We start from the raw sequence: 57,671 nt of genomic DNA on the forward strand, positions 1-57,671 counted from the left end.
TTATCATGCAGTCAAGGGTGGCGGTTCTAACAATCAAACCTTATTTTAGAAAAAATTCACAATCACCTAAGCTCTTACAAGCATATTTTTTGGAGTTATTTTTTTCATAGCTCACTTTACACTATCTAAAAAAGAACTTGGTGTATTCGGGTAGATAAGTGAGCATTAGGAAGAGCATAAAGTTTAAATAACAGAGAACAAATGATGAAAACTTTCAGTTTAGCTGAAAATCAACAATATTTGATATTTGAACTTTATTATTTGTAAATAGTAGGGGGTTAAATGATATGAGTATTAAAGAAGTTAATATGGACATTGACTCTAGGTTAAGTAAGCTTGTTTTCTTGGCAATCACATTAATTGCTACACCAATTCATGAATTTGGACATTTTATAGGTTTTGAGTTAAGTGGAATATCTGCGAAATTCGTTTTTAGTTATACAGAGCCTAAAAATGGTTTGGAAAACTTATGGGGATGTCTTGGAGGACCAGCAATTAATTTAATATTGGCGGTAATTGGATGCATTATTGTCTATATCTTTAGAAATAGGGAAAAAGTGTATATAGGTATGTATTTTGCTATAACTATGTGCCTTACAAGGTTAATTGCATATCTATTATTTATAATTATCAATCCTTACAATATGTTTCCAATTAATGATGAAGGTTTGATTGCAAAATTTTTGAATGTACCAATATGGCAGGTATATGGCTTTTTTATAGCTGCATTTATTTTTTTATTATTAATTTTAAGATCAATAAAAAAGGATTATTTTTATAAGTGTTTTAAATATGCTTTCGCATTTTACTTCTTTATAGATATATTATTTGCAATTAGAATTTATTAAAAAAGAGGTGATATATATGAAAGATTATGATAACTTTTTACTTCCTGTTGACTCCCTTGAAAAGGCAAAAGATTATTATGGAAATGTTCTAGGGCTAGATGCTAAATTTGACTTCTCCAATATGGGTATGACAGCCTATAAAGTTGGACAGCAGGAACCGGCCATAATTTTAAAAGACAAATCAAAATTCCCGGATACAAAACCAATTATATGGTTTGTGGTGGATGATGTAAAGGCAGAATATGAAAAATTAAAAGCCAAAGGAGTAAAATTTCTATCGGAACCTTTTGAAATCAAAACGAGAATTACCGTTGAATTTGAATATCCCTTTGGAAATAGACTGGGCATTACGGATTATACAAAAGTTGCAGACAATAAATGAGTTTAAATAGCCTGAAGTTATGATAAATAGCTTCAGGTTTATTTTTTCAGCATCAATTAGAGCATTAGAAAATAATGCTCATGCCTTTTTCTTTAAACTCATTTAGAGTATTTATATGTTCGGTTTCATCCACGTATCCAAGGCCATTTGCAAGAATAGTCACGTTGAATCCATTTTTCACGAGATCAAGTATCGTTTCTTTAACACAGTATTCGCTGGCAATTCCACATATTATAATGTTTTTGTCAAGTACCTCGTGAAGTCTTTTATTTTTAATATTTAGTGCATTGTAGGCTGAATACTCTTCAACATCATCGTTCATACCTTTTCTAAAAATAATTTCAGAATTTTGTGGAGATTTATTTTTATCCTTTATTCCAAGAGTGAATTTTTCAGAAAGTAAAGCTCCTTCAGTGCCTTCTACACAGTGAATGGGCCACATTCCACCATTTTTTTGAAATGACTTATTTGTCATTTCGTGAGAGTCACATGAATAGAATACATTAAGATCAGGATTTTTACTTATAAAATCTATAATATGCAGTATAGCATTTTCTGAATTTTTACATGCAAGACTGCCAGTTATAAAATCATTTTGACAATCGATTACTAATAAAGATTTTTTACTCATAATATTTACCTCCAATTAATGTTTAATTATTACCAATCTACTGTTTAATTATAAGTTCATCAAATTTATTTTGCTCAATTTGAGGTTTATTGATCAAAATAAATATGTAAAATGTACAATTTTCTTCAAATTTCATAGCTTTTAGTTTAAAATTGGGTTGTATTTACTTATAATACATTATTATATTTTGGAATACTGCTTTTTTAGTAGTTGTATTTTTATAGGAGTGGGGCTTATTTCCCATAAATTTAATAGAATTTCCTTTTTGCAGTGTAAAACTATTGTCATTTATGATTAACTCCATTGTACCTTCTGTAACAATAATATATTCTTCAACATCATCATTATGTGGGGTAGATGCGTGGTTACATCCTGGTTCTAATTCTATAGTAAATATCTCAAATCCTTTATTATTATCAAATGGAAATATTGAATATAATTTCATTCTATTGTTGTCTTCTAATAAGGGAACAATGTCATCTTGATGTATTACTTTTAAGTCATCCTCTTTTTCATTGATAAAGGATGAAAAAGATACTTTTAATCCAGTTGAGATTTTCCACAAAGTAGATACGGTTGGATTTGATAGACCTCTTTCTATTTGGCCTAACATCCCTTTGCTTACCCCGGTTAGCCTTGATACATCATCCAAACTTAAGTTTCTTCTAAGACGTATATTTTTAAGCTTAGTGCCTATAATTAAATTCAAATTTTTCATGAGTTTAACTCCTTATATAGCGATTTTTACATTATAACATCTACAATTTTATAATAATTTTTGAATTAAGTAAAATATTATCAATAACATATTGTACAAAATAACATATATATGTATAATATATTGCATAGAAATTATAGATGGGAAGTAATAGTAGTGAAAAAAGCAATTATACTGGGAATAACAGCTTCATTCTTTTTTGCCTTTACTTTTGTGCTTAATCAACAAATGAATTTTCATGGTGGAAGTTGGATATGGAGTTCTTCATTAAGATACATTTTCACCCTTCCAATTTTATTTGTTATCATGATTGTTAAAAATGAGTTATCTGAAGTGGTAAGTGATATAATAAAAAGACCTATGAAGTGGATTGTCTGGAGTACAGTAGGATTTGGATTATTTTATGCACCTTTAAGTTTTGCTTCAATATATGGTCCTTCATGGTTAGTTGCTGGAACATGGCAAATAACAATAATTGCAGGGGGTCTTCTTTCTCCTTTATTTTTTAAAGCTGTAAAAAGGGATAATAAAGTTTTTAAAGTAAGAAATAAAATTCCTAAAAAAGTGTTATCCATTTCGCTGCTAATTTTATTTGGAATATTTTTAATGCAGTTTCAGCAGATACAGGAAATATCCAGTATAAAACCTTTGATAGGAATTATTCCTGTAATTATAGCAGCTTTTTCATATCCTTTAGGCAATCGAAAGATGATAGAAGTCTGTGAAAACAAATTTACCACATTTCAAAGAGTATTTGGTATGACTTTGTGCAGTATGCCTTTTTGGATAATATTGTCCATATGTGGTCTTATGTCTGTAGGGGTACCAAGTAGGGGACAGGCAGTACAGTCTCTTGTAGTTGCCATTTGCTCCGGAATTATTGCTACGATACTGTTCTTTAAAGCAACGGATATAGTTAGCAGTGATACGCGTAAGTTGGCGGCAGTGGAATGTACCCAATCAGGTGAAGTTATATTTACTCTTTTAGGGGGAGTGTTTGTGTTTCATGATAAAATACCAACGGGAGTTGACTTAATTGGAATACTGCTTATTGTTATTGGTATGATTTTAAATAGCTGTATTGTTGACAAGAGAGAAGAAAAGAAAGAAGCCTATGAAGATATAGTGTAATTTAATTCATTTTTCATGCCTTTGTCATGAAGAATTTGGTGTAATTTCTTGACAGTACCAATTTTAGGTGATAAACTGAATATATAAAAATTTGGAAAACGTTTGTTTCACATTTTAATTAAAAATTAATATTTTTGTCACTCTGAAGCGAAGGTGTCCTGAGATAAAGAGCGGGCAGTAAGAAATTAATATATTATGTGTTGCTTATCTGAACTTAGTGGGAGAAACAAACTTCACTAAGTAAGATTAATTGATATATTATGACCGCATTTAAGCTCTTCCCAAACTCGGGAGGAGTTTTTTTACATAAGAAGATAAAAATGAAATACCATAGGGGGTTAAAAAATGCTGAAAATAGCTATATACGGAAAAGGCGGTATTGGGAAATCTACAATTACCAGTAATTTGTCAGCAGCCTTTGCCAAGCTTGGGAAGAAAGTTATTCAGATAGGATGTGATCCTAAAGCAGATTCCAATAGCAATTTGCTTGGAGGAAAAACATTAATGCCTGTAATGAATTATATGAGAGAATTTGATGCAGATCCAGAAAAAATTGAAGATATTTCAAAAGTAGGTTTTGGCGGCGTTCTGTGTATAGAGACCGGCGGCCCTACACCAGGACTTGGTTGTGCAGGTAGAGGAATTATTACTACATTTAATTTATTAGAGGATTTAAATCTTTTTGAAGAATATAAGCCAGATGTTGTACTTTATGATGTTTTAGGCGATGTAGTTTGCGGTGGATTTGCAGCACCTATTCGTGAAGGATATGCTGAAAAAGTACTTATTGTTACTTCTGGTGAAAAAATGGCCCTCTATGCAGCAAATAATATAAATAGTGCAGTTAAAAATTTTGCAGATAGAGGTTATGCAAAGGTGTTTGGTATCGTATTCAATCATAGAAATATTGAAAATGAAGAAGAAAAAGTAAAAGATTTTGCCAGCAAGGAACATCTTCCTATTGTAGGTGATATCCCAAGAGACAATAATATCAATCATTTTGAGGAGATGGGGAAAACAGTTATTGAAGGAGATCCTAACCTTCCAATAAGTAATTGCTTTTTCAACTTAGCCAAATTATTGATTAAAAGTGAGGAAATGAAATGAAAAAAGAGTCATATTATATTACAGCAGAAAACTTAGCCGCAGTAGGCAAAGATAATATTCCTGCAGAACTTATTTCAAATACCCATTTGATTTACAGTTCACCAGCAACTCTTTCTTTTAATTCACCTGGTGCGCAGGGGTTTGGAGTTAAGCGTGCAGGACTAGCAATACCAGGGTCAGTTATGCTTTTAGTAGCTCCAGGATGCTGCGGCAGGAATACGACAACATTAAGTGAGCAGGGTGGATACAGTGAGAGAATGTTCTACTTGGTAATGGATGAAACTGATATTGTTACTGGAGCCCATTTGAAGAATATTCCACGGGCAGTTGAAGAGATTTGTAAGTGTACACCAAGTATGCCGTCAGTGGTTATGATTTGTATTACATGTGTTGATGCACTCCTCGGAACAGACATGGAGCGTGTTTGCAGAAAAGCTATGGATAAGGTAAATATTCCTGTTCTTCCCTGTTATATGTATGCATTAACAAGAGAAGGTCGTAAGCCTCCTATGGTACATGTAAGGCAGTCCATTTATTCACTTCTTAAACCAATGGAAAAAAAGCTGGATACAGTTAATATACTGGGATATTTTGCTCCACTTATGGAAAACTCAGAACTATATGATTTGCTGCACCATATTGGCATGAAGAAAATAAATGAGATCTCCCGCTGTAAAGATTTTGATGAATATATGCATATGGGAGAGGCAAATTTTAATCTTGTATTGAATCCAGAAGCAAGATTTGCAGCAGATGATATTATGAAACGACTGAATATTCCATCAGCAGAGCTTGTACGACTGTATCAGATAGATAAAGTACAAAGTCAATACAAAATTTTCACCAGTGCTCTTGGTACAAGCTTTGATGATCAAAAATATTATGATGAAGCAAAAAAGGCCATAGATGAATTAAAAGCTGCTTATCCTGATATAACCTTTGCAGTAGGTGAAGCAATGAATGCTAATTCTTTTGAACTCTCCTTGGCACTTTTAAGATATGGATTTAAAGTAGCTGAAATATATGCTAGTCTTACGGCTGAAGACTTTGTTTATATCAGAAAAGTTGCAAAATTGAGTCCTAAGACTAAGATTTATTCCAATCTTGAACCTACCATGATTTATTATGACTGCAGTGAAGAAAAGATTGATATAACCATTGGCAAGGATGCAGAGTACTACCACCCTGATTGTGTAAATGTACCTTGGAATGAGGACATGCAGCCCTTTGGGTATGCTGGCGTAAAAAAATTATTTGAGGAATTGAAACATTCGTTGGATTGTTTTGGTAAGGAGGCATAGATGAAAGGATTAAGAAAATACATACCACCTTTTGCACCAGATCAGTCTGGTGCAGCATCTGTTCTTTATAAGCTTGGGGGAATTATAGTTATCTGTGATGCAGGGGGATGTGCTGGTAACGTATGTGGATTCGATGAGCCTAGATGGAATGCAGAAAAAAGTGCCATTTTCAGTGCTGGTCTTCGTGATATGGATGCTATACTGGGGCGCGATGACAGGCTTGTGGCAAAACTTGCAGATGCTGCTAAAAAAGTGGAAGCAAAATTTGCAGCAATTATCGGAACTCCGGTACCTTCAGTTATTGCTACTGATTACAAAGCAATAAAGAAAATGTCAGAAAAGAAACTTGATGTACCGGTCATTACCATAGAAACTACGGGTATGGAATTATATGATATAGGGGCTGAAAAGGCTTATCTTAAGATGTTTGAGACCTTTGCAAAGGATGGCCTCACAGTAGATGAAGAAAGTATTGGTGTAATTGGTACAATCCCACTTGATGTAAGTGATTTAAAGGCAGCAGATAAAATAGAAATGACACTAAAATCTGAGGGCTTCAAAAATGTTTACTGCTACGGAATGGAATCGGATTTGTCAAAGGTAGAGGCTGCAGGGAGTGTATTTAAAAATATAGTAGTATCACCTGCTGGATTAAAGGCTGCACAGTATTTAAAAGAGAGATTTGGAACACCTTATGAAATTTATTATCCGCTGGTAGGAGATATGTTACAGGATGAGATGAAAGGACAGTTTAAAAGTTTTGAGGGTAAAAAAGTTTTAGTAATACATCAGCAGGTTATAGCAAATTCTATCAGAGATAAAATAAATGAAAATGTGAATTCAGACATAACAGTTGCTTCCTGGTTTATGTTAAAGGACGAGCTTAAAGAAGCAAAGGATATTTCTCTTACAGAAGAGGACCAGTTTGTAGAACTTATAGAACAAGGAAATTACGATGTAATTGTATGTGATAATATATTGAAACGTGCAATACCTAACTTCAAGGGAAGGTATGTGGGCACACCACATTTTGCAGTTTCAGGAAAGATGTGTATGATATGAAAGATTATAAAACTTTATCTATTAGAGTCTATGGTATTGTGCAGGGAGTTGGATTTAGACCTACAGTAAGCCGTCATGCAGATAAAAATCATATACGGGGAAGTGTATGCAATAAAGGACCTTATGTGGAAATATGGGCTCAAGGTAGTGAAAGTGAATTAGAGGGTTTTTTGTACGATTTAGAACACAATCCTCCAAAACGTTCATCAATATTAAAAATTGATGTGCATAAAGAGGAAGAGTCAGAAAAATTTCAGGACTTTGAAATTATTGAAAGTGAACATGTACAAGGTGAGATTTTTGTATCTCCTGATATTGCCATCTGTCCAGAGTGTAAAAGAGAACTTTTTGATAAGAATAACAGACGATATCTTCATCCCTTTATAAACTGTACGTGCTGCGGACCAAGACTTACTATTTTAGATTCCATGCCTTATGATCGTGTACGTACCAGCATGGGTGAATTTCCAATGTGTCCGGAGTGTGAATATGAATATACTCATGCAGAAACTCGAAGATATGATGCGCAGCCGGTATGCTGCAATGAATGCGGCCCGGAGGTTTACTTAATTGGAAGAGGCGAGCGGGGCAGGACTGCAATTACTTATACAAGACAAGTAATCCATGATGGAGGGATTGCAGCTATAAAGGGAATTGGAGGTTTCCATCTTTGCTGTGATGCCACAAATCAGGAAGCTGTAGAGAGGCTTAGAAAATTAAAGACAAGACCTGCAAAGCCCTTTGCAGTTATGATGCGGGACATGGAAACTGTAGAACGTGAATGTGAAGTTACAAAAGTTCAAAAAGAAGTACTGGATGGTCATCAGAAACCAATTATACTTCTGAAAAGAAAGCAAAGCAAAATGGTGTGTGATGCTGTGGCACCTGATAATCCAAAGATTGGAGTTATGCTTCCCTATGCTCCTGTTCAACTTTTGATATTTACATATGATGATGATATAGTTATGCCGGATTGCCTGGTTATGACAAGTGGTAATACATCAGGTGCACCAATATGTAGAGATGACAATGATGCAATAACAGAATTATCAAAGATGTGTGATGTTATTTTATCACATAACAGAATGATTCGTATTCGTGCAGATGACTCGGTTATGGATTTCTTTGAAGAAAAACCTTATATGATAAGGCGTTCCAGAGGATATGCGCCGCTTCCGTTTATGGTTTCAAACGGATTTAAAGGGGAAGTACTGGCAGTTGGTGGTGAACTCAAGAATACTTTTTGTATAGGCAAAAATGATTTGTTTTATCAGTCTCCATATGTTGGTGACATGGAAGATTTGAGAACAGTAAAAGCATTGAAAGAGTCTATTACAAGATTGGAAACTCTGCTTGAGACGACGCCAACAATTGTGGCATGTGACATGCATCCAAAGTATAATACTACGTGCATTGCACAGGAAATTGGAATTCCCGTATTTCAGGTTCAACATCATTATGCACATATTCTATCTTGTATGGCTGAAAATGATTATTCTGATCCAGTTATAGGCGTTTCATTTGATGGAACGGGATATGGAACAGATGCAACCATTTGGGGTGGAGAGCTATTAGAAGTTACTTATGATGGATTTGAAAGGCTTGGCAGCATAAAACCTTTTGTTCAGATTGGTGGTGACATGTCAGCTAAAGAGGGCTGGAGAATTGCGGTATCCATGATTTACAGTATATACAAAGATAAAGAAAAAGCAGCTGAAGTTGTAAGACAGCTTAAATTATGTGATGAGAAGAACTGCGATGTTCAGTTTATGATGGCTGACAACAAAATAAACAGCATAACATCTACAAGTGCAGGGCGTTTGTTTGATGCTGTAAGTGCTATCTTGAATATCAGAAAACAATCATCTTTTGAAGGGGAAGCTTCTACTACCCTTGAATTTGCAGCAGAGGCTTATGAAGAAAAACATGCAGACCATAATAGTGGCAGCAAAATTACTGATGAGGATAGTATTGAACTTTCAAATCTTGTTTATGAGAATTCAAATGGACAGCTAATTTTGGCAACAGATGTTTTAGTAAAGAAAATCATAGAGGAAACTTTAGCTGGGAAAGATGCAGCGATGCTTGCTTACTTTTTCCATGAAAAATTGTCAGATATGATTGCAGCTGGATGTATACAAGCTTCTAGAAACACTGGAATCAAAACTATAGCATTAAGCGGAGGAGTATATCAAAACCAGTTATTATTAAAAATGAGCCTAGACCGTTTGAGAAAACTTGGATTTAAAGTTTTAATTCATAGTTTGTTGCCGCCAAATGATGGTGGAATAGCACTAGGTCAGGCAGTAGCAGCAATGGAACATATAAATAAATTAAAAAAAGGGGAGGAGAATAACTATGTGTATAGGTTTACCAGCAAGAGTTGTAAAGGTTAAAGAAGGAATGGCTCTAATTGATGCTTCAGGAGCAAAAAGAAAGGTATCTGCAGAATTAATCGATGAATTGGAACCAGGCGATTATGTTATGGTTCATGCAGGAATCGCCATTTCAAAAATTACAAACGATGATCAGAGTGAAACAGATAAAATCATGGAGGAATTATAATGGCTGAGAACATAAAAAAAACTGCAAAGGAGATTATTGAATCCTATGATGGACCAAAGATCCGTATTATGGAGGTTTGCGGAACGCATACCCATGAGATATTCAGACTTGGAATCAGAAATATAATACCAGAAAATATTGAACTCATATCAGGACCAGGATGTCCGGTTTGTGTTACACCAGTTGGCTTTATTGATGAAGCTATTATGCTGGCCCTTGACCATAATGCTACCATATGTACCTTTGGAGATTTAGTAAGAGTGCCTGGTTCAGAAATGAACCTTGCTGGAGCCAGATCAAAAGGCGCCAAAGTTCAAATAGTATATTCACCTATTGATGCTTATGAGTATGCTAGAGACCACCTTGATGAGCAGGTAGTATTCTTATCAGTAGGATTTGAGACAACCACACCTGCCAGCTGTCTGGCTGTAAAAAAGGCAAAAGGTGCAGAACTTAAGAATTTTGCATTACTTACGGCAAACAAAACCATGCCGGGAGTATACAAAACACTAAAAAATAGCGCAGATGCGTTTTTATATCCTGGCCATGTACATGCTATTACAGGTACGGAGTTATGTGAGTCTTTAGTTAACGAAGGCGTTAGTGGAGTAATAACAGGTTTTACTGCAAATGAAATTATGACAGCACTTGCTGTAGTAATCACAAAATTACAAGAAGGAGAAAGCTTTTTTAAAAACTGTTATCCGAGAGTTGTAACATATGAAGGCAGTAAAGCGGCTCAGACTATTGTATCTGAAGTCATGGAGGACTGCGATTCTGAGTGGAGAGGTCTTGGTGTTATCAAAAATTCAGGACTTAAATTGAAGGAAGCTTATAAAGAGTTTGATGCCAGAGACAAATTTCATTTAGGAAAAGTAGAGGGAAGAAGTAATTCGGCTTGCCGATGTGGTGATGTTTTGCAGGGAAAATGCAAGCCGTCGGATTGCAAAGTATTTGGCAAAGGGTGTACGCCACTACATCCTGTTGGAGCCTGTATGGTATCTAATGAAGGAGCATGTTCAGCATATTATCAGTATGGAGGAAAAATAAATGGATAAAACAGTTACACTAGCTCATGGAGCTGGAGGAAGACAAACATCAGAATTAATAGATCAGGTTTTTAGAGCTCATTTTTCGAATCCTGACCTGACAGCAGATGATGCTGCAGTATTGAACATTAACGGAGGAAAACTAGCTTTTACAACAGATGGATTTATTGTTTCTCCATCGGAATTTCCAGGTGGAAATATTGGTAAATTAAGCATTTGTGGTACAGTAAATGACTTATCCTGTATGGGAGCCAAACCGCTGTATTTATCCTGTGCCTTTGTCATTGAAGAGGGCTTCCCAATGGATAAATTAGAGAAAATTGCAGCAGCCATGGAAAAGACTGCAAAGGAAGCAGGGGTTAAAATAGCCGCAGGAGATACAAAGGTTGCTGGAAAAGGGCAAGTTGATGGAGTATTTATAACAACAACAGGTATAGGACAGATTATGGATGATGCTAATACCTCTGGTTTTAATGCAAAACCAGGCGATGCGATTATTGTAACCGGTGATATAGGGCGACATGGATGTACTGTTTTACTGGCACGAGATGAGTTTGGAATTGAAGCAGATGTAACCAGTGATTGTGCACCATTATGGGGTACAGTAAAAGCTATGTTTGATACGTCAAAAGATATTCATGTAATCAGAGATGCTACACGTGGAGGTGTCGGTACGGTATTATATGAAATTGCCGAGCAGAGCAAAGTTGGAATTAGATTAGATTCAAAGAGTATACCGGTAGCAGATGGTGTAAAAGGTGTATGCGGCATGCTGGGACTAGAACCACTATATCTTGCATGTGAAGGAAGACTTGTAGTTTTTGCTCCAAAAGAAATTGCTCCAAAACTTGTGGATACATTACATAAAGGTAAATATTCAAAAGATGCAGCCATTATTGGTGAGGTCACTTGTGATATGCCGGGACGTGTTATTGTAAAAACAGAAATCGGTGCTGAAACATTGCTGCCACCTCCAGGAGGAGAATTGCTTCCAAGAATATGTTAATACAATAAAGCAAGAATATGTTAATACAATAAAGCAAGAATAGATAAATGTTGGTAAATTAAAACTCAACTTTCGGAGTTTAAAAACTTTGCGAAGCAAAGCTTCGCAAGTTAAGAATTAATAATTAAGAATTAATAGTGAAGGATGATTTTTAGCTATCGCAAAAAATCTTTAAATTTACACAGGTCAGTGTTTAGTAATGTTTTGCTTTAGCAAAACGAACTTTCAAAAATTTAATTAAAGATTTTTTGTAGTGTAACGGAAAAAAATCCACATTAACTATTAATTCTTCATTCTTAACTATTAACTAAAAAAATTACGTCGTGATTTTTTTATATTAAGTCAAATCTTGTATATGAGAAATTTGAGTTAGAGTATGGAGGAAACACATTATGATAAAAATTGCAGTGTATGGAAAAGGCGGTATTGGAAAATCTACAACAGTTTCTAACATATCAGCTGCACTTTCTGATAAAGGAATAAAAGTTATGCAGATAGGATGCGACCCTAAAGCTGATTCTACAGTTTCACTTCATGACAAAACAAATATGAATACGGTGCTTGAACTTGTAAGGGAAAAGAAGAATAATTTTGATTTAGAAGATATGGTTACTGTTGGGTACAATGGCGTCATATGTGTAGAAGCAGGTGGACCTAATCCGGGCCTTGGATGTGCAGGCAGGGGAATTATAGCAGCACTTGAAAAATTGAAGGAAAAAGGTGCGTATGAGGTATATAAACCAGATGTGGTAATATATGATGTATTGGGTGATGTAGTATGTGGAGGATTTTCTATGCCAATGCGTAAGGGCTACGCAGACAAAGTATTTATTATAACCTCAGGTGAAAACATGGCGATTCATGCAGCTGCCAATATTGCAATGGCCATAGAAAACTTTAAAAATAGAGGTTATGCTGGCCTTGGAGGTCTTATTCTTAACAGAAAAGATGTGAAGAATGAATACGAAAAAGTAAGCGAATTGGCAGAGGATATTCATTCAGAAATAGTTGGTACCTTGGACAGAAGTGAGGTCGTTCAGGAAGCAGAAACTTTGAACAAGACGGTAATAGAAGCATTTCCTGAAAGTGATATGGCAAAACAGTATAGAAAGCTGGCAGAGATCATCATGAGGATATGTGGAAAGGAGATATCATGCTTATAAATGTATCTGGACACGTTGAGGCAGGTACCTGTACTTTAATAAAAGATGCTGCATTTCCTGAGCCATTTGTATCTGGCCTGCAATATAACGCTCCTGCTAGGGGAGTATGGAATATAGTTCATGTTGGAATGCTTATTCCAAAGTCGCATCAGATATATGTATGTGCAGCAAACTGTTTAAGAGGAGTTGTTCTTACAGCAGCAGAAATGGGCACATTGGACAGATTCTCAACTATAGCTGTGCAGGAAAATAATGTGCTTGAAGGTGATATGGAGGAACTTATCATTGAGGGTGTATCAGATATACTCAGTAAACTTCCACAAAAACCTCCAGCAGTTCTAATATTTACTGCCTGCATACATTATTTTATGGGATGTGATTTGGAGCTAGTTTACACAGAATTACGAAAAAGATATCCGGATGTGGCTTTCACGGATTGTTATATGGATCCAATTATGAGAAAAAGCGGCCTGACTCCGGATGAGAAAATGAAACGTCAATTATACAGCATCCTTCAACCAATGGAAATTAACAAAAAAAGCATTAATATCATTGGTAACAATATTCCTACGGATGAAAGCAGTGAACTTATACGGACCATTCGTGAAAATGGATATGAACTGAAAGATATTACTTTTTGCAAAACCTATGATGAATATCTTAATATGGCTGAAAGCTGTGCAAACATATCCTATCTGCCTGTTGCAATACCAGGTGGAGATTATTTGCAAGACAAATTAGGACAGAAGCACCTGCATTTGCCTTTATGTTATGGATTTGATGAAATAACAAAAAATTTGAATACATTGAGCGAGTATTTAGGATTACCAAAAAAAGAATATGCAGATGAAAAGTCAGCAGCTTTAAATGCTTTGAAAGAAGCAAAAAAAGTCATTGGTGGTGCAAAGATCTCCATAGATTATACAGCTGTTCCAAGACCTTGTGGACTTGCACGATTGCTTGTACAAAATGGATTTAATGTGGATAGGCTGTATGTAGATTCATTTACAAAATGGGACAAGACAGATTTTGACTGGCTTGTAAAAAACAAACCTGAGATTAAAGTGTATGCTACAGTACATGCAAAGATGGGTGTTCTGGATAGAAAATGTAGTGAAAAGAGTCTTGCAATAGGACAAAAGGCTGCTTATTTTACAGGAAGTGAATACTTTGTAAATATAGTAGAAGGCGGCGGCATGTATGGCTTTGATGGAATTGTGAGACTTGCTGGACTTATGAAAGAAGCTTTTACATGTCCTAAAGATGTACGAAAGCTTATACAAATCAAAGGATGGAGGTGTAATTGCTGCTTATGAAACAGGCATCAGCATTTATTTCAACATATACGGCAGATGTATCAGGTGTTTGTTCCGCACTATATGAATTAGGCGGGATGACTGTAATGCATGATGCATCAGGGTGCAATTCAACATATACTACTCATGACGAACCACGCTGGTATGATATGGACAGCATGATCTATATTACAGGCCTTTCTGAAATGGAAGCTATCATGGGTGATGATGAAAAATTAATACATGATATTGTGGCAGCTGCAAATGAGTTACATCCTAAGTTTATAGCTATTGCAGGTACACCTATTCCAATGATGATAGGCACAGATTTTCCAGCTATTGCAGAAGTGATTGAAAATGAAACTAAAATTCCTACGTTTGCTATCGAAACAAATGGAATGCACTCTTACATATGTGGAGCAGGACAAGCTCTTGCTGAAATAGTAAAACGATTTACCCTAACTGGTATGCCTAAAAAAACCAAAAGTGTAAATGTACTTGGAGCTACTCCCCTGGATTATTCAGTAAACAGCAGTGTAGATAGCATTAAAAGACGATTAGCTGAAGCTGGTTTTCAAGTTTTATCTGTATGGGCAATGGAAAGTACATTGGAGCAAATGAAACAAGCTGGAGCTGCAGAAGTAAACTTAGTTGTTTCTTCTACTGGACTTTTAGCAGCAAAAGAATTACAGAAGAAGTTTGGAACACCATATGTTGTAGGCGTTCCAATGGGAGATCAGTTTGCAGATGTAGTAATGAAATCACTGGATAGGGCAATTAGTACAGGAAAATCCCAAATTGCATATGATAAACGAGCTATGTGTGGTGGTGACACAGTTATTATTGGAGAAAGCATTTATTCTGAATCATTAGCTGCGGCACTTGCACTCGAAAAAAATATGAGAGCTAAAATATTATGTCCTTTGGAAACAGAAGCTGATTTGTTATTACCAGAAGATATTTTGGCAGAAGATGAAGATAGTATAATGCTGCATTTGCAAAATACTGCAGTTGTGATTGCAGACCCTATTTATCGCAGGATTATTCAGCCTGGTACTAAATTTATATCACTTCCACATGAAGCTTTTTCAGGAAGAATTTATAGAAAAGATATTCCAAATTTAATTGATAACATAGATATAATAAAGTGAATTAAAAGAGAATATTGTAAATGAAACCCACGACAGATGTAGTGGGTTTTTACTGTTCTCAACGGTTAATGAGTTGCTTAACAACCTTTATGGATTAATTAGAAAAGTTATCTTTAAAAATTAGATAATGTGAGGTACTATGGAAAATGATAAATAGTGAACAAGATGAGAGGTATAGAAAAAATATGAAAAGAGAAAGGTTATTGAAGAATATCAGTGTACAAATAGAAAAAGGAAGCCATATTATTGGTGTAGCAACAGGTACGGGAATGACGGCAAAATATGTAGAAAAAGGTGGAGCTGATTTTATCTTGATGTTAAATTCTGGTAGGTTTCGGCAGATGGGGAGAAGTTCATTAGCGGGATTTCTACCATTCTGTAATAGCAATGATATGGTAATGGATTTTGCTTCAAAAGAAATAATACCATTAGTAAAAGATATGCCTATTATTTTTGGATTTAATGCAACTGATCCTACAAAAAATATGGAAAATTACATAGATAAAATAAAAAGTATGGGCTTTTCTGGTATTAATAATTATCCTACAGTCGGATTGATAGACAATCAATTCAGCGAAGCACTTGAAGAAGATGGATGTAATTATTTAACCGAGGTAGAAGCAATAAGAATAGCTCATAGGAAAAACATGTTTACAGTTGCATTTGTATTTAACGAAATACAAGCAGAGCAAATGATTAATGCTGGAGCTGATGTTATTTGTGTACATTTGGGCTTAACAGGAGGGGGATTATTAGGAGCAAAAAAAGTTTTTTCACTAGAAGCTGCAAAGGTTAAGGCAGCTAAGATATTTAATAAATGCAATGAGTTAAAACCAAGTGTAATTAAATTAATATATGGCGGACCTGTAAAAACACCAATTGATGTTCAATATATGTATAGTAATAATGAAGATTTAATGGGATATGTAGGTGGCTCGGCATTTGAGAGAATTCCATCAGAAAAGTCTATTACAAATATAACAAAGGCTTTCAAATCATCAGCTAAACTTAATGAAGATGATTTAATGGTTAAGATGCTAGATGGAATTACAAAGCATTATAATTATGTTGAATTTGTTAAAGAATATGTTGTTCAAAATTACATGAATGATATTTCATTTTTAGATTTGGCTAAAGTAGCCCATGTATCTAGAGGTTACTTAAGCAGTTTGTTTAAAAAAGAAGTAGGTTGTAGTTTCCCAGAATATCTAGTTAAATTTCGTATAAATAAAGCAGCGGAGATTATAATCAAAAAGAATATCCAATTATCCCACCTGGCAGCATTGGTTGGTTATAAGGATTATGCACAGTTTAGTAAAATGTTTAAAAAATATAAAGGTTGTTCTCCTAAACAATATAAATTAAAAAAATATGACATAAGCACAAAAACATAGTACATAATAACGTTTACGCAGAGACATAAAAAAAGTATGATTATTTTGTAGTTAATCATACTTTTTTTATGAGAACGTTCTTCAAAATATTTTCCTAATAGTGTACATATTAGGAAAGGATAAAGTTGTAGAGGAGGCTAAGTAATTGAAAACTATTGCTATTGCAGGAACATTTGACACAAAAGGTTCTGAATATTCATACGCAAAAGAATTGATTGAAAATTTGGGATTAGGTACTTTTACTATTCATACAGGTGTATTTGAGCCAACTTTTGAACCAGACGTGTCAAATAGTGAGGTAGCCAAGGCAGCAGGTGCAGATTTAAAAGATATAGTTGCTAAAAAAGATAGGGCATGGGCAACAGAAGTATTATCAAAGGGTATGGAAAAATTAGTACCTGAATTATATAAGCAGGGTAAATTTGATGGTATTATTTCCTTTGGGGGTTCTGGAGGAACTTCTTTAGCAACACCAGCTATGAGGGCATTACCTATAGGTGTACCAAAGGTTATGGTTTCAACAGTTGCTTCAGGAAATACGGAGCCTTATGTAGGTACTAGTGATATTGTCATGATGCCTTCTGTAGTAGATGTTGCAGGTCTTAACTCGATTTCAACAAAGATTTTTACAAATGCTGTATTTGCAATTGCAGGTATGGTTAAATTTGAAAATACAAAAGTTGTGGATAAAAAACCATTGGTTGCTGCAACTATGTTTGGTGTAACGACACCATGCATAACAGCTGCAAGAGAGTACCTTGAAAAAAGAGGATATGAAGTTCTTGTATTTCATGCAACAGGCATAGGTGGACGTTCAATGGAAGCTCTCATTGATGGAGGTTTTATTGAAGGCGTATTGGATCTTACAACTACTGAGTGGGCAGATGAAATTATCGGAGGGGTCTTAAATGCAGGACCTGATCGTTTAGAGGCAGCAAGCAGGAAGAGTATACCGCAAGTTGTATCTGTAGGTGCACTTGATATGTGTAACTTTGGCCCATATGATACAGTACCAGAGAAATTTAAGAAACGCAATTTGTATAAACATAACCCTACAGTAACACTTATGAGAACAAATATAGAGGAAAATAAAGCAATTGCTGAAAAATTAGTTGAAAAATTAAATTTAGCTAAAGAAAAAACAGCTTTGTTTATACCTCTAAAAGGAGTATCTGGCATTGATGTAGAAGGTCAACCTTTTTATGGTCCAGAAGAGGATAAGGTTTTATTTGATACATTAATAAATAACGTAAACAAAAATGCTGTAGAAATAATAGAGATGGATTGTGATATTAATGATGTGAAGTTTGCACAAGCTGCAGCTCAAAAGTTAATAGATATGATGGAAAAATAGTAAATTTAAATTATAGGAGGAATTATTTATGAATACAAAGACAAGAAGCGAAATTATTGCAGGTTTCAAGAAACAAGTTAAAAGTGGAAAAATATTAGTAGGAGTAGGAGCAGGAACAGGTATTACAGCTAAGAGCAGTGAGGCCGGTGGTGCTGATATGCTTATTATATATAACTCTGGAAGATATAGAATGGCAGGAAGGGGTTCTCTTGCAGGTTTATTATCCTATGGAGATGCTAATAAAATTGTAGTTGAAATGGGAGCAGAAGTACTTCCAGTTGTAAAAGATACTCCAGTGCTTGCTGGTGTTTGTGGAACTGATCCTTTTAGAGTTATGGATATATATTTAAAACAGTTAAAAGACCAAGGATTTAGTGGAGTTCAAAATTTTCCAACAGTAGGTTTAATTGATGGTGTATTTAGACAAAATCTAGAAGAAACAGGCATGGGATACGGACTTGAAGTTGAAATGATTAAAAAAGCACATGAATTGGATATGCTTACAACGCCATATGTCTTTGATCCAGAACAAGCAAAAGCAATGGCAGAAGCAGGAGCTGATATTTTAGTTGCACATATGGGTCTGACTACAAAAGGTACAATTGGTGCTAAAACAGCACTTACATTAGATGATTGTGTTGAGAAAATCGAGGCTATAATTAAAGCAGGCAGATCGGTCAATCCAGATATTATGGTAATTTGCCATGGTGGACCTATTGCAGAACCAGAAGATGCTGAATATGTAATTCAGAGAACAGAAGGAATAGATGGTTTCTTTGGAGCATCTAGTATTGAAAGACTTGCGGCTGAGAGAAGTATTAAAGAGCAGACAGAATCATTTAAATTAATAAAAAAATAATAATTTAAAGTATGGATTTATTTAAAGGCTAATCTTGTTTTTTATAGACTAGCCTTAATTTTTTCTGAGAATGTTTTTTCTGAAATCTATCTAAATATGTCAATATTATGTATACGTGTTAAAAGGGAGATGCACCAAATTAATTAGTATGCCACTTCTACTGTTATATTTATATATTTAACTCTCTTCTAGGTATCCTAAATTTTATACCTCTTTCTATTTCTTCTAAAGTTCTTTTATCCTTTGGATCTACAAATAGACAAGTACAGCCTTCTTCACCGGCCCTTCCTGTTCTACCGATACGATGTATATATGACTCTACATTTTCTGGAATATCATAATTATATATATGAGTAACTCCACTTATATCTAGTCCTCTAGCGGCCACATCTGTAGCTATCAAATACTGAATATCTGCATTCCTAAAAGATTTCATTATTCTTTCACGCTTTGATTGAGGGATATCACTATGAAGTTTTTTACAATTATATCCACGTTGGTATAGTGCAATTTCAAGGTCATCTACCCTTCTTTTAGTTCTGCAAAATATAATAGCCATAAATGGATTATCTTGATCCATAATATTACATAATGCATCTTGCTTTTTTCTATCAGTAGTTTCTATTACATATTGTTTAATATTATTAAGTGTAACTTTTTCTTTTTTAATGGAAACCACTAAAGGGTCAGTCATGTATCTATAAGCTAATTTTTTAACATCAGAATTCATAGTTGCAGAAAAACATAATGTTTGACGTTTTTTAGAGACTTCTTTTATAATATCTTCTACATCATTTTTAAATCCCATAAGAAGCATTTGATCTGCTTCATCTAATACCAATGTTTTTAATTTGCTAAGATCTATAGTCTTTCTATGGAGATGATCTAAAAGTCTACCTGGAGTTGCAATAATTAGATGAATGTTTCTCTTTAGTTTTTTTAATTGAGAACCTATATCTTTCCCGCCATATGCAGCTAAAATATTTATATCTTTAGCTTTTTTTAGTTTTAGAGCTTCTTCAGTTATTTGAATAGCAAGTTCTCTTGTAGGAGTTACAATCAGTGCTTGAGTTGAATTTATATTAGGTGATATATTTTCAAAAATAGGAAGTAAAAAAGCAAGAGTTTTTCCAGTACCCGTTTGTGCTTCAGCTATAACATCTTTTCCTTCTCTAATAAATTTGATGCTCTCTTGTTGAATTGATGTTGGTTTAGTAATTCCCATGTGTTTTAACTCATTTATTATATTTTCACTAAGTTCTAGTTCCTTAAAATCCATTTTTTCAGACCTTTCATTATTAATATGTATTTTTATTTAGTTAAGTGAATTAATAATAGCATATTACTGCAATTAATACTAATGTTGCCCTTAAGTTTTTACATTATGATAGTACAATGGTATATTTTTATATGGGAACTTATTATTTATACTTATATTTAACTTAATTTTGGCAGTCTAAAAACTTTATGAAGCAACTTTTGAGAGGACAATTGACAGATGACAAAGGACAATGAAGGGAAGTTTTCCTCCTTACGTCAGAAAACTAATTTATTTTTAAGCTTGTTTTGCTAAAGCAAAACATCGCTTAAGTAGGTATCTAAAATCTATGATTTTCAGATAATTACTTACTAAAAGAGTATCCATAAAAAACAAAAGAACATAAGTCTCTTTTAAATTGAAGATTTTTCGTAGCGTGGCGGAGAAAAATCATCCTTTACTGTCCTCTGTCAATTGTCCTCTGTCCTCTCAAAAATATTGTTTCGCAAAGTTTTTATATTAAGTCAAAATTTTATATGTTCGAAAGTTGAGTTATACAAATTTATTACAAATAAAGTCAGAGACATAAACTTTGGAGGTATCAACTAAATTGAAGTCACTTATTATAGCTGAAAAACCAAGCCTGGCAGTGAGTATTGTCAAGAGTATTGGTAATATGGAAAGAAATAATGGATATTTTGAAAATAAAAATTATATAGTTACTTTTGCCTATGGTCACTTACTTCAACTTTACGATGTAGATGATTATTTTGGAAGAGAAAAAACAAAGTGGACTTTGAAAGAATTGCCCTTTGTACCAAAAGAATTTAAATTTAGATTACGAAAAGACGAAGGAGTAAAAAAGCAGTATGAAATAATAAAATCACTAATAAAAAGAAATGATGTCCAGGAGATAGTGAATTGTGGTGATGCAGATAGAGAAGGGGAAGTAATTGTAAATAATATAATATTTAGAGCTTTTGAAGAAGAACATGTTACCAAACCTATTAAAAGATTATGGCTGCCGGAACAAACAAGACAAACAATTATACAAAGTTTAAAAGATTTAAGAGATGATATAGAATACAAAAATCTATATGATGAAGGACTGGCAAGAACATATTTAGACTGGAGTTATGGAATAAATTTAACTAGGTATTTAAGTATAAAATCAGGTTCATTTTTACCTGTAGGGCGTGTCTTAATTCCTATTGTGAAATATGTATATGATAGAGACAAAAAAATTGAAAACTTTAAGCCAGAGACCTATTTTGAGATAGGGGCTGTCATAAATAAAGATAACTTACATATAAAAGCTAAATTAAAGGATAGAAAGTTTGCAGCAAATGAAAGAGATAAAGCTGAAAAACTATTGGATAATTTGAAAGATAAAAAGGCTATAGTTGATAAAGTTGAAAAGAAAAAAGTTAAAAAGCAGCCGCCTAAACTTTTTTCATTGGATACTTTACAAAACAAAATGTTTAAGGAAGAAAAAATGTCTTTGGATGATACTTTAAAGAATTTACAGAAACTATATGAAGAGGGATATACCACATATCCAAGGACTAATACAGAGTACCTGGCAGAAAATGAAAAGAATAGAATAAAAAGTGTAATTGCAGCAGTAAAAGAAAATTTTAATGCAGATATATCTTTTAAAGATAACAAGAAAATTTTTAATAGTAAAAAAGTAGAAAGTCACAGTGCAATCACTCCAACCATAAAAATTCCACGAAAGGAAAAATTATCGGAAGGTGAAAAAAAGGTTTATACCGCAATAAAAAATAGATTTATAAGTAATTTTTTAAATGAAGAAACAATAATAGAAGAAACAAGTGTAGTAATAAAAATAGATGATGAAATTATTCAATTAAAGGGAAATGTTATAAAAAGTCCTGGCTTTTTAAAATATGAAAAATCTAAAAGGGAAAATGAATTGCCTCAATTTGTAGAAGGAGAGGAGTTAGACACTAAATTATCAGTAGATCAGAAAGAAACCCAAAAGCCTGGTAGAGTAACAGAATCAGAACTAAACAATTTCCTTAAAAATCCTTTTAAAAAGCAAGAGGTAGAAGATTTAGAGGGTGAAAATGATGATGAAGAATATAAATTGATACTTGAAGGTTGTGAAATAGGCACTGTTGCAACAAGGGCAGGGATAATTAAAAATGCAAAAAAATATGAATATATAAAAGAGCTGAAAGGTCACTTAGAGTGTGAGAATAAAGGTAAAAAACTTATAGAAGCACTTGAAAAATTAAAGATTGATTTAAATAAAGAAAAAACAGTTGAATTTGGTAAGCAGCTTAAAAAGGTTTATAAAGAGGAAATAGGAATAAATGAAATAATAGATAAAGTAAAAGATGAATTAAATAGCATTGTTCAAAATGGTAACAAAATTAAAATAGAAAAGCTGTATCTATATAACAATAAATTAGACAGTAAAATTAAAATAGAAAGCATTGGAAAGTGCCCTGTATGCCATGAAGGAGAAGTTGTTGAAAATAAATCGGGGTATGGTTGTAATAGATGGAAAGAAGGCTGTAAGTTTTTTGTAGGCAATAAAATAGCAGGAAAAGAGATTTTAAAAACCCATGTAAAAAAACTTATTAAAGATTCCAAAACTAATGTCATAAAAGGATTTAAGGGTAAAAGCGGAAAGAAATTTAATGCCTCCTTAGTAATTGATAAAGAAGGAAAAATTGTATTTAATTTTGAAAATGAAGTTTTAGGAAAATGTCCATGCTGCGGACACGATATTGTAGAAGGTAAAAATGCTTTTGGATGCAGCAATTGGAAAGAGGGTTGTAAGTTTACTATATGGAAGAATGATAAATATTTGGCCTGTATGGGCAAAAAACCTACTAAAACTATGGTTTGTGAACTTCTTAAGAATGGCAAGGTTAAAATTAAAGGTTTAAAGGGCAAAGATGGAAATATTTTTGATGCCTATCTTATGTTAATAAAAAATGAAAATGAAAATAAGGATAAATATCCATATAAGTGGAAAATGCAAATAACAAAATAGTAATTTTATATAACAAAAAGAAGGAAAGCATGGTTATTTATAGAATAATAAAAGTAAAATGATAGATTATATTCCTATATTATTTGAAAATATAGGAACATAGTGAGAAGCAAAAGGGGTATATGAAGGAGGAAAGGTTATGAATATGGGAAGTTTCCATCTAAAGGGCGACATTAAAAATTATTTAGAAAAAATGAAATACGACCAAGAAGAAATAGCTATGTTTTTATTAGGGTATCTTATGGGAGAAATGAGAAATGCACAATGGAAAGATATTCATAAAAATTCTCGAAAAAATTTAATTAATGTAGAAGATAGGGAATCTATATTTAATAAACTCAATTATACCGGCATAAATGAAATAAAAATAATGGGGCTTGCTAAAGAAATTTTTGAAAAGCTAGAACAAGGAAAAGTGAAGGGATATACTAGGGCAATTTTTAATGAACTAAAGAGAATTTTAGATTCAAATATTAAAAAGTGGAAGATGAACAAGCAGGAAAATTTGTTTTATGTATTGTCCGGTTATGTATACAATACTGCAAGCATTATGCTAAGTGACAAAAAGGGGAAGAGGGCAGTTTGACATTTATGTTTTTTGATCTACAGTTCTACAGGTAATGAAATTACAATTTGCCCACCGCCCGTATATGCATCATTTTGTATATGAAGGCTGCCATTGTGTGCCCTAATTACTTTATTTGCAAAAGTTAATCCAATACCATAATGACCTGTTTGACTTCGGCTTTTATTATCAGTATAAAATAGTTCTGCAGCTTTTTTGAGTGCTTCAGGTGAAAAGCCATTTCCAGAGTCAGTAAATACAAAAGAAGCTAAATTGTTTTTCAAATGGACCTGTAAGCTTAAGGATGTTTCATCTGGAGTGTGCTCAAGTGCATTTATAATGACGTTCATAAATGCTCGTTTCATTGAGGAAAAGTCAATGTTCCACATTAGTTCTTTTGGAATACTGATGTCAAGTACAAAATGAATATGACGGTTTCCAATAGAGGATAGTGTGTCTTTTTCAATTACATGTAGAAATTTATTTACATTACTTTTTTCTTTGTGCAGGGCAATGGACTGATCATTTTTAGAAGTTTCAATTAAAAGCTCAGTATAATGCTCTATTTCACCTGTTGCTTCTATGATTTCATTTGTATAATCTAATGCATTTTCGTCTTTTTGTGTAAGACTTAATAATTCTGCATTTCCTTTAATGACAGTAATGGGTATTTTAATGTCATGAGCCAGTGCGCTAATTTGTTCGCCTTTTCTTTTTTCTTGCTCAAATTGGCAGGTTAAGGATTTTTTAAGACTGCGGCGCAAACTATCTAAGGAATCCATAACTTTTTGATGTTCTATAAAGTAAGAATTTTGCACCTCAAAATCTAAATCTTTATTTTCAATTTTTTGAGTGATGAAGCTAAATTTGTTTAATTCTCCTTTTATCTTATTTGAAAACTGCAGGGAAAGAAAATATAGTGTAATTAACAAAATAATGGTAAAAAGCAAACCAATAATTAATCCAGGATAAGGCATCAGATTTCGAAGAGTTGGGTTTGCAAATTGCATGATCAATTTGTAATGAATTACGCAGTATTCTTTTGGGCGCTCGATTATAGCATAAGCATTTCCGAAAAAATCAGCTCCTGTAAATTGGTGGTTTTTAATACGTAATTTTGCTTTTTTAATTTGGGACTTATTCATGGTACTTTTTTTTACATCTAAAGTTTGTTTGTCTAAAATTGTATATTCTAAATTTTCAGGTATTAATTCAGAAGTCACTTCTTTAGCACTTTTTATGCTTGGCGTTACTTTTTCCACTAATTGTTCTGAATAGCTAGCTGGCAGTAGCATTTTATTATTAGAGATATAACTAAAAATGAAAAGTAAAGCAAGTAAAAGTATAATAAAAGAAAATCCCACTTTTAGGATAAATTTAATAATATAGATTTGAAAGGACGTTTTTTTTACTTCCACATGTATCCAACTCCCCACACTGTTTCTATAGGAAAACAATTATATTCTTTAAATTTATTGCGGATTAATCTTATATATTCAGTGATTACCGAAAATTGAGTGTCACTGTCCAAATCATAAATTGCCTCAAAAATTGCCTGCTTTGTAAATACTTTGCCTCGATTAAGCGCTAAAAATTCGCAAATATTATATTCATTTTTAGTAAAAGCAATGACATTATTATTGATCAGTATTTCCTTCTTATCAAAATCAATTGTAATATCACCATATACTAGTTTTTTTGTTGACTTGCCGCGATTTTCACGTCTAAGGTATGCTTCAACACGAGCATTTAATTCCATTACTCCAAAAGGTTTTGCTATATAATCATCCCCGCCAAAGGCTAACCCTTTTACGATGGATGATTCATCTGTTTTTGCTGTTAAAAAAATAATTGGAGAATCTACTGCACTACGTATTTTCTGACAAAGTTCAAAGCCATCTATCTTTGGCATCATTACATCCAGCAAAATGAGATCATATCCACAAAAACATTCTATAGAAATATTTTCTGGATTTTGCAGTGTAATTACTTCATGATGGTTTAGTCCCAAAGCATTTTTTATCAATTTTAAAATTCGCATGTCATCGTCTACAGCTAAAATTTTTGCCATGTCTTACCCTCCCATTATTATATGATACTTTTATTGATTATTTTTGTCTACCTTCCCAAAAGTGAAAGGAAAACATATAGAATATAACACAGCAAATTGTCATTATTACCATAGATGTTAGTCCCACATTTAGCCCATTTTGGGTATATGAGAAAAAAATTTCTTTTGGGAGGATTTTCCCTTGAAGCTTGTATTGAGACATAACTATAAAGTTTATAAATCGTATGGGCCACACCCAGGGCAAGAACATCCAAACACTATCTCCCTGTCCTGTAGAGGCTACAGCACAAATTATGACCCCGGCAAATCCAGTTATATTACAAACAGCTGTATTAAAATGATAAGCTAAAATTAAGTATAAACTATAGAGGAAAATAACACATAAAAATATAAAAGCCCCTGTTTTAAAATATAAAAGATAGTTTATGCTGTTTACACGCAATATAAGTTTCATGGATATGAAAAATAGTAATATAGCAAAAAATATAGCTCCTAAGCACATTGTAAGTAACATGCACAATTGACTTATAAAAGAAGTTGCTTTATGGGAAAATTTGCTGAGCATTATTTGACAATGCCCAGCTTGCTTTTCTTGATCTGCAATTAGCGAGCAAAGTACTGCAGCAAGTAATGAAAAAGCAAACCCCATCAGTTTGAAAAAATTGCCAAATACCCCCAAATCATTTGACTTACCAAGCCTTGTAAAAGTCATAAGACAAACTAAGAGAAAAGGCAGCACAATATGTGCCCGGAGAAAAATACTGTGTTTATTTTTAAAAAATTCTGCTTTGTAGCTGTGCCAAAATTCAATCATATTAACGTACCTCACTTTTTTTAAATGAATAAGTGGTAAAAGTTATTAGAATTAAAAATAGAAAAATTCCTATTAAAATACCAACTGGAATAACTGATGGAGTTAATAAGCTGCTTCCTGGTTCTAGGGGTAGTCCATTTGGATGATAATGCAATATTGGACACTGCAGTCTAAGAGGAAAGGTCCATGGAGATAGCCACCATAAAGAGGATGGGGCATAAGCTGCACCAAGCTCCATATTAGCTGCACAGGTTCCAAGTAATAAGACAAAGAAATTTATCTTTTTACTTAACCATAGGCATAGAGGAATCTGCCAGAGGGATGTAAGCCAGCTTGTGATAATGGCTATAAGACAATAGTAAAATGGTACACTATTTGTTTGTGTCCTAGAGAAGATCATATTTAATATAGTAAGAATTACACATAAAAAAATAGAGGACATTAATGTAAATGATGATAAAAGTGTAATTTTAGATATCCAGCTCTTCTTTAAATCAATGGGAAAAGAAAAAATTGTCTTGTAGCCTGTGCTGCTTTGTTCAAGTTTATGAAACATACTTGTAAGTAGAGCAATTAAAGCTGGCATCCATAATAATGACCAATAATTTATAGAAGTAAAAACAGAGTCAGTAGTGAAATATCCAAAACCTAAAAAGTCGAAAGTAGAGCCAAGAATAGAACATAATATTGGTATAAAAATTAACATTTTACGAAGCATAGTTCTTTTTGTTTTTAAATTTTCAGCAATTAAATACTTGTTCATCTGGCAATCCTTCTTCCTCTAGTAGTTTTTTCTGCAACACTCATAAATAGTTCTTCTAAATCTTCACCTGGGTTAACTTTTCCTTGATAACCTAATATGCCGTGACTCATAATTCCTACATAATCTACGATCTGTTCTACTTCTGCTAAAATGTGGCTGGATAGTATTACAGTCATCCCTTCCTCAGGAAAGGATTTTATGAGTTTTCGCAAGTCTTGAATACCAATAGGATCTAATCCATTAGTTGGTTCGTCTAGTATGAGTAGCTTAGGATGATTTAAGACTGCAGTGGCAATTCCTAAACGTTGTTTCATTCCCATAGAGAAATTTTTAGCTTCCTTTTTACCTGTATCTGTTAAGTCTACAATTTTTAATACTTCTTTAATACGTTTGTTAGGTAACCCTAAAAGGGTGGTGTGAACTTTTAGATTTTCCTCTGCAGTTAAATTTCCATAAATAGGAGGCTGCTCAATTAAGGCACCAATATTTCTTAAATCTTTACGGGTCCATGTATGACCATCAAAATTGATTTTACCTGAAGTTGGTTTTAACAGCCCTGTTAACATTTTTAATGTAGTGGATTTCCCTGCACCATTAGCACCAAGAAGTCCGTAAATATGATTCCTTGGAATTGAAATGTCAAGTTCATTTACAGCACAATCCTTTTTAAATGCTTTCGTTAATTTTTGAGTTTCCAATAAATAATCTTTTTCCATAATTAATACTCCTTCCTTATGTATACAAAGAGAATATCAAATAAAAATCAAGATTTTAACAAAAAAGCAATGCTTAAAAATAAATTGTATTAATAAGCGAATTTAATATTAAAGTGTAATAAGATATAAAATATGAATACAAATGTAAAATATGAGCTCAATTGTAAAGTGTTTCAGAAAAATATCGAATATTAAACTAGATCATTAAATTGTGAAGGGAGACGAATTTTAATGAAACAATGGTTTAGCAATTTAAAAATGGTTCAAAAAATAATGTCAATATCTATTTTAACATCTCTATTTATAATAATAGTAGGCATAATTGGAGGAATCTATATAGGGCAAATAGGTAAAAATGCAGCTGACATGCATAATGACAATTTAGCTGGCATAAATGCTATTAGAGCTTTAAAGGACAATCAAACGGAAATTAGGGCAGACCTACTTTCTCTTGTATACAAAAGGGATAGAAATGAACTTGATAGTATAAAAAAGGAAATGGCTAATTTAAAAGAAGATAATACTAAAATTATGAACAATTATGAAAGTTCTATTACAAAGGATGAAGATAGAAAGCTATTTGAAGAACTAAAAAAGTCAGTAAATGAATATAGAGACATTCGTGAGCAAGTTATAAAGCTTGTTAGTGAAAATAACTATGATGAAGCACTTAAGGTTTTTCCTAAAATTACCTCTGTAAGGAAAAAATTGAATAGTCAAATAGATAATATGATTAATCTCAATGTTAAGTGGGCTGATGAGAAGGATGCGGTTAATGACAAGATGACGGCTAGTGCTTTTACTTTTATTGTAATTGTAACTGTTTTAGGGTTGGTTGTTTCTGTGTTACTAGGAATACTAATAGCTAAAATGATATCGAGGAAAGTAAAAAAGATATTACAATTGGGAGAAGCTATTGGAAGAGGGGACTTAACGCAAAAAATAAATGTTAATAGTAAAGATGAAATTGGTAAACTTGCTGAAGCTTTAAATAAGTCAGTAGAGAATATAAGAAATTTAATTTTGCAAATTAGTAATAGTTCTACAGATATAAGTGCTTCTAGTGAAGAACTGTCTGCAACAACAGAAGAAGTTTATGCTAGTATAGAGACTGTAAATGAGTCCACTGAACAAATAGCAAAGGGAAATGAAAATTTAAGTGCTGTAACGGAAGAAGTAGATGCTGCTGTTCAAGAAATAAACTCAACTACAGATGAACTTTCAAATAAGGCTGATAACGCGTCATCTTCAGTAAAAGAAATAAAAACACGTGCGTCTGAGGTGAAAACTAAGGCTAAAGCAGATATAGAAAATGGAGATAAAATTTATAGTGAAAAGCATGAGAATATTATAAATGCCATAGAAGCAGGAAAAGTTGTTGATAAGGTAAAAGTGATGGCTGATTCCATAGGAGATATAGCAGAACAGACAAATTTATTGGCTTTAAATGCAGCTATAGAAGCAGCTAGTGCTGGAGAACATGGCAAAGGATTTGCAGTAGTGGCGGAAGAAGTAAGGGGACTGTCAGAGGAATCAGCAAAGGCTGTTACACAAATTCAGAGTATGGTAGTACAAGTTCAAGATGCTTTTAATAATTTATCTAACAGTGCAAAAGATATACTGGAGTACATAAATAACAATGTAAAACCAAGCCAGAAATTGCTTCTGGAAACAGGTATAGCCTATGATAGGGATTCTGAATTTATGAATAATATGGCTAGAGATATAGCATCAGCTGCAAATAGGATGAGCCAAACTGTAGAGCAAGTAACAGCAGCTATTGATAATATATCCTCAACTACACAAGAATCTGCATCAGGGTCTGAAGAAATATTAGGTAGTGTAAATGAAGTTTCCACTGCAATACAGGATATAGCAAAATCTGCACAAACTCAATCGGAACTTGCACAAAATCTTGATGAAATGATTCATAAATTTACTGTATAGATATTCAAAACTTTATTTATATAGTTTTAAGTATTATAAAAAACATGCGAATATAATCGCATGTTTTTTTATCCAATGAATTACTTGATTTAGGATGCTGTGTTTAATTAGAGTTTACCATTTCGTATGAATTCATTTAATCTTTTATTTTTTATAAGTTTTATAAAAAAATACATAATAATTATAAAGCCTACTATTTCAGTTAGGTAGTAGGAAGGATCTGTAATAAGTCTTTGAAGTGTTCCTTCTGCCCAATTTCCTTCTGGTCTTTCAGGAAATTTAAATCCTAAAAATGGCCAAAAAAGTATTCCTTTATACAGCTGCATACTGTCAAGCATTAAATGGATTGAGGTTGAAATTCCAAGTGTGAAAATACGATTTCCTTTATTTATTTTAATACGATGTATACCTATTAATAAAAGTATAAGTGAAAATAAAAGGGTATGTCCAAATATACGACTATTATGGAAGGTGTTCCTAAATAGAAATGCTCCTATGGGCTTATCTATGAGGTCAGGAAGTATTGACCCAACAAGAACAAATCTATAATCAATTGTTTCTCTTTTATTCATCTTTTCATAGAATTTGAAAACTGCTGTTGTGGGGCCAAGGTGTCCGAAAAAAACCATATATTTATCTCCTAACCTAATTATTTATTTTAATCATTTGTCTTTTGTGGTTCATCGTATTCTTTGCCAAAAGTATCTACAGTTACGTTTTTCATCTTTTGGTCTTCATAAGGCTTATCGTTGTAATCTCTTTCTTGTGCTACAATTTTATCTACTGTATCAATTCCTTCTACAACTTTTCCAAAAGCAGCATACTGACCATCAAGATGAGGCGCATTATCTGTCATTATAAAAAATTGAGAGCCTGCAGAATTAGGAGCCATAGTTCTAGCCATGGAGATTACACCTTTTTCATGTTTCAAATTATTTTCAAAATTATTTGCTGAAAATTCACCCTTAATTGAGTAACCTGGGCCGCCCATTCCTGTACCTTCAGGGTCTCCTCCTTGAATCATGAATCCAGGTATAATCCTGTGAAAAATTGTACCATTATAAAATCCATTTTTAACTAATGATATAAAATTATTTACTGTATTTGGAGCGGTGTCGGGATAAAGTTCTATTTTTATTAATTTACCGTTTTCCATTTCAATTGTAACTATAGGATTTTTCATTTATGTTCCTTCTTTCATTAAATTTGTATGTATTTATACAATAAGTTTTATTACAGCTTCTGTCAAGTAAGTAATATGGTAAATAAGATGAACAATTAATAAGTGAAAAGAGGAACGTGCCTAGATTTAATTTACACTAATCTAGGCACGTTCTTATATATTAATTATTTTTATATCTTAAACGTATTTATATCTGAGCCTAATTTTACAGCCATATTAGATAAATTCTCTGATACTTCTGCTACTTCCTTCATAATAGCCATTTGTTCCTCGGAGGAGGCTGCTATACTTTGTATACTTTCTGATGACTCCTTAGAAATATCTGATATTTTATTTACTGAATTAACCATATCCTGTATGGAAGTTGTAATTTGGTGTACTCCCTTAGCTACATATTGTATTTGATTAGAAACGCTACTTATATCTTTTAATATTTCATCAAAAGAAGATCCTGTATTTTTAACTAAATTAATACCCACTTTAACTGATTTACTGCTTTCTTGCATGGAAGTAACTGCTTTTTGAATTTCATTTTGTATTTCTTTAATAAGTACATTAATTTGAGTAGATGAATTAGATGATTGCTCTGCTAATACCCTTACTTCTTCTGCTACAACGGCAAATCCTTTTCCATGTTCTCCGGCTCTGGCAGCTTCTATAGCTGCATTTAAGGCAAGTAAATTAGTTTGTTCCGATACATCTATAATAATAGAACTTATATTTCCGATTTCTCCTGATTTACTATTTAGTATATTTACAACTTTTGATAATACTGTAGTATTATTATCTATGATTTCCATCTGTTCTACGGCATTATTTACCACACTTGTACCTTCTTCGGCTTTTTTATAAGTCTCAACAGAATGATTTGTAACGTCTTGTACCTTTTCGGATATTTTATCTATATCTCCATAAATATTGGTCATACTATTTACTGTTTTATCTGCATCTGCTACCTGGCTGCTGCTGCCTTCAGCTATATGAGAGACAGATGTTGCTATTTGACTTGCAGTGGTTTCTGTCTGCTCGGAACTAGCAGCTAATTCCTCTGAAATAGAAACTATCTGTTCTATACTTTCAGAAACCCCTGAAATCATATTTTTTAAACCTGCAGTCATACTATTCAAATTTTTACTCATAATATTTAACTCATCTTTTGTGCCTATTTCTAATGTTTTTGTTAAATCTCCCTTAGAAACAGCATGTACTAATTCATTAACTTTTGATATGTTTTTCCTAATTTGTCTACTAAACCAAATTGCTACAAGTACGCTTAATGCAATAATTATCAAAAATGTAAGTATTGTTTTAAAAAGGAAAGACTTAAGTGGAGCATATAATTCCGATTGAGAAACAGTTATGGCTATTGTCCAACCTGTTTCTGGGACTGTAGTATAATATACTCTATATTTATCATTATTTTGGTAGAAAGTGTTTTCACCACTTTTCTGTTTTACAATGTCATTTCCAATAGCTGCTAAACTACTGTTGCTGTCATTTGAAATTTTAACTTTCATAATTTTGCTTTTATCTGGGGCTGATATATATGTCCCATCACTACTTAAAAGGAAGGCTCTACCGCTTGTACCAAACTTCATGTCCTGTATGGCTTTTTGCAGACTAGTTAAATCCATGTCCGCTGTGCAAACACCCATAAACTGTTTGTTTTGATCGTAGAAAGGTGATGCTGCAGTAACCATGGTAACTTTACTAGTGTCATCATAGTATGGCAGAGACCAGACTAAGCTCTTATTTGTATTTTTGGCGTTTTTATACCAATCATACTTGAAATAATTATAAGTTTCATTACTATACTCATCTGTATATTCTACATTACCGTTGTTTTTATATGCATAGGGTCCATAATACTTTTGGCTTGCATTATATTTATTTGGTTCATACCAGACTCCTGAACCATATGTTTCCTCATTAGTTTTTACAAAGTTCTCTAATAAGGATTTATAAGCATCTGGGCTTAAAGCGCCTCCTGAAGTTTCGGCTACTTTGGCCAAAGTTTCAGCTACTTTACCATTTTTTAATAGAAGTTTCTGCATATTTTCTACAGACCCATGTAACTTATAGTCCATTTTTTCGTCAATTTGAGCATTGATCATGTTTTTAGAATTATTATATCCAATAAAGGATACTATAGATGTTCCTAGTAAAACTAATGGTAAGATACATGCTAAAATTTTTCCTTGCATATTTCTTAATTTCAACTAAATTACCCCTTTTCAAATGTTATTATATGGATTCTTTAATATTAATGTGGATTGCGTATATTATTTATCTGATGACTACCTACTGTAATATTCCAACTTCTATCAAAGTGGGAGCTAACAGTAGCTACGCCCCTAGATAATTCATCTAAACCTAGAGGGAGAAACAAAACTCCCTCTAAGTTTAGATGAATTGATGTCTTGTACATATAAAAGTGCAATTAGTTTAGTATTATAAAACCCCCTTCAACCATATCATAGGGGAAATTTTAACTCAATTAAATTTGAAAAGAAGTATATATTTTCAAATATGTTGTAACAATTATTCTATACTTGTTAACAATTTCTTAAATTTAGTCATGAAAATTGTTTATAATGTGGATTTTTTTCCGTTACACTACAAAAAATCTTTAATTAAGCTTTTCATCACTCGTTTTGCTAAAGCGAAACATTGCTGATTTATATAAATTTAAAGATTCTTTGCGATAGCTAAAAATCATCCTTCACTATTAAATTTTCATTATTAATTCTTAACTTGCGAAAGTTGAGGTCTATTAGTTATTGAGGGCTTTTCTAAAATATAGAGATGCTATTAAATGTATAAAGTCAAATATTTAGAGCAAAATAAAATTTGTAGAATATAGGTATCAATTTTAAGGAGGGTTTAGATTATGAATTCAACTTTAATGGCTCCAAATGCTCAGTATCAATCATGTATTGATTCTTGCAATAAATGTATGCAATTATGTGAAGAATGTTTCAGAATGTGCCTGTCAGAACCAGATGTAAAGGCAAGAGAACATTGTATAGTTGATTTAGTTGATTGTGCAGAAATTTGTAGAACAGCTGCAACTACTATGGCTAGAAGAGGATATCATGCAAATGATATTTGTAATTTGTGTGCAATAATTTGTGATGAATGTGCATCTGAATGCAGTAAATTCAACGATGAACACTGTAGAATGTGTGCAGATGCATGTCGTCAATGTGCTGATGAGTGTAGAAGAATGAGGGCTATGTAAAAAAAGTATAGTTACAAAAAAGAAACCTCTTTGTGTTCTCACGAAGAGGTTTCTTTTTTGTAGTGTCTTTATTAAATATTGGAACCTTGTATCTATTAACGAGTATTATATAATAGCAAAATAAAAATTTTAAACAATCAAATATCGTTAAATTTGGGGATGAGAATATGGAACATGATTCAAAAGGAAAAATAAAAACTCACTCACAAAGGGAAGTTAGTTCAGCATCTAAAAAAGAAGGAATTATACTAGATTTAAGTGATTTGCACTATACAACAGACATCGATGAAAAAAATGAAGTATACCTTTTAATAAGTGACTTAAAAAAGGTTTACTTTGACAATCCTGAAAGCAGCATAAAGCTAACTGATATTGATTACGTAGTAATTAGTGGAGATTTTGTTGAACGTGGCGATTCAGAATCATCCTTTGAAAAAGCATTCAAGTTTATAGATATATTGAGTAAAGAACTTAAAGTACCTTACCAAAAAATAATTATAGTACCTGGAAATCATGATTTAAGTTGGAATGTTACTATGAGCAGCTATCATTTAACTATCGGTACTCCCGGACCTAACGATAAAGTAGTTACTAATGTTGGAACTGATTTGTTTTATTTAAAAAGAAATGATGCAGAATGGTATAAAAAATTTACAAACTACAGCAGATATTTGTATGAGATGTTATATAAAGTCCCTTTCCCAGATAATCCTAAAGAACAGCTTAAAGTTATACTGGGGGATTTTATAGATAATGAAAAAGTAGCATTCTTTATGTTAAATACTGCTGCCCAAATTGACCAGTTCAATCGTGAAGTGACCTATTTTGATACGGATGGATTAATAAAGGTTTCAAGACAGTTGCCCCAGAGTAATATAATAAAAATAGCAGTAGGACATCATCCTGTAGATCTTACAAATAGCTATGGAAATGATATTCCATTTGCAAATGCACTGCAAAATGAAAATTTTAAAATTTACTTGCATGGCCATGTTCATAGGAGCATAAGTCTAGATTATCTAAACCCTCAAAATATAAATTCTAACATGGTTATGATTGGAGCTGGAGCCTTAAGCGTTGGAAAAAGCGGATTATGGCCGGGTGTTCCTGAAAGGTACAATGTAATAAAGATATCAAAAACAGATAAACCTAATAAAATACTTGTATCAGTAAATACCCGTCAGCGGGAGTATATAGGAAGTTACTGGCAGCCAGCATATATATACTATATAGATGGTGGAAAAAAGCTGACTAATATATGGAGTAATGTTATATAAATTAATAACGCAACTTTGGCACATGATTTGCAAAAGTTGCGTTATTTTTTCATTAAAAACAAGCAATAATTAATGGATGTAACATATATGTTAAAGTTTTTCAAATAAAATTATACTGGGAAACATCCTGATAAATTGAAATCAAATTTATCAGGATGTTTCCCAGTATAAATAAATGCCATATAAAAATTATTTAAAAAATTGAAATACAAAGGATACTTTTATATGAGCATTATTTTTACAAAGTAAAAGTAATCTAGAGTATTTACCATAGTACCTTGAAATTAGAACATTTGTAGTATGGGGATTAACTAAAACTTTTGTATCAGTGACCCAGTTCACTAAATTACCACTAACTTGTACTGCTGCAGCAACTGGATAATTACTTTCATTGGTAATGAAAAAAGTACCTTCATTGATGTCTTCAGTATTCACTACTTCAGAAACTGTACTTTTATACAAATCAAAAGTCCAATGATACTCTTTTACTCCCATAAAATGTTTGATTGCTTTAGGCTGCTTATCACAGCAGGTAATTAATAATTTAGGACTTAATTTATCATCTTCCGTGGAATTTGAGCCAAATATAAAAAGTGATTTTTCTTTTTCATTAGAACTTAACATAAATAATTTATTTTTTATAGTATCAAAATTATTATCATAAAATAGATCCATTATATTTATATCAATAGATCCATGAGAATCTTTATTTACTGTATAGGATATTTGAGTTTGTGGACTACTACATTCATTTAATTCACAAATATTTTTGTCCACTTCTGATATATACAGATTAGGACTCAGAGAGAATGTCTTTAACTCTTTTAAATATAATCTCAAAATTATAGAATTAATATGAAAATCCTTTAACCAATTAGAAATATCAAAAAAGATATAACCTTTATAATCTTTATCAGACTCAAGTCCAGTAAAAAGTGTGTTTAGTATAATATTTTTAGGGCTTAAGTTAGTAGCGGAGAAACATTTTGAAGCAGGTATTTCTATAGAGGTATTTTCCATAACATATCACTTCCTTTTTATTGTAAGTAACAGGTGCATAACATAATAATTTAATAGAAGTAATATAAGTTACTATAAACAATTTCAATGCCCATAGTATCAGTATAGAAAGTTTAATTGAAAAGTTGACTTATATTCTAGATATTTTTGCTATTATAACTGCTTTAATATAGTATATAATGGAAATGTGTAAAAATAAAAAATCTAGTGAATGTAATTTTGGAAGGATATGATGGATTACAATTTTAATGATATAGATGGTTCAAAAAACTAGGTTATAAAATATTATGTTTTAGGATGGTGTTTAGGGTGAAAAATTTAAAAAATCACAAGGGTATAGGATACTTTCTAGTTGCCTTTGGAATAATCAACATATTATATTTTATTAGTTGCTTTATAGTATTTAGCAGGTTTGTGAATTTTTCAGAATTTTTTGTTATGTTAGGAATTGCTTGCGTGATCTTAGGAATTTATAAAATAAGGTTTCATGAAAATAATTTTAATGAAGTGGTGAAAAAGTTTTTGACAGTTTTAAAAGTTTTTATATCCATAATTGTTATTTCATTTATTTTTGTTGAAGGATGTATTTTGGTAAGTGCTAATGAAAGTCATAATAAGAAGCCTGATTATATTACGATTTTAGGTGGGGGAATTAGCGGAAGAAATATGCTTCTAGTTCAACTTCAGAGGACTCAAGAAGCACTTAAATATATAAAACAAAATCCAGGTATAAAAGTTATTGCTTCAGGGGGACAGGGACGTGGAGAAGATATATCGGAAGCAGAAGCTATGAGGATATACCTTGTTCAGCATGGAGTAAAGAATGAAGATATAATAAAGGAAGAAAAATCTAAAAATACTTTGGAAAATATGAAATATACTAGAGAGATTTTGAAGAAAATAGATGGTAGGAAAAATATACAGCTGGCTGTTGTTACAAGTAATTTTCATGTTTTTAGAGCTAAGTTTTTGGCTAAAAGATATGGATTTCAAGTTGAAGGTGTTCCTGCACCTGTAAACTATTTGCTTCTGCCTAATTATTGTGTAAGAGAATATTTTGGGGTTGTTAAATCTTTTATTTTTGATAGGTAGAAGATATTAAACAAATTGATCTGAAAAATCATATAATTCTCTTGACAAATTTTATAAGATGTTTTAGTATTATTACATGATATAAATATTACGAAGTAAGGAAGAAAATACACTATGATAAAAGATGAGGATATTAAAATTGTTGATAAAGCTATACATGAACTCGTATATAAAATGATTAACAGCAAATTTTTAAATGATTATTCAGATAAAACAAAAAAAATGTCTATGCTTGATTTTAGAGTTCTAAGAGTAGTATCAGAAAACCCAGGAAAACAGATAAAGGATTTACTTAATATATTGCAAGTTCCTAATAGTACACTTACAAGCGTTATAAATCGTCTTGAAAAGCGTGGAATTGTAAAGAGAGTTATAAGTCCAGAGGATAGACGCTCATTTAATCTTGAAATTACTGATGAAGGCAAAGTTATTCAAGAAGAACATATGAAGTTTGATTATGAAATTGCTAAAAAATATTTGGAAGCAACAGAAAATGATCAGGAAAAAGAATTTCTTATTAAATTTTTAAGGAGATTAGCAAAGTCTTTATAATATAAATTTGTTTGAATTCAAACAAATTTTTTTTGATAAATTATTACGAACTACAAAATATTTATACTTAAAAATTTTTATTAATCGGAGGTATTGAAATGAAAGTAAAAGTATATCGATTTGAACCAACAGTAGAAGAAGGTGAACATTATGACTGTTTTGATGTTCCAGTAATTTTTGAAGAAAAGTGGACTGTAATGAATGTTCTCGATTATATCCAAGAACATTATGACAGCAGTTTGAGCTATTACAAACACAGTGCCTGCGGCCATGGAATTTGTGGAAGATGCACTCTTATGGTTGATGGTACTCCTTCTCTTGCATGCACACATGTAATAGAGAAGGGCGATGAAATTGTCCTTGAGCCTTTAAAAGGAAGAAAAAAAGTAAAAGATTTGGTTACAGTAGGTAGCCATCAGATAAAAAATATAAGAGGAGGTAAATAAAATGAGTAATTTAAAAAGTAGTGAGGAACCAGCAGTTAAATTTGCAAAGCTTATGGCTGAACTGTATTATTTTATGGCACATGAAATGGTTGAAACAATGGGAGAAGAAAATGGAAAAGATGCAATTTCATCTGCAGTTAAGAAGTTTGGTAAGGCAAGGGTAGATGCGATGAAAGCTGAAGCAAAAGAAAAAGGTTTGGATTTAAATAATCCCAGAACCTATGCTGCCGTTAGAGACATGCCTTCAAATGGCTGGAAATATTCAGATAATGATCAATCAGAAATTACTTATTGCCCTATGGGGGACATATGGTCACAATATGGAAAAGCTGGTATGGAATTAGGACATTTATATTGTGAAATAGATCATATTTTGTTTGAGGCTTTTGGTATGAAGCTAGAAAGACCCTATTGTATTGCAAAAGGTGATAAAATTTGTAAATTTAATTTAAAAATGTTACAAAAATAGGAGGCTGTTAAAATGCAAATAGATAAGATAATTGATACTGACATATTAGTTGTTGGAGGTTCTGGAGCAGGATCAATGGCAGCTGTAACAGCTGCAAGAAAAGGAGCAAAAGTACTACTTGCAGTAAAAGGAAAACTTGGGAAAAGCGGAAATGCCATTATGGCAGGGGCAGGATTTTCCATGGATGGAGAAACAGCATATTATAAATATGGAATCAAGGAAGCAGATCCTAAAAATACAAAAGAAAAATTATTTGAACAAATTGTAAAACAGTCTTTTTATCTAAGTGATCAAAATATGGTTGAACAGTTTGTAAGTGATTGTGATGAGTGCTGCTGGGAACTTAAACAGTGGATTGAAAAAGCAGGACACAAGGTTGAATTTTTTGGAGAAGAAGGATATATAAGCTCGGGTAAAGCTGTAGGTGCTGGCTGCCGATATGGAGTTTCAAAAGCAGGTGGTATTGATGTTATAGAAGATTTTATAGCAGTGGATATTTTAATGGAAGATAAAAAAGCTGTAGGTGCAGTGGGTATAAAAGTATATACAGGGGAAATTATTGAAATCAGATCAAAGTCAGTTATTTTAGCTACTGGTGGATATCAGCCTTATTCCTTTAAATGCACTGTTTCTGATATGACTGGCGATGGAATGGCTATGGCGTACCGTGCAGGAGCCAAGCTTGCAGATATGGAATTTTTATTATATATACCAGCAGTTGCCCTTTCACCATCAGTATATAAAGGCTCAATTTATCCTTTCTTGCATTCTAGTATGCTTATGCCTATTGTTAAAAATGGTAAAGGAGAATCAATTTTAGATAATATACCTGAAAATTTACTTAAAATGGCCAAGAAAAGTGAAATGGGAAAGCTTATATTTACGTATTATTATGGAGATCAAATTGCAAGAGGAAAAGGAACTCCAAATGGAGGAGTATATTTTGATTATTCCAATGTACCTTTTGATATTTATGAAAAAGCTTTAAAACAAGCTGAGCCATTAATGAACATATGGTATAGAAAAGGATTCTATCAAGGAAACAACTTGGATACTTTTGTTGAAAATATAAAAAAGGGCATTCCATGGGAAGTAGGTATTGGCTGTGAATACAGTATGGGTGGTATTGAAGTAGACGAAAATATGTACACTGGAGTAGCAGGACTTTATGCAGCTGGTGAGACTACAAGTGGTGTATTTGGAGCTATGAGGGTTGCAGATGGACTTATTGAAATGCTTGTACAAGGCTATAGAGCAGCATTGTCTGCTTGCAAATATATACAAAGTGTAAATGAGCCAAGTATGAAAAATACTAATATTGATAGTATAATTAAAGATATTTTTTCACCTCTTGAAAGAAAAGGAGGAGTTAGTCCTATAAAAATACACAGAAATATAGAAAAAACAGCTGATGCTGGATTCAACTTTAGAAGAAATGAAGAGGGACTTACAAAAGCTTTAGATGAAATTTTAAAAATACACAAATATGACATAAGCGCAATGAGTACTAAAAGTAAAAATAGAGTTTATAACTATGAATGGATAGAATCAGTACAGGTTCTAAATCTTTTAACTTGCACAGAAGCAGGTGTAAGAGCTGCCCTTATGAGAAAAGAAAGTAGGGGTACACACATACGTGATGATTATGAATTTGTAGATAATGATAACTGGCTTTTAAGGATTATGAGTTCGAAAGGTGAAGACGGAACCATGAAATTATCAACCAGAAAGCCTAAAGTAACAACAATGGAACTTCCAGATGGTAAAAATAAGAATATTCCTGATTATATGCTTTCAATGTTAAAGTAAGATAAGACATACTTTTGAGTGAATTTTTACTCAAAAAGTATGTCTTATTAAAAATGAGTATAAAAACTATATTAGATATAAGGTTTTCCCGTAGTAGATACAGGGTTTTGGCCCATTGATCTGGCAATAGACAATCCTACCTTTCTAGCAGCAATTACCGATTGTCTTACAGCACCTGGATCTCCTGTGACAGTTATGATAACTTCGTTTGAATGAGCAGTTCCTTGGCTTGGACTTAAATAACTAACAAGTTCAACATTTGCAGTTTTAAGTGCAGTATCTGCCATTACTACACCAATTCCCGCTGGAGCACCTACAATTATTCCAAAAGCTTTTCCAACAGGGGCGCCAAAACCTTTGTTTAAAGCAAGACTTGCCCTTGCAGTATAGTGCAATTCAATATGACCTGCATCAAATCCATAAACATCTCCGAAATTTCTTTCTGTTTTACTAAGGGCGATTTCTACTGCCCTTCTTACATCAGATACATCTTCTGCTGCAAGTATGATCAAACAACCATGTCCTGCTCCACCTTTTGTATCTCTTGGAAGTTCAACACTCGCAACTTCTGTATTAGTAGCCTTTACTGCTTCGTCAGCAGCCATGATTTGAGAACCTGCTCCTGTCCTGTTGCTTATAATTCCTATTGAATGATGTCTTTTATCTAATCCCATCTTCTCATGCAAAGAACTATCCACATTTGCTATAACAAGACCTAATGTATCTCCATATTTTACTGTTCCCACAAATTCAGTTATTGATGATGGTACACTCATTACATATGTCTCCTTTTGAGGTCGATACTTTCTTGTGCTTTTTTACCTCTGTTAAATTTTTATATGTCGATTTTATAATTTTACTAATTTATTTCTTCAGAGTCAAATTTTTTTAAAATTACTCTATATAAAGTTTAGCTTGTTAAGATAATTTGTATATGAAGTATATAAATAGTATAATTATATTTATTATTAGATGTAATCTAATACAGGAGGTGATCTAATGAACAATTTAAAGCAGTGTCCATGTAAAGGCAGCAATTTGGATAAAATGATTCAGCCTGCTATACTTGCAGCTCTTGTAAAAGAAGAATTACACGGTTATAAGATTATCCAGAGAATTGCACAAACAGCCATGTTCAATGGAAATAAACCTGACCCCACAGGAGTATATCGTCATTTAAAAACTATGGAAAGTAATGGACTCATTATATCAAGTTGGGATACAAATGATTCTGGTCCAGCTAAAAAAATTTTTAAAATTACTGAAGATGGTTATCAATGCTTATGTACCTGGGTTTCAACATTAGAAGACTATAAAAATACAATTGACACATTTCTTAATGAAGTAAAAAGTGTTATTAGTAATGACAAATCAGCCCAATAGAAATATATCATTTCGTATTATTTATTTTAATGATTTGGAGGTATCTATATGACTATAGATAAAATCCTTAATGATGCTAAAAGTGGAAAATTACTTAATAAAGAAGAGGCAATAGCATTGTTAAATGTAAAAAACAATTCCAGTGACTTTTATAAAATTATATCACTTGCAAACGAAATGACACGTTCTGAATTTAATAACAAGGCTTTTATATTTGCTCAAATAGGATTAAACGCAGAACCGTGTCCTGTAAACTGTAAATTTTGTTCCATGGGTAAAAACCATTATACTATGGAAAGTACATGGAGAAAGGACATGAGCTCTATAATATCTGAAACTAAAGCTATTGTTAATGAAGGTATCAATGATCTATTCCTAATGACAACTGCTGATTATCCAATAAATGATTTCTTGAATATAGCAAGAAATGTAAGAAGTATTTTGCCAGATAATATAAGGCTGGTAGCTAATATTGGAGACTTTGACTATGTTACAGCACTTAAATTAAAAGAGGTGGGCTTTACTGGAGCATACCACATTAAACGTTTAAAGGAAGGAATAGACACAGCTATTAAACCTGAAACTAGAATTGAAACGCTCAATTCAATAAAAAAAGCAGGATTGGAATTATACTATTGTGTAGAACCTATTGGTCCAGAGCACAGTTATGAGGAAATAGTTGATGAAATGTTGAGAGCTAGAGATTATAACGTAGGAGTTATGGCTGCCATGAGAAGAATACCAGTTAAAGGTACTCCTTTGTATGAAAAGGGTCAAATTTCATCGGTTGAGCTTTCTAAAATTGCGGCAGTTACAAGAATAGTTACACGACCTCATAGGGCTATGAATGCACATGAGACTATTCAGATGAGTTTAATTTGTGGAGTAAATCAGTTGTATGCTGAAGCAGGTGCTAATCCTCGAGATAGTATATCCAATACTGAAAAAAGCCGTGGATTATCAGTAAAAAATATAAAAAAATTATTTGAAGATGCAGAATATGAAATATCAAGAGATTATTAGGTTTAAATGTGGGAGTATCTATAGATTTGTGTAAATATAGAATAAGCTTTCTATGATTTTATCATAAAAAGCTTATTCTATATTGCATACTTTTTCTCATAGATTCTCACTTGGCAAAATTTTTAAGTTATGGTTTACAATTTAAAATATCCTAGAAATCCTAAAATACGAAAAGAAAGGCTAATATGAAATACGACATTACTGTCTTTTAAATCAATTTCTAAGGCATCCTCAATCTTTTGAAGGCGGTATTTTATAGTATTATAGTGTACATTCATAAAATATGATGTTTTTTGTATATCAAAATTATTTTGAATATAAGTATAAAGACTGAGGGCATAAGATGTCCCATTTTCTTTATCATCATTAATCAATTTTAAAATAGAAGGATCACAAAATTCCTCAAGTTTTTCTTTAAAAGAACAGGCTTCAAATAAATGATAGACGGCATAGTCATTATAAAGATAGAGGTTATCTTTTTTATTTAACTTGTATCCTAGTTTGGCAGCTTTAATTGACTGTATATGAAATTTAAAAATTTCCATTATATTGTGAAAACATCGGCTTACACCTGCAACAACTTGATTATCTGATAATAATTTTATAAAAGCATTATGCAGGTAACTATCTATTATCGGTTCTTTAGGACTTTTTTTAGTAACTAGTGTAACTATATGATCATTATATATAACTGTGTGATAGTGGTGAAAAATGCTGTTTATTAATCCCTTTACATGGCATAATTTCACGGTTAAATCGGAAATATCAGTTTTTACATAAAAACTTAAAATATAGTAAGTAGTATACTGATTAGCGATGAATTGATTTTGTATTTCTTCAATAGAAATTTCTGAAATCATATCTCCTTTTAACAAATGTATCATTAATGTTTCAATAGGAGATTCAGGTATAAAAAAACTGTATTTGCTTTTTTCTACTGCTAGTGCTAGGGTATTGCAAATTATAGGAATAATCATTATATCACTTTTCGTGATTTTTCTGTTATATTCCAATATTTTGAGATAAGCAATTAAAGTGTTATTTAAACGTATTCTTCCAATAATTTGTTTGTGTTTTAAAGTACTAGTATTCCACATAATGTCTGGAGCTATGCTGTTCTGTACTGTCAAGTTTAAATTTTGCTGATTTATGTATTCTAATGGTATATGTCCAGTTGTAATATAATTCTTCCATACGGGCTCATCTATACTATCATCAAAACCTGAATAATTAATTAAATATAAGAATGAATCTGCTAAAAGCACTGGATTTCCAAGAATTTCTGCACAAATATTCAAAATTTGTTGGACATCTCTCTCCTTGTTTAAAGCATCAAACAGTTTTTCAGCACAATTTGTTTTATATTCATTGTGGAAAAATAAGTCCTGGAGTTCGTTAAAGATTTTTGTTTTGCTTATATCTTGATTAATTGCAATGTAATTTACCATAGGATTATCCTTCAAATAGTTAGGTACATCTTTATTAGTAAGAAGTAGCAAATTAACAATTTTGTTAGAAGAAATGTTTGACGGCAGATTAGAGATACTTGCTAAATATATATCTTTTGAGTTTAATGGTAAATCATTGTTATTGAGAAACTTACAGCATCTCACATAGGAGTTGTGTTTAACTCTAAAAGCAGGGTTGTATTTCACTAAGTTATTAACAATTTCACTCATCAGAACTGACATAATTATCTCCCTAATGTAAAGAATTTAATTTAATTATAGTTCATGTGTATAATTTTAACAACACTGTAATTGTAAAAGTTTACAACGATTTGATTATTTTTTCTCAAATTGTAACATTGTAGCAATATCCTGATTTTGGTAGCATTGATATGAAAGGAAACTGAAGTGAGTTTTATGGAATAACTTTCAAGTTTTTTAGTTACTAAGTCTATATTTTTACTAATTTATGTGGGGTGTTATTAGTATGAAAAGTAATAAGGAATTGTATAATGAACATTTGGAAAGGATCAAGAAGAACATTGCAATGCAAAAAACGGACAGAACACCTATTATGCTTCACGCAGGAGCATTTTTACTAAGATATGCAGGTGGAAAGCTGTGCGAATTTGTAACAGACAATGAGGCAGCAGAAGACAAAGTAGTGAATTCATTGAAATCCATAGGGGATATAGATTGTGTCATTACTCCAGTTCGTTTGCCAACAACAAGTGGACTAGCTTACCTTTCAGCTTCAAGGGTACCTGGGCGTGAGCTTAAAGATGATGCACAGTGGCAGATAGATGAAATTGGTAAAATGACTGAAGAAGATTATGATGTCATCATTGATAAAGGTTGGAATTACTTTTTTAAAGACTTCTGCGAAAAAAACCTGAAAAGTTCATGTGATGATATGAAATATTACGGTACTATTGCCGATAAAATTGCAAAAAAATATACAGATGCGGGTTGTGTCATACTAACAACTGCAGTAGCAGGAGGGCCGTTTACTGTTTTTAGTGGAGCACGTACCATACCTAAATTGATGAGGGATATGCATAGGATGCCTGAGAAAGTTGAAGCGGCATTTGATGCATTTATGGTGGATAAGTTAAATGATTTAAGAAAACAAATACGTGAGAAAAAACCGCTTGCTGTATTTGTAGGCGGAGGCCGTGGAGCAGGAGATTTCTTATCTATGAAAGATTTTGACCGCTATATGTGGAAATACATGAAGCAGAATATAGATGTAATTCTTGAGGAAGGATCTAATATTTATTTTCATTTAGATCTGGATTGGAGCCGTTTTCTGGACTATTTCCTTGATGTTCCTAAGGGCAGAGCAATTTTCCATCCTGACAGTTCAACTGATATATTTAAGGCTAAAGAACTTCTTGGCGGACGTATGGCTTTTATGGGAGATGTTGCACCATCACTTCTATCACTAGGAACACCAGATGAAGTATACGATTACAGTAAAAAACTTGTAGATGAATTTTCATCACAGGGATTCTTTATGGCTGCAGGCTGCTGTGTACCTCCTAATTCAAAACCTGAAAACGTTAAAGCAATGATTGCAGCTGCAATGGGTAAGTAAGAATAGAAAGCACTTTATATAACAGGAGTTTGATAATTTTTAAAATTATTATACAGAAAAGGAGCAAAAAAATATGAGTGAAAAAAAATACGGTTTAACAGTAAAAATTGCTGTGTTAACTTTGGCAGCCATGTTATATACAACAAGTATGACCACACCGGCACTTGGTGAAATAGCAAAGGCGTTTCCTAATGTAAGCGCCACTGAAGTTAAACAGATTTCCACTATACCGTCTTTGATGATGATTATATTTTCCTTGGTACCTGGACAACTCGAGCGATTTATGTCCAAAAAGGCGGTAATATATTTATCGTTTATTCTAATGTTTATTGGAATCCTGCCTGCTTTCTTTGGAGGTATGACTTTAATATTATTTACCAGGGTTTTATTTGGTGCTGGACATGGAATGTTATTTCCTTATGCTGCATCTATGATAGCTTATTTATTTGAAGGCGAAGAAAGAGATGCACTAATGGGATATAAGACATCTGTGGGGGCTGTTTCTGGTATAATATTTCAAGTAGTTGGCGGTATTTTAGCTGTGTACAGTTGGAGATATGCTTTTCTCGGATTTTTGCTTATGATACCATCATATTTAATGGTAATGTTCATGCTTCCAGAGCCTGAAAAAAAATCCACTCAAGCTGAAACATCGGTTTCAAAAGGAAAGGCGACTGTCAATACTTATATAATTGCATTATTAAATATGATATTAAATATTATGACATTCTCCTTTATGACAAATGTATCTATAGTTATGGTATCAGATAAGATAGGAAATGCTGCTCAAGCTGGTTTTGTGCTTACGCTATTTACTGTTGGTTCTTTTATTGCATCTATGATGTATGGCAGAATTATAACAAAAATATTTAAGAAATTCACTATTGTTCTTGGAGTTGGATTCTTAGGTTTATCATTTCTTTTACTAGTAAATGTAAACACATATTCACTGTTTTGTGTGGCAGGCGTTATTTATGGACTTGGTTTTGGAACCTTTAATCCGGAAATTGTTCTTAAAGTTATCAAAAGTTCATCAGCACCTGCAGCAATTTCAACAGGTATTCTTTTTGCACTTCAGGGTTTTGGACAATTTTTATCTCCCTTTGTGCTAACAGCTGTTACCAGAATGTTTGGAATTACTGGCCCAAAGGCAGCATGGCATATTGCTTCAGTAGGTGTTTTAGGTATTGCTGTAATTCTTTGTCTAGTATTAGTTTTTACAAAAACGGAGGAAAGATCATTTGCTGAAAAAAGGTAATAAATATAACTATTTTAAAATAAATTTATATTTAAATTTGGGGGTGTAATAAAATGACTCCACAAGAAATGACTGAAATATGTAACAAAAGAATGATGGCTGCACTGAATATGGAAAAGCCAGATAGAATTCCAATATTGTTTTCTGGACACTGCTATTATAATTTTATAGATCCAACAATGGTTATGGCTGATTTCTGGAGAAGACCCAAGTTGGTAGATGAAAATCTTATAAAGGCTGCAGAGCTTCCTATACTGAAAGAAATAGATTCACCACCAATGGTTTCCCTTGGAATGCCAGCGGAAACTAAACATCAAAGTTTCGCAGCTAAGTGGTTTGCAAAAATGAAAGTACCTGGCCGTGAATTGCCTGAAAATGCACTCTGGCAAATTAGTGAACAGGGACCGATGACTGAAGAAGACTATGATACTATCATAAATAAAGGCTGGAATTATTTAAAACAGGAACTATTAAAAAGAATTGGATTTGATCCTGATGTACTGCCAAAATCAGATATGGATTATGCCAAGGAGCTTCAAGTAAAAGTAGCAGCTCTTGGTAAACAAAACATTGGCAGGGCAGGGGGAATGTTACCTTTCCCACCTTTTGAAGTGTTAAGTGGTGCGCGTAAATTGCCTAAGTTTTTTAGAGATTTGTATCGTATTCCAGATAGAGTAAGAGCTGCTTTAGATGTTGTAGAGGATGAATGTGTAGAAGAATCAGCTAAATTGATAGATGCCATACCTGGTGCATATGGTTTCATTGGCGGAACTCGTGCTGGTTGTGACTTTATATCATCAAAAGTTTTTGAAAAATTCTACTTTTCATATTACAGAAAGTTGGTACCTATGATGCATAAAAAAAATGTAAAAGCCTGGCTGCATATGGATGGCAATTGGGAACTGTTTCTACACTATTTTACAGAATTTCCTAAGGCTTCATGTGTATGGGATCCTGACCATATAACCGACATTCGAAAAATTAAAGAAATACTTGGAGATAAAATGTGTATCACAGGCAACGTACCTCCGGCACTTACATCTGTTGGTACACCTGAAGACTGTTACAATTATGCCAGGGATCTTGTAGAATTATTTAAAGATGATGGTGGTTTTATTATGAATTCAGGCTGCAGTGTTCCACCAAATGCAAAACGCGAGAACGTAGAAGCTGTTGTATTAGCAACATTAGGCAAATAGAGAGGTTATATTATGAAAAAAAAGAAATCTGTTTATACTGTCAAATCTTTACGTTATGGTGTAACCAATGGTTTTTCAACAATGATGACAATGGTAACTACTACTTACTGGGCAATATTTTTAACTTCTGCAGTTGGGGTTGAAACAGCAATAATGGCAACAATTTTAACTTTTAGCAGTATTGTTGATATGATTTCAATACCTATATGCGGTATAGTACTGCAAAAGGGCAAGTTAAAGGGCGGAAAATTCCGTCCGTGGTTAATTATTGGCGGTGTACTTGCTGCTTTATTCCGCTGGTTAAGCTTCACAGATTTAGGTCTTACTGCATCAGGTAGGGCAATATGGTTTGCTGGTACTTACATTCTTGGATATGTATTTTTCAATTTGGCTTACTCGGCCTTTATGGGTATATTACCTCTTATGGCTAAGACTCCTGATGAGAGAGTTTCATATTCAGCTTGTCGTGTAATGTGCAATTCAGCTGGAAAATTTTTATTTAGTTTAACTAGTGTTGGATTGATAGCATTTTTTGGGAGAAATAGTGAGTCCACAGGTTATTCCATGTTTGCATTATTACTAAGTGTCATGGCTTTTTTAGGCTTTTTTCAGCTGTTCTTTGCGGCAAAAGAGTATGATGTTATTACCCCATTAGAAGATAAATCTGGAAAAGTTAAAGATCAATATGATGCATCAATATGGGAAATGATAAAATATACAATTTCAAAGCCTTTCCTTCTTTATCTTCTTGGTGCATCATGTAAAGGTACAATTTACTTCATTATTACAGGACTTGCGGCATATTATTATACGTATGTAACTGGTAGTAAATTAATGCTTACTACATTTCTATCTTTAAGCACATTTCTAATGATTTTTGGTTCCTTCATTACACCTTTTATAAGTAGACTAGCAAAAGGTTCACGTAATATGTACATTTTGGGTATGGGGATATATGGATTGTGCCTTGGATCCGCATACTTCTTTGGCAAAACAGCTGTATCTTTTACAGTTCTTATGTGCCTTGGATATATAGGCTATTCATTTTCACATGCAAGTGAATCAGCTTTATACTCAAATATTGTAGACTATACTAAGTGGAAAACTGGCAAGGATTTGAAGCCTTTCATGATGACATTGTTTTCACTTGTACCAAAGATAGGTACAACTGTAGGGAGTGCTGTTCTTGGTTTTGGACTTGTTGCGGTTGGTTTTCAAAAAAGTAATGTAACACCTCATGCAGTTAATGGAATTAGATTATTAATGAGTGGTATACCTGCTGTCCTGTCAGTTATATGTATTATAGCACTGTTGTTATTTCCTCTTACAGATAAGAAGGTTATAGAGATGCAGGCTGATATGGTAAAGAAGTAATATTTCTGATAGCCAGTATAGTATTGTATGATATATAATTATCAATGAATCTTACTTAGTGGGAGTTCGGTTTCTCCCACTAAGTTTAGATGAATTATCTAGGGGCGTAGATACTGTTAGCTCCCACTTTGATAGAAGTGGGAGTGTTACAGTAGGTAGCCATCAGATAAAAATACTTCAGCACAGTGGATTAGATGTGATGAAGTATTTTTAATTAGAAATAGTGTTTAAAAAGTTTTAGGGTTATTAAAATGCTTTTCAAACATAATAATACTAGTTCCTTTAACTTATTATCAAAATTTTAAATACTGGAAGGGGAGTTCATAAATTGGAAGACACAGACTTTTTAGAAGATGTAAATAACATGTGCAGAATTGATATGGACAGTATACTAGAATACGATATATCATCTTTTGTGCTTCAGGCTATATTTGATTGCTGTTATGATGGCCTCATAATTACGGATGAAAATCTTTTAATAAAAAAAGTAAACATAACAAACGTTAAGATATTGGGAGTCAAAGAAGAAATATTATATACAAATTATTTAAATGATATATTAAAGGATGATTTATTGAAAACTGTAGTGCTTACAGGTGAAAGTAAACAAGCCCAGGACTGCAGCTTTTGTATAAATAGTAATAAGATAAATTTGGATATGAAAAGGGTGCCTTTACAGGCGCATCAAAAGGAGGAAATCCGGGGAAATTTGAATTAGCAGATGGAGGCACAGTATTTTGTAAGCCAGCTTAATGCTAAAAATCCGTGTGATCCCAAGTATATAAATCCATCCTACATAGAAAAGTTGAAGATGCATAATTTTGAGGGAAATACAAGAGAACTTAGAAACGTGGTGGAAAGGTCGTATTATCTCTGTGAGGAAGCTATGATAACTTCAAAGTATCTTATGGACAACAGCGTTAAGGTTGAAGTACCAATAAATAATGATTCTCAAAAGCAAATATGGTATAGACTTGAATTTGTACAGCAGTAAATCTGAAAAACAAAATTAAATATAACTTGGGAATTAACATATGCAGCAAAATTCTTGTCATGTACAGGGGAAGTATAGTTGAAGTGATAGACAATACAAATAAAAATTACAAAATAAAACATCCTTATACCAAAAGCTTATTGAATTCAGTTCCTATAGATAATCCAAACAAGAGAAATATAATTTAGGTTACAAGTAAGTACTAGAATAGTTTCATAATGATAAAAATCTCAAAGTGATACAAAAAAGGTATCGCTTTGAGATTTTTTTTGCTTAAATTGCGAAAAATAGGGCTAATATGTTTGGCATAAAATTTGCTATATAACTAAATATATACATAAAAATGAAAATTTTATATACAAGGAGGGGATCAAATGGAAAAAATTGAAAGCTATTGGAACAATCGGGCAAATACATATAGTGAAATGATAAGTGAAGATATAAACAGTTTTAAAAGGGAAGCCTGGAGTAAAATAATTAAAAGTAAGGCGGGAGATAATGTAAAGGCATTAGACATAGGTACAGGACCTGGTTTTTTTGCAATAATCATGTCACAAATGGGATATGACGTAACTGCTGTGGATTGTTCTACAAATATGCTTGAGGAAGCTAAATCCAATGCACAGTTGGCAGGAGTAAAGGTTAAATTTATGAAAGGCGATGTGGAAAATTTAGACTTACCTATAGAAAGTTTTGATTTAATAGTGAATAGAAATGTTACATGGACTTTAAAGGAACCTGTAAAGGCTTACAAAAGTTGGTTTAGTCTTTTGAAAAAAAACGGGAAATTACTTATATTTGATGCAAATTGGTATTTAAGGCTGGCAAAACCTGAACTTGAAGAAGAATATACAAAGGATATGAAATTGGCTGTTGATATGGGTTATGATTGTAAAACCAACGAGAAACAGAGATCAAAGTGTAAGGATATTGCAAAGGATCTTCCACTGACGTATGAACTGCGTCCTGAATGGGATAAAAGGGTATTGGATCAATGTGGATTTGAAAAAGTAATTATTGAAGATGATATTTCAGATAAAATATATACAGAAGAAGAGAAAGCAGCTTATAGAACAGCACCTATGTTTAGTATATGTGCTTGTAAGTATTAACCAATAAAAGGCTGAAAGGGGGTGAATACATTTATGATTTTTAATGGAGAACATGAATATAAATACCATCATATTGAGAATCACAGCGGTGATAAATGTGAACACAGCGGTGATCATGCTGCTGCAGGTGAAGGATTAAAAGATTGCAGTTCAGATTTAGATAAGGAAGAAAAAACTTTAAAGATATTGCTGGATCATTGGGTTGAACATAACAGATCTCATGAAGAGGAATTTAAAAACTGGGCTGAAAAGTCAAAAGCAATGGACAAAGAAAAAACAGCTGAATTTATACAAAAAGCTGTGGAATTTATGGAAAAGTCTAATGAAATGCTCATAGAGGCTAAAAAAAGTATGTAATATGCTAATGACCTGCAAATAATTATTTTGCAGGCCATTGCTGTGAGGCATTTTCAAGAAAGGGTGAAAAAATAATTTGCGAAAATACATAATGAAAAGGTTATTACATTTAGTACCTGTTTTATTTGGAATTACTTTTTTAACATTTGCACTTACATATTTTTCTCCAGGTGATCCAGCACTGTTGATGCTTAGTGCAACAGGTGTAACCCCTTCTCCAGAACTTGTACAAAAAGTTAGAGAAGAATTAGGATTAAATAATCCTTTTTTATTTCAATACTTACATTGGTTAGGTGGTGTATTTGTAGGAAATTTTGGCACTTCATATAAATACAGCAGGCCTGTGTTAGATTTAATAGTAGCAACTTTGCCAGCTACTTTTAAGCTTGCAGGTGCATCAATTGTTATGATGATGTTTATAGCACTTCCTCTGGGGATTATGTCAGCATTACATAAAAATAAAGTATTAGATTATATAATTAGAATTATATCTTTTTTTGGAATATCTATGCCAGGATTTTGGGTTGGATTATTACTTATGTATATATTTTCAATTAAATTTAAACTTTTACCGGTTGTGGGTGATACAGGATGGAAAAGTATTATATTGCCTGCGGTTACTTTGACAATTGCAATGGCATCAAAATATACAAGGCAGCTTAGGGCGGCTATACTAGAAGAAATATCCAAGGATTACGTAATTGGAGCTAAAGCTAGAGGGGTTAAAGATAGAGCAATACTATTTGGGCACGTTTTAAAAAGTTCATTATTATCAATTGTAACTTTACTAGGGTTATCTCTAGGATCTTTACTTGGAGGAACAGCTATAGTTGAGACTATTTTTTCCTGGCCTGGAGTTGGAAAGTTAGCTGTAGAAGCTATATTTAACAGAGATTATCCAGTAATACAAGGATATGTTGTATGGATGACGGTTATATATGTACTAATTAATATGATTGTAGACATTTCATATTATTTTTTAGATCCAAGGATCCGTTTGGAAAAGAGGGCTTAACATGGAAAACCTTACAGTGTTTATAAAAAGAAATAAGTTGTTTATATTTCTATGTATGTTAGCGGTAATTTTAATTTCAATAAGTTTATCTGCGAACTACATAGCTCCTCATGATCCTTTTAAAACAAATATGACCAATGCACTTCAAGGTAGAAGCAGTAAGTTTCCATTAGGTACAGATAACCTTGGAAGATGTCTGCTTTCAAGATTGTTATATGGAGCATCCACTTCTCTAAAAATGACTTTTTGTCTAGTTATAATAATATTTATAGTTGGAACAGCATTGGGAACAATAGCCGCATATTTTGGGGGTATAGTTGACACAATTATAATGAGATTTTCTGATATTTTTCTTGCTTTTCCAGGTATTATTTTTGCTATAGCTATTGCAGGAGTGCTTGGACCTAGTTCGATGAATGTTGTTATAGCTTTAGTTGTAGTGAATTGGGTTAAATATGCAAGAGTAAGTCGAAGCTTAGTAATGTCTGTAAGAAAAAAGGAGTACATTAAAGGAGCTAAAATGGGAGGAGCTAAAGAATATCAAATAATTTTAAAATATATATTACCTAATATAATACCATCGCTTATTGTAATAGCTACTATGGACATAGGAACTATGATGCTTGAAATATCATCTCTTTCATTTTTAGGTCTTGGGGCTCAGCCGCCGACTCCTGAATGGGGATACATGCTTAATGAAGGCAGAAATTACATGCAGACTTCACCAGGACTTATGATATATCCAGGTGCTGCAATATTTATGACTGTAATGATATTTAATTTACTGGGAGACAGTATAAGGGATATATTAGATCCTAATAAATGAATATTAAAAGGAGAGAACACAAATGAAATTTAATTTAAAAAGAAAATTAGCATTAATATTTACATCAGTGTTATTATGTACAAGCTTTTCAGCCTGTACAGGTGGAAACTCTGCTGACAAAGGCAGCAGTGACAAGCAAAAAAGCATTATATTTGGGACAAACCAGTTTCCAAGTAATTTGGACCCAGCTTCTGAATGGAACGGTTGGTTTGTTTCTATGTTTGGCGCAGGAGAAACCTTAGTAAAGCTTAATAAGAATATGCAAATAGAGCCCTTACTTTCTGATTCCTGGAAAAGAGTAGATGACTTAACCTGGAAATTTCACATTAGAAAAGAAGTTAAATTTGATAATGGCAAACCAGTTACTGCTCAGGCTGTAAAAGCATCTCTTGAAAGAACATTGAAAATGAATCCAAGAACAAAAGAAATATTACTTATTGATTCTATGACTGCAGATGGACAAGATATAACTATAAAAACTAAAATTTCAAGTGAAGCATTCTTATCAAATATGGCAGATTCTTCAGCAATAATAGTAGATGCCAGTGCTCCAGCAGATACCTTTGCTAAAGCACCAGTATGCACAGGCCCTTTTAAGGTTAAATCATATACTCCAAATTCAAATGTAGTAGTAGAAAAAAATAAAGATTATTGGGGAGATAAAGCTAAGGTAGATAAAGCAACTTTTAAGTATATTAAAGATGATAATACTCGTGCAATGGCGCTTCAATCAGGAGAAATCGATGTAGCACAAAACATTCCAAGTAATAATATGTCATTATTTAAAGATAAATCTAAATACAATATAGATAAAATAACTAGTTTAAGAATAATAATGTCTTATGAAAATTTAAATAATGAGTTCTTAAAAGATCCAGCAGTACGTAAAGCTATTTCCTTAGCAGTTGATAAAGATACTTATGCTAAAACACTTCTTAAAAATAGTGCTGTGCCTGCAATTGAACCTTTTCCAGAATCCTTGCCTTATGGGAATAAGAACCTTACAGGATATAAGCATGATAAAGCAGCAGCAGCTAAGCTTTTAAGCGATGCAGGATATAAAGATACAGATGGTGATGGCATACTGGAGAAAGATGGTAAGAAAGTAGAACTGAATTTAGCCTTTTATACAACTCGTTCAGAGCTTCCGATAATTGCACAAGCAATGCAGGCGAATCTTAAAGAAATTGGTATAGGAACTAAGTTACAATCTTATGAGGTTATTGATCCAGCACTAAAAAGCGGAAATTTTGATTTGGGTTTGTACAGTGTAAATACTGCAACTTCAGGAGATCCACAGTTCTTCTTGGAACTATATTTTAAAACCAATGGGAATGCAAACTATGGGAAATATAGTAATGCAGAGGTAGACTCTCTTATTGATAAGCTTAAAACTGAAAAAGATACTAAAGAAAGAGGCAATATTGCTACAAAAGTACAGCAGAAATTGTTGGAAGATAACTCTAATTTATTTCTTGTTACTCCAATGCTTAATTTAGTTAGTAAAAATACTGTTAGTGGAGTAACAATGTATCCTGTTGATTATTATTTATTAGATAATAAGGTGAGCATAAAATGATGAGCGAAGAGATTTTAAGGATAAATAATTTATCAATAAAATACGGTATGCAAGAACCTGTTGTAAAAAATATAAGCATGTCAATTGCAAGTAAGGAGATAGTAGGAATAGTTGGTGAAAGCGGCAGTGGAAAATCAACACTTATGCGTGCCGTACTAGGTATCTTGCCTAAAGGAGCTGCTATTTCTTCAGGAAATATAATTTATAAGGATAAAGATATTCTTAAGTATTCTAAGAAAGAATGGCAAGAAATACGTGGTAATAAAATGGCTATTGTTTTTCAGGATGCAGGAGGATCATTAACTCCTATTAAAAAGGTTGGTAATCAATTTATTGAAAGCATAAGAAGTCATTTTAATATTTCAAAAGCTGATGCATATGACAAAGCAGTTAATATGCTTGGAAAAATGAGACTTCCTGATACAAAACGTATAATGAATTCTTATCCTTTTGAACTTAGTGGAGGTATGAAGCAAAGGGTAGGTATAGCCATAGCTATGACTATGGAACCAGAAATATTATTGGCAGATGAGCCGACCAGTGCTCTTGATGTAACGGTACAAGCACAGGCGGTCAGGCAGATGATGGAGCTTAGAGACAATTTCAATACAAGCATAATAATAGTTACACATAATATGGGAGTAGCATCTTATATGTGCGATAAAATAGGAGTAATGCAAAGTGGTGAATTAGTTGAGTGGGGAGATAAGGATGAGGTGATAAACAATCCAAAGTGTGAGTACACTGTAAAACTTTTATCAGCAATACCTGAATTGGAGGAATGTAATCTTGCTTCAAGAGAAAGAACCAATATTGACAATAAAGAATGTTGTAAAGCAATTTGATTTGCAGGATGGAAAAAAGTTAACTGCAGTTGATAATGTAAGTTTAGAACTATATTCAGGAGAATGCTTGGGGATAGTTGGAGAAAGTGGCTGTGGTAAAAGCACTTTAGCAAATGTAATTACCAATTTGGAAACCTTGACTTCAGGAGAGATTATTTATAATAAGAGAGATATTTCAAAGTTGAAGTGGGAAGAACTTAGACAAAATCGAAGAAAACTCCAGATGATATTTCAAGATCCTTCTGAATCCTTCAATCCCCGTATGAGGATTGGACAAATTATAAGTGAGCCACTTTTAAATTTTAAACTTATGAATAAAGCTGATGCGGAATTGAAGACAAAGAAACTTCTTCAAATGGTGGGGATAAGTGATGAACTTATGAACAGATATCCC

The 57,671-nt window shown here is 32.6% G+C and carries 55 protein-coding genes and 1 pseudogene (1 of these 56 running past the window's edge); 42 read left to right on the forward strand and 14 right to left on the reverse strand.

The genetic code is table 11. The annotated features are described in order from the left end of the window. The first annotated feature begins 287 nt into the window (after window positions 1–287). Complete coding sequence (locus tag CLCOS_RS19250; protein WP_063601862.1) at window positions 288–848, forward strand: hypothetical protein; 561 nt, start codon at window positions 288–290, stop codon at window positions 846–848. Between the two features lie 16 nt (window positions 849–864). Beyond that, window positions 865–1,230 (forward strand): VOC family protein, encoded by a 366-nt coding sequence (locus CLCOS_RS19255; RefSeq protein ID WP_063601863.1) that lies wholly within the window; start codon window positions 865–867, stop codon window positions 1,228–1,230. A gap of 64 nt (window positions 1,231–1,294) precedes the next feature. On the opposite strand, the gene CLCOS_RS19260 is transcribed toward CLCOS_RS19255, so the two are convergent. Then, window positions 1,295–1,861: an isochorismatase family protein gene (locus CLCOS_RS19260; RefSeq protein WP_063601864.1), complete on the reverse strand. Its 567-nt coding sequence runs from the start codon at window positions 1,859–1,861 to the stop codon at window positions 1,295–1,297. A gap of 163 nt (window positions 1,862–2,024) precedes the next feature. Beyond that, window positions 2,025–2,579: a helix-turn-helix domain-containing protein gene (locus CLCOS_RS19265; protein ID WP_063601865.1), complete on the reverse strand. Its 555-nt coding sequence runs from the start codon at window positions 2,577–2,579 to the stop codon at window positions 2,025–2,027. Window positions 2,580–2,735: 156 nt separating this feature from the next. Here CLCOS_RS19265 and CLCOS_RS19270 point away from each other — a divergent pair, with 156 nt between their 5' ends. From CLCOS_RS19270 to CLCOS_RS19335, 14 genes are all read left to right on the forward strand, one after another. After that, a complete protein-coding gene (locus CLCOS_RS19270; protein ID WP_063601866.1) occupies window positions 2,736–3,710 on the forward strand; it encodes a DMT family transporter in 975 nt (324 codons plus the stop codon). A 345-nt stretch (window positions 3,711–4,055) separates the two neighbouring features. Next, window positions 4,056–4,817, forward strand: coding sequence for an AAA family ATPase (locus CLCOS_RS19275; protein WP_063601867.1), 762 nt, complete (start codon window positions 4,056–4,058; stop codon window positions 4,815–4,817). Beyond that, entirely contained in the window at window positions 4,814–6,118 is a 1,305-nt protein-coding gene (locus CLCOS_RS19280; RefSeq protein ID WP_063601868.1) for a nitrogenase component 1, read from the forward strand. The genes CLCOS_RS19275 and CLCOS_RS19280 overlap by 4 nt, the downstream gene beginning before the upstream one ends. After that, complete coding sequence (locus CLCOS_RS19285) at window positions 6,119–7,180, forward strand: nitrogenase component 1 (RefSeq protein ID WP_063601869.1); 1,062 nt, start codon at window positions 6,119–6,121, stop codon at window positions 7,178–7,180. Continuing rightward, window positions 7,177–9,576 (forward strand): carbamoyltransferase HypF, encoded by a 2,400-nt coding sequence (hypF, locus tag CLCOS_RS19290; protein ID WP_063601870.1) that lies wholly within the window; start codon window positions 7,177–7,179, stop codon window positions 9,574–9,576. Before CLCOS_RS19285 ends, hypF begins: the two co-directional genes overlap by 4 nt. Next, window positions 9,539–9,745 carry a HypC/HybG/HupF family hydrogenase formation chaperone gene (locus CLCOS_RS19295; RefSeq protein WP_063601871.1) on the forward strand — a complete coding sequence of 69 codons (207 nt, stop codon included), beginning with the start codon at window positions 9,539–9,541 and terminating at the stop codon, window positions 9,743–9,745. Before hypF ends, CLCOS_RS19295 begins: the two co-directional genes overlap by 38 nt. Further along, complete coding sequence (gene hypD / locus CLCOS_RS19300; RefSeq protein ID WP_063601872.1) at window positions 9,745–10,803, forward strand: hydrogenase formation protein HypD; 1,059 nt, start codon at window positions 9,745–9,747, stop codon at window positions 10,801–10,803. Before CLCOS_RS19295 ends, hypD begins: the two co-directional genes overlap by 1 nt. Next, a complete protein-coding gene (hypE, locus tag CLCOS_RS19305; protein ID WP_063601873.1) occupies window positions 10,796–11,800 on the forward strand; it encodes a hydrogenase expression/formation protein HypE in 1,005 nt (334 codons plus the stop codon). The genes hypD and hypE overlap by 8 nt, the downstream gene beginning before the upstream one ends. Before the next feature lie 392 nt (window positions 11,801–12,192). After that, complete coding sequence (locus CLCOS_RS19310) at window positions 12,193–12,963, forward strand: AAA family ATPase (protein WP_023161797.1); 771 nt, start codon at window positions 12,193–12,195, stop codon at window positions 12,961–12,963. Next, the gene (locus CLCOS_RS19315) at window positions 12,936–14,279 is read left to right on the forward strand and encodes a nitrogenase component 1 (RefSeq protein WP_242866970.1); all 1,344 of its coding nucleotides are present in this window, start codon (window positions 12,936–12,938) and stop codon (window positions 14,277–14,279) included. The genes CLCOS_RS19310 and CLCOS_RS19315 overlap by 28 nt, the downstream gene beginning before the upstream one ends. Beyond that, a complete protein-coding gene (locus tag CLCOS_RS19320; protein WP_063601875.1) occupies window positions 14,276–15,409 on the forward strand; it encodes a nitrogenase component 1 in 1,134 nt (377 codons plus the stop codon). Before CLCOS_RS19315 ends, CLCOS_RS19320 begins: the two co-directional genes overlap by 4 nt. A 185-nt stretch (window positions 15,410–15,594) precedes the next feature. Beyond that, on the forward strand, window positions 15,595–16,803 hold the full coding sequence (locus tag CLCOS_RS19325) for a phosphoenolpyruvate hydrolase family protein (RefSeq protein ID WP_063601917.1): 1,209 nt from the start codon (window positions 15,595–15,597) through the stop codon (window positions 16,801–16,803). Between the two features lie 145 nt (window positions 16,804–16,948). Continuing rightward, complete coding sequence (locus CLCOS_RS19330) at window positions 16,949–18,157, forward strand: Tm-1-like ATP-binding domain-containing protein (RefSeq protein ID WP_029169960.1); 1,209 nt, start codon at window positions 16,949–16,951, stop codon at window positions 18,155–18,157. Window positions 18,158–18,185: 28 nt separating this feature from the next. After that, the gene (locus CLCOS_RS19335; protein WP_013238948.1) at window positions 18,186–19,016 is read left to right on the forward strand and encodes a phosphoenolpyruvate hydrolase family protein; all 831 of its coding nucleotides are present in this window, start codon (window positions 18,186–18,188) and stop codon (window positions 19,014–19,016) included. A gap of 169 nt (window positions 19,017–19,185) precedes the next feature. Here CLCOS_RS19335 and CLCOS_RS19340 read toward each other — a convergent pair whose 3' ends face one another. Beyond that, on the reverse strand, window positions 19,186–20,295 hold the full coding sequence (locus tag CLCOS_RS19340; protein WP_063601876.1) for a DEAD/DEAH box helicase: 1,110 nt from the start codon (window positions 20,293–20,295) through the stop codon (window positions 19,186–19,188). A gap of 589 nt (window positions 20,296–20,884) precedes the next feature. Between CLCOS_RS19340 and CLCOS_RS19345 the strand changes: the two genes are divergently transcribed. Beyond that, entirely contained in the window at window positions 20,885–23,302 is a 2,418-nt protein-coding gene (locus CLCOS_RS19345; RefSeq protein WP_063601877.1) for a type IA DNA topoisomerase, read from the forward strand. A 139-nt stretch (window positions 23,303–23,441) separates the two neighbouring features. After that, window positions 23,442–23,888 carry a TM1802 family CRISPR-associated protein gene (locus tag CLCOS_RS19350; RefSeq protein WP_063601878.1) on the forward strand — a complete coding sequence of 149 codons (447 nt, stop codon included), beginning with the start codon at window positions 23,442–23,444 and terminating at the stop codon, window positions 23,886–23,888. A 17-nt stretch (window positions 23,889–23,905) separates the two neighbouring features. Here the strand turns inward: CLCOS_RS19350 and CLCOS_RS19355 are convergent, their stop codons facing one another. Genes CLCOS_RS19355 through CLCOS_RS19375 form a run of 5 tightly spaced genes read right to left on the reverse strand, consistent with a single transcriptional unit; the run spans window position 23,906 to window position 28,231 of the window. Next, entirely contained in the window at window positions 23,906–25,285 is a 1,380-nt protein-coding gene (locus tag CLCOS_RS19355; RefSeq protein WP_063601879.1) for a sensor histidine kinase, read from the reverse strand. Next, window positions 25,276–25,938 (reverse strand): response regulator transcription factor, encoded by a 663-nt coding sequence (locus tag CLCOS_RS19360; protein WP_063601880.1) that lies wholly within the window; start codon window positions 25,936–25,938, stop codon window positions 25,276–25,278. The genes CLCOS_RS19355 and CLCOS_RS19360 overlap by 10 nt, the downstream gene beginning before the upstream one ends. A gap of 37 nt (window positions 25,939–25,975) precedes the next feature. Beyond that, complete coding sequence (locus CLCOS_RS19365) at window positions 25,976–26,752, reverse strand: lantibiotic immunity ABC transporter MutG family permease subunit (protein ID WP_063601881.1); 777 nt, start codon at window positions 26,750–26,752, stop codon at window positions 25,976–25,978. 1 nt (window position 26,753) lies between these two features. Further along, a complete protein-coding gene (locus tag CLCOS_RS19370) occupies window positions 26,754–27,515 on the reverse strand; it encodes a lantibiotic immunity ABC transporter MutE/EpiE family permease subunit (RefSeq protein WP_063601882.1) in 762 nt (253 codons plus the stop codon). After that, window positions 27,512–28,231 carry a lantibiotic protection ABC transporter ATP-binding protein gene (locus tag CLCOS_RS19375; RefSeq protein ID WP_063601883.1) on the reverse strand — a complete coding sequence of 240 codons (720 nt, stop codon included), beginning with the start codon at window positions 28,229–28,231 and terminating at the stop codon, window positions 27,512–27,514. The genes CLCOS_RS19370 and CLCOS_RS19375 overlap by 4 nt, the downstream gene beginning before the upstream one ends. Before the next feature lie 231 nt (window positions 28,232–28,462). On the opposite strand from CLCOS_RS19375, the gene CLCOS_RS19380 reads away from it, so the two are divergent. After that, complete coding sequence (locus tag CLCOS_RS19380; protein WP_063601884.1) at window positions 28,463–30,178, forward strand: methyl-accepting chemotaxis protein; 1,716 nt, start codon at window positions 28,463–28,465, stop codon at window positions 30,176–30,178. A gap of 107 nt (window positions 30,179–30,285) precedes the next feature. On the opposite strand, the gene CLCOS_RS19385 is transcribed toward CLCOS_RS19380, so the two are convergent. The 3 genes from CLCOS_RS19385 to CLCOS_RS19395 form a co-directional block, all read right to left on the reverse strand. Next, window positions 30,286–30,807, reverse strand: coding sequence for a metal-dependent hydrolase (locus CLCOS_RS19385; RefSeq protein WP_063601885.1), 522 nt, complete (start codon window positions 30,805–30,807; stop codon window positions 30,286–30,288). A gap of 29 nt (window positions 30,808–30,836) precedes the next feature. Continuing rightward, window positions 30,837–31,361 (reverse strand): peptidylprolyl isomerase, encoded by a 525-nt coding sequence (locus CLCOS_RS19390; protein WP_063601886.1) that lies wholly within the window; start codon window positions 31,359–31,361, stop codon window positions 30,837–30,839. Between the two features lie 170 nt (window positions 31,362–31,531). Next, window positions 31,532–33,580, reverse strand: a complete 2,049-nt coding sequence (locus CLCOS_RS19395) for a methyl-accepting chemotaxis protein (protein ID WP_063601887.1) — start codon at window positions 33,578–33,580, stop codon at window positions 31,532–31,534. A gap of 671 nt (window positions 33,581–34,251) precedes the next feature. Here CLCOS_RS19395 and CLCOS_RS19400 point away from each other — a divergent pair. Further along, the gene (locus CLCOS_RS19400) at window positions 34,252–34,602 is read left to right on the forward strand and encodes a four-helix bundle copper-binding protein (RefSeq protein ID WP_013238935.1); all 351 of its coding nucleotides are present in this window, start codon (window positions 34,252–34,254) and stop codon (window positions 34,600–34,602) included. Between the two features lie 167 nt (window positions 34,603–34,769). Next, window positions 34,770–35,879 (forward strand): metallophosphoesterase family protein, encoded by a 1,110-nt coding sequence (locus tag CLCOS_RS19405; RefSeq protein WP_063601888.1) that lies wholly within the window; start codon window positions 34,770–34,772, stop codon window positions 35,877–35,879. A gap of 189 nt (window positions 35,880–36,068) precedes the next feature. Here CLCOS_RS19405 and CLCOS_RS19410 read toward each other — a convergent pair whose 3' ends face one another. Then, window positions 36,069–36,899 carry a DUF6385 domain-containing protein gene (locus CLCOS_RS19410; protein WP_063601889.1) on the reverse strand — a complete coding sequence of 277 codons (831 nt, stop codon included), beginning with the start codon at window positions 36,897–36,899 and terminating at the stop codon, window positions 36,069–36,071. Between the two features lie 309 nt (window positions 36,900–37,208). On the opposite strand from CLCOS_RS19410, the gene CLCOS_RS19415 reads away from it, so the two are divergent. From CLCOS_RS19415 to CLCOS_RS19435, 5 genes are all read left to right on the forward strand, one after another. Continuing rightward, window positions 37,209–37,991 carry a YdcF family protein gene (locus tag CLCOS_RS19415; RefSeq protein ID WP_063601890.1) on the forward strand — a complete coding sequence of 261 codons (783 nt, stop codon included), beginning with the start codon at window positions 37,209–37,211 and terminating at the stop codon, window positions 37,989–37,991. 114 nt (window positions 37,992–38,105) lie between these two features. Then, window positions 38,106–38,543 carry a MarR family winged helix-turn-helix transcriptional regulator gene (locus CLCOS_RS19420; RefSeq protein WP_013238931.1) on the forward strand — a complete coding sequence of 146 codons (438 nt, stop codon included), beginning with the start codon at window positions 38,106–38,108 and terminating at the stop codon, window positions 38,541–38,543. A 98-nt stretch (window positions 38,544–38,641) separates the two neighbouring features. Then, entirely contained in the window at window positions 38,642–38,989 is a 348-nt protein-coding gene (locus tag CLCOS_RS19425) for a 2Fe-2S iron-sulfur cluster-binding protein (RefSeq protein WP_063601891.1), read from the forward strand. 1 nt (window position 38,990) lies between these two features. Next, a complete protein-coding gene (locus tag CLCOS_RS19430; RefSeq protein ID WP_063601892.1) occupies window positions 38,991–39,458 on the forward strand; it encodes an L-2-amino-thiazoline-4-carboxylic acid hydrolase in 468 nt (155 codons plus the stop codon). A gap of 12 nt (window positions 39,459–39,470) precedes the next feature. Next, entirely contained in the window at window positions 39,471–41,267 is a 1,797-nt protein-coding gene (locus CLCOS_RS19435; protein ID WP_063601893.1) for an FAD-binding protein, read from the forward strand. A 71-nt stretch (window positions 41,268–41,338) separates the two neighbouring features. Here the strand turns inward: CLCOS_RS19435 and pduB are convergent, their stop codons facing one another. Then, the gene (gene pduB, locus CLCOS_RS19440; protein WP_013238927.1) at window positions 41,339–42,043 is read right to left on the reverse strand and encodes a propanediol utilization microcompartment protein PduB; all 705 of its coding nucleotides are present in this window, start codon (window positions 42,041–42,043) and stop codon (window positions 41,339–41,341) included. 223 nt (window positions 42,044–42,266) lie between these two features. Between pduB and CLCOS_RS19445 the strand changes: the two genes are divergently transcribed. Together CLCOS_RS19445 and CLCOS_RS19450 are read left to right on the forward strand one after the other, a co-directional pair. Beyond that, window positions 42,267–42,650, forward strand: a complete 384-nt coding sequence (locus CLCOS_RS19445; RefSeq protein ID WP_013238926.1) for a helix-turn-helix transcriptional regulator — start codon at window positions 42,267–42,269, stop codon at window positions 42,648–42,650. Between the two features lie 48 nt (window positions 42,651–42,698). Beyond that, window positions 42,699–43,673, forward strand: coding sequence for a radical SAM protein (locus CLCOS_RS19450; RefSeq protein ID WP_063601894.1), 975 nt, complete (start codon window positions 42,699–42,701; stop codon window positions 43,671–43,673). A gap of 134 nt (window positions 43,674–43,807) precedes the next feature. On the opposite strand, the gene CLCOS_RS19455 is transcribed toward CLCOS_RS19450, so the two are convergent. Next, window positions 43,808–45,364, reverse strand: a complete 1,557-nt coding sequence (locus CLCOS_RS19455) for a PucR family transcriptional regulator (protein ID WP_063601895.1) — start codon at window positions 45,362–45,364, stop codon at window positions 43,808–43,810. Window positions 45,365–45,608: 244 nt separating this feature from the next. On the opposite strand from CLCOS_RS19455, the gene CLCOS_RS19460 reads away from it, so the two are divergent. From CLCOS_RS19460 to CLCOS_RS19520, 14 genes and pseudogenes are all read left to right on the forward strand, one after another. Then, entirely contained in the window at window positions 45,609–46,718 is a 1,110-nt protein-coding gene (locus CLCOS_RS19460; RefSeq protein ID WP_013238923.1) for a uroporphyrinogen decarboxylase family protein, read from the forward strand. A 73-nt stretch (window positions 46,719–46,791) separates the two neighbouring features. Beyond that, window positions 46,792–47,976: an MFS transporter gene (locus CLCOS_RS19465; RefSeq protein ID WP_063601896.1), complete on the forward strand. Its 1,185-nt coding sequence runs from the start codon at window positions 46,792–46,794 to the stop codon at window positions 47,974–47,976. 53 nt (window positions 47,977–48,029) lie between these two features. Next, window positions 48,030–49,175: a uroporphyrinogen decarboxylase family protein gene (locus CLCOS_RS19470; RefSeq protein WP_063601897.1), complete on the forward strand. Its 1,146-nt coding sequence runs from the start codon at window positions 48,030–48,032 to the stop codon at window positions 49,173–49,175. Window positions 49,176–49,187: 12 nt separating this feature from the next. Beyond that, on the forward strand, window positions 49,188–50,549 hold the full coding sequence (locus tag CLCOS_RS19475) for an MFS transporter (protein ID WP_063601898.1): 1,362 nt from the start codon (window positions 49,188–49,190) through the stop codon (window positions 50,547–50,549). A gap of 651 nt (window positions 50,550–51,200) precedes the next feature. Next, a pseudogene (locus tag CLCOS_RS22595) lies at window positions 51,201–51,284 on the forward strand (sigma 54-interacting transcriptional regulator); the annotation flags it as partial. Continuing rightward, complete coding sequence (locus tag CLCOS_RS22600) at window positions 51,271–51,543, forward strand: hypothetical protein (protein WP_063601900.1); 273 nt, start codon at window positions 51,271–51,273, stop codon at window positions 51,541–51,543. The pseudogene CLCOS_RS22595 and the gene CLCOS_RS22600, both read left to right, overlap by 14 nt. Before the next feature lie 26 nt (window positions 51,544–51,569). After that, entirely contained in the window at window positions 51,570–51,731 is a 162-nt protein-coding gene (locus CLCOS_RS21650) for a hypothetical protein (RefSeq protein ID WP_192847926.1), read from the forward strand. Window positions 51,732–51,917: 186 nt separating this feature from the next. After that, window positions 51,918–52,655, forward strand: a complete 738-nt coding sequence (locus tag CLCOS_RS19490) for a class I SAM-dependent methyltransferase (protein ID WP_063601901.1) — start codon at window positions 51,918–51,920, stop codon at window positions 52,653–52,655. A 33-nt stretch (window positions 52,656–52,688) separates the two neighbouring features. After that, on the forward strand, window positions 52,689–53,012 hold the full coding sequence (locus CLCOS_RS19495; protein ID WP_063601902.1) for a hypothetical protein: 324 nt from the start codon (window positions 52,689–52,691) through the stop codon (window positions 53,010–53,012). 76 nt (window positions 53,013–53,088) lie between these two features. Then, window positions 53,089–54,027: a nickel ABC transporter permease gene (nikB, locus tag CLCOS_RS19500; protein WP_063601903.1), complete on the forward strand. Its 939-nt coding sequence runs from the start codon at window positions 53,089–53,091 to the stop codon at window positions 54,025–54,027. Between the two features lies 1 nt (window position 54,028). Further along, window positions 54,029–54,853: a nickel transporter permease gene (gene nikC / locus CLCOS_RS19505; RefSeq protein ID WP_063601904.1), complete on the forward strand. Its 825-nt coding sequence runs from the start codon at window positions 54,029–54,031 to the stop codon at window positions 54,851–54,853. 22 nt (window positions 54,854–54,875) lie between these two features. Continuing rightward, window positions 54,876–56,432, forward strand: coding sequence for an ABC transporter substrate-binding protein (locus tag CLCOS_RS19510; RefSeq protein ID WP_063601905.1), 1,557 nt, complete (start codon window positions 54,876–54,878; stop codon window positions 56,430–56,432). Then, window positions 56,429–57,277, forward strand: coding sequence for an ABC transporter ATP-binding protein (locus CLCOS_RS19515; protein WP_063601906.1), 849 nt, complete (start codon window positions 56,429–56,431; stop codon window positions 57,275–57,277). Before CLCOS_RS19510 ends, CLCOS_RS19515 begins: the two co-directional genes overlap by 4 nt. After that, window positions 57,222–57,671, forward strand: the 5' end (the start) of a protein-coding gene (locus tag CLCOS_RS19520; RefSeq protein WP_063601907.1) for an ABC transporter ATP-binding protein. It continues 528 nt past the right edge of the window; 450 of the gene's 978 nt are visible here — the first part of the coding sequence; its start codon is at window positions 57,222–57,224; its stop codon lies off the right edge, out of view. Before CLCOS_RS19515 ends, CLCOS_RS19520 begins: the two co-directional genes overlap by 56 nt.

It is taken from the genome of Clostridium coskatii (genome assembly GCF_001675205.1).
In the GTDB taxonomy this organism is placed as follows: domain Bacteria; phylum Bacillota; class Clostridia; order Clostridiales; family Clostridiaceae; genus Clostridium_B; species Clostridium_B ljungdahlii.

What these genes read in the sequence shown, in the direction of transcription:
- CLCOS_RS19250 (WP_063601862.1), top strand. Translation starts at nt 288, where the DNA reads ATGAGTATTAAAGAAGTTAATATGGACATTGACTCTAGGTTAAGTAAG.
- CLCOS_RS19315 (WP_242866970.1), top strand. Translation starts at nt 12,936, where the DNA reads ATGTGGAAAGGAGATATCATGCTTATAAATGTATCTGGACACGTTGAG.
- CLCOS_RS19450 (WP_063601894.1), top strand. Translation starts at nt 42,699, where the DNA reads ATGACTATAGATAAAATCCTTAATGATGCTAAAAGTGGAAAATTACTT.
- CLCOS_RS19340 (WP_063601876.1), bottom strand. Translation starts at nt 20,295, where the DNA reads ATGGATTTTAAGGAACTAGAACTTAGTGAAAATATAATAAATGAGTTA.
- CLCOS_RS19390 (WP_063601886.1), bottom strand. Translation starts at nt 31,361, where the DNA reads ATGAAAAATCCTATAGTTACAATTGAAATGGAAAACGGTAAATTAATA.
- CLCOS_RS19370 (WP_063601882.1), bottom strand. Translation starts at nt 27,515, where the DNA reads ATGAACAAGTATTTAATTGCTGAAAATTTAAAAACAAAAAGAACTATG.
- hypE (WP_063601873.1), top strand. Translation starts at nt 10,796, where the DNA reads ATGGATAAAACAGTTACACTAGCTCATGGAGCTGGAGGAAGACAAACA.
- pduB (WP_013238927.1), bottom strand. Translation starts at nt 42,043, where the DNA reads ATGAGTGTACCATCATCAATAACTGAATTTGTGGGAACAGTAAAATAT.
- CLCOS_RS19335 (WP_013238948.1), top strand. Translation starts at nt 18,186, where the DNA reads ATGAATACAAAGACAAGAAGCGAAATTATTGCAGGTTTCAAGAAACAA.
- CLCOS_RS19515 (WP_063601906.1), top strand. Translation starts at nt 56,429, where the DNA reads ATGATGAGCGAAGAGATTTTAAGGATAAATAATTTATCAATAAAATAC.
- CLCOS_RS19325 (WP_063601917.1), top strand. Translation starts at nt 15,595, where the DNA reads ATGAAAAGAGAAAGGTTATTGAAGAATATCAGTGTACAAATAGAAAAA.
- CLCOS_RS19280 (WP_063601868.1), top strand. Translation starts at nt 4,814, where the DNA reads ATGAAAAAAGAGTCATATTATATTACAGCAGAAAACTTAGCCGCAGTA.
- CLCOS_RS19295 (WP_063601871.1), top strand. Translation starts at nt 9,539, where the DNA reads ATGTGTATAGGTTTACCAGCAAGAGTTGTAAAGGTTAAAGAAGGAATG.
- CLCOS_RS19380 (WP_063601884.1), top strand. Translation starts at nt 28,463, where the DNA reads ATGAAACAATGGTTTAGCAATTTAAAAATGGTTCAAAAAATAATGTCA.
- CLCOS_RS19375 (WP_063601883.1), bottom strand. Translation starts at nt 28,231, where the DNA reads ATGGAAAAAGATTATTTATTGGAAACTCAAAAATTAACGAAAGCATTT.
- CLCOS_RS19455 (WP_063601895.1), bottom strand. Translation starts at nt 45,364, where the DNA reads ATGTCAGTTCTGATGAGTGAAATTGTTAATAACTTAGTGAAATACAAC.
- CLCOS_RS19510 (WP_063601905.1), top strand. Translation starts at nt 54,876, where the DNA reads ATGAAATTTAATTTAAAAAGAAAATTAGCATTAATATTTACATCAGTG.
- CLCOS_RS19475 (WP_063601898.1), top strand. Translation starts at nt 49,188, where the DNA reads ATGAAAAAAAAGAAATCTGTTTATACTGTCAAATCTTTACGTTATGGT.
- CLCOS_RS19430 (WP_063601892.1), top strand. Translation starts at nt 38,991, where the DNA reads ATGAGTAATTTAAAAAGTAGTGAGGAACCAGCAGTTAAATTTGCAAAG.
- CLCOS_RS19320 (WP_063601875.1), top strand. Translation starts at nt 14,276, where the DNA reads ATGAAACAGGCATCAGCATTTATTTCAACATATACGGCAGATGTATCA.
- CLCOS_RS19365 (WP_063601881.1), bottom strand. Translation starts at nt 26,752, where the DNA reads ATGATTGAATTTTGGCACAGCTACAAAGCAGAATTTTTTAAAAATAAA.
- CLCOS_RS19260 (WP_063601864.1), bottom strand. Translation starts at nt 1,861, where the DNA reads ATGAGTAAAAAATCTTTATTAGTAATCGATTGTCAAAATGATTTTATA.
- CLCOS_RS19495 (WP_063601902.1), top strand. Translation starts at nt 52,689, where the DNA reads ATGATTTTTAATGGAGAACATGAATATAAATACCATCATATTGAGAAT.
- CLCOS_RS19470 (WP_063601897.1), top strand. Translation starts at nt 48,030, where the DNA reads ATGACTCCACAAGAAATGACTGAAATATGTAACAAAAGAATGATGGCT.
- hypD (WP_063601872.1), top strand. Translation starts at nt 9,745, where the DNA reads ATGGCTGAGAACATAAAAAAAACTGCAAAGGAGATTATTGAATCCTAT.
- CLCOS_RS19350 (WP_063601878.1), top strand. Translation starts at nt 23,442, where the DNA reads ATGAATATGGGAAGTTTCCATCTAAAGGGCGACATTAAAAATTATTTA.
- CLCOS_RS19435 (WP_063601893.1), top strand. Translation starts at nt 39,471, where the DNA reads ATGCAAATAGATAAGATAATTGATACTGACATATTAGTTGTTGGAGGT.
- CLCOS_RS19285 (WP_063601869.1), top strand. Translation starts at nt 6,119, where the DNA reads ATGAAAGGATTAAGAAAATACATACCACCTTTTGCACCAGATCAGTCT.
- CLCOS_RS19445 (WP_013238926.1), top strand. Translation starts at nt 42,267, where the DNA reads ATGAACAATTTAAAGCAGTGTCCATGTAAAGGCAGCAATTTGGATAAA.
- CLCOS_RS19400 (WP_013238935.1), top strand. Translation starts at nt 34,252, where the DNA reads ATGAATTCAACTTTAATGGCTCCAAATGCTCAGTATCAATCATGTATT.
- CLCOS_RS19420 (WP_013238931.1), top strand. Translation starts at nt 38,106, where the DNA reads ATGATAAAAGATGAGGATATTAAAATTGTTGATAAAGCTATACATGAA.
- CLCOS_RS19275 (WP_063601867.1), top strand. Translation starts at nt 4,056, where the DNA reads ATGCTGAAAATAGCTATATACGGAAAAGGCGGTATTGGGAAATCTACA.
- CLCOS_RS19460 (WP_013238923.1), top strand. Translation starts at nt 45,609, where the DNA reads ATGAAAAGTAATAAGGAATTGTATAATGAACATTTGGAAAGGATCAAG.
- CLCOS_RS19490 (WP_063601901.1), top strand. Translation starts at nt 51,918, where the DNA reads ATGGAAAAAATTGAAAGCTATTGGAACAATCGGGCAAATACATATAGT.
- CLCOS_RS19385 (WP_063601885.1), bottom strand. Translation starts at nt 30,807, where the DNA reads ATGGTTTTTTTCGGACACCTTGGCCCCACAACAGCAGTTTTCAAATTC.
- CLCOS_RS19360 (WP_063601880.1), bottom strand. Translation starts at nt 25,938, where the DNA reads ATGGCAAAAATTTTAGCTGTAGACGATGACATGCGAATTTTAAAATTG.
- hypF (WP_063601870.1), top strand. Translation starts at nt 7,177, where the DNA reads ATGAAAGATTATAAAACTTTATCTATTAGAGTCTATGGTATTGTGCAG.
- CLCOS_RS19255 (WP_063601863.1), top strand. Translation starts at nt 865, where the DNA reads ATGAAAGATTATGATAACTTTTTACTTCCTGTTGACTCCCTTGAAAAG.
- CLCOS_RS19410 (WP_063601889.1), bottom strand. Translation starts at nt 36,899, where the DNA reads ATGGAAAATACCTCTATAGAAATACCTGCTTCAAAATGTTTCTCCGCT.
- CLCOS_RS22600 (WP_063601900.1), top strand. Translation starts at nt 51,271, where the DNA reads ATGGAGGCACAGTATTTTGTAAGCCAGCTTAATGCTAAAAATCCGTGT.
- CLCOS_RS19405 (WP_063601888.1), top strand. Translation starts at nt 34,770, where the DNA reads ATGGAACATGATTCAAAAGGAAAAATAAAAACTCACTCACAAAGGGAA.
- CLCOS_RS19310 (WP_023161797.1), top strand. Translation starts at nt 12,193, where the DNA reads ATGATAAAAATTGCAGTGTATGGAAAAGGCGGTATTGGAAAATCTACA.
- CLCOS_RS19465 (WP_063601896.1), top strand. Translation starts at nt 46,792, where the DNA reads ATGAGTGAAAAAAAATACGGTTTAACAGTAAAAATTGCTGTGTTAACT.
- CLCOS_RS19425 (WP_063601891.1), top strand. Translation starts at nt 38,642, where the DNA reads ATGAAAGTAAAAGTATATCGATTTGAACCAACAGTAGAAGAAGGTGAA.
- nikC (WP_063601904.1), top strand. Translation starts at nt 54,029, where the DNA reads ATGGAAAACCTTACAGTGTTTATAAAAAGAAATAAGTTGTTTATATTT.
- CLCOS_RS19265 (WP_063601865.1), bottom strand. Translation starts at nt 2,579, where the DNA reads ATGAAAAATTTGAATTTAATTATAGGCACTAAGCTTAAAAATATACGT.